The organism is Sulfitobacter sp. S190 (assembly GCF_025141935.1).
GTDB lineage: Bacteria > Pseudomonadota > Alphaproteobacteria > Rhodobacterales > Rhodobacteraceae > Sulfitobacter.
In genome coordinates, this window is the sequence record NZ_CP081120.1 from 832,772 (window position 1) to 888,191 (window position 55,420).

The following is a 55,420-nucleotide window of genomic DNA, read 5'->3' on the forward strand; positions in this document are numbered from 1 at the left end:
CGTGATCAATGACGTGAGCGAGCGGGACTTCCAGACGAAACTGACCGGGCAGTGGACCAAGGGCAAAAGCTGCGACACCTTCGGCCCCGTAGGCCCCTGGCTGGTGAGCGCGGATGCGGTGGGTGATCCGCAGGCGCTCGACCTGCGCTGCGATGTCAATGGCACCACACGGCAGACCGGATCGACCGCCACGATGATTTTCGGCGTGGCCGACATCATCGCGCACCTGAGCCAGCTGATGACATTGCACCCCGGTGACGTGATTTCCACTGGCACGCCACCCGGCGTCGGCATGGGTATGAAGCCACCGCTGTATCTGGCCCCCGGCGATATAGTCGAATGCAGCATCGACGGACTGGGCACCCAGAAACAGGGGGTTGTCGCGGACGTCTAGGCGTCAGGTTTTCGGGGCAGGCGCGCCGCCCTCGAATGCGTTGCCGTTGACATAGTCACAGGGCGCCTCCTGCATCTCCAGATGCAAACCTGCACCGGGATAGGGATGCGCGCGCGCCAGCTCCTCGTCCACCTCGATCCCGAGACCGGGGGCCTGTGGCGCGTGGATGAAGCCGTCCTCGACGCGGATGGTATTGCGGATCAGGTTGGCATGGAAAGGCGTCTCGATCGTCTCGGCCATCAACAGGTTCGGGATCGACACCGCCAGATGCACATTCGCGGCCCATTCCACGGGGCCGGCATAAAGATGCGGTGCCATCTGCGCGTTGTAGACCTCTGCCATGGCGGCGATCTTCTTGGCCTCCCAGATCCCGCCGACACGCCCCAGCGCAGGCTGCAGAATGGTGGCCGCGCCCGCGCGCAGGACAGGCGCGAATTCGGCCTTGGTGCAAAGCCGCTCGCCGGTGGCGACGGGTATTCGGACCGCGGCGGCAACCTTACCCATTTCAGCAACATTATCCGGCGGGATCGGTTCCTCGAACCACAGCGGGCTATAGGGTTCCAATGCCTGTCCCAAACGGATGGCCCCTGCCGTCGTGAACTGGCCGTGGGTGCCGAACAACAGATCGGCGCGGTCGCCAACAGCGGCGCGAATGGCGCGGCAAAACGCGACAGATTGGGTGATATCCGACATCGCGGGCATATGGCCTCCGCGCAGGGTATAGGGCCCTGCGGGATCAAATTTCACTGCCGTATAGCCACGCGCAACGGCATCCAGTGCCGCCTCGGCCGCCATATCGGGCGATGTCCAGAACGCGGTCGGGTCATGATGGGGCAGGGGGTAGAGATAGGTATAGGCCCGCACACGCGCATTCATGCAACCGCCCAGAAGCGCGTAGACAGGCCGCTCGCGCATCTTGCCCAATATGTCCCAGCAGGCAATTTCGAGACCCGAGAACGCGCCGATCACCGTCAAATCGGGGCGCTGCGTAAAGCCGCTGGAATAGGCCCGGCGAAACATCAGCTCGATATCTTCGGGATTTTGGCCGCGCATGTGGCGCTCGAATACATCTTCGATGACCGCGCGCATCGCCTCCGGCCCCACGGACGCGGCATAACATTCGCCCCATCCCACAATGCCCGTTTCGGTGGTCAGCTTGACCAGTATCCAGTACCGCCCGCCCCATCCCGGCGCGGGTGGGGCCGTCACGATAACGTCCAGATCCACAAGTTTCATATCTTTCCCCCCCGCAGGTGCCGGCTCACAACAGATCGGCCTTCATCTTGCCCTTAAACTCAAATCCGCGCCGCGCACCGCGCGCAGGTCCCTGCGTTTAGCGATCAAAGACAATCACATTCCGCCGTGCCGCACCGGTTTTCGTGTCAGCAATCGCCTCGTTTATCTCGGCAAGCGACCAGCGCCCCGAGATAAGCGCGTCCAGTTCCAGCCGACCTTGGGTATAAAGATCGACCATCCACGGAATATCGCGTTGGATGACGACATCCCCCATTTTGGAGCCGACCATTCCCTGGCCCACGGCGGCCAGCATGACAGGCTCGTAAGTGGACGTGGCACCCGAATGGGGCATGCCAACCATCACGACCCTGCCCCCATAGGCGAGATACTGCGGGGCGGTGTCATAGGCAGGGATCGCGCCGACGGTGACGATCACGGCATCCGCACCCCGGCCCAACGCGCGCTTTGCCGCGCGCCATGGTTTGGCGTCGGTCGCCAGCACCCCGTCGGTTGCGCCAAAGGATTTCGCCACCTCCAGCTTCTCCTCGCTCATATCGACGGCAACGATGCGCCGGGCACCGGCAATCCGCGCGCCCTGTATCGCGTTGAGCCCGACACCGCCCGCACCGATGACGACCACGTCCTGTCCGGCCCGCAGCGCGGCGGCGTTCACAACTGCGCCGACGCCGGTGATCACCCCACAGGAAATCAGGCTGGCCGATGCCTTGGGAATTTCTGCCGGAATTTTGACGACCTGTTTCTGGTCAACCACAACCGCCTCGGCAAAGGCCCCGCAGGCCATGGCCTGATGCAGTTTGCCACCGTCGGCGGTCTTGATGGGCCCCTGATCGCCGTCATAGGGCGTCTCGCACAAGGTCGGTTTACCGCTGGCGCAGGACGGACACGTGCTGCACGACCGGATGAGCGTGACGACCACGCTGTCGCCTTCGGCCAGTCCTTGCACGCCGTCACCCAGAGCGCTCACACGACCGGCGGCTTCGTGGCCGTACACCGCAGGCAATGAGCCGCCCCAGGCGCCTTCGGCAAAGGATATATCGGAATGGCAGATCGCAACCGCGTCCAGCGTCACTTCGATCTCGCCCGTTCCGGGCGCGCGCAACTGGATGTCTTCGATCTGGAGTGGGCTGCCGAAGGATCGGCAGACGGCGGCTTTGATGGTACGCAAGTTATATCCTTCCGGCGCAGGTGATGCCCGACCGTCGCGATTTCGGGGCGGGCTGACAAGGGGGAATCACGCCTCGGGCGTGCGCGGTGTGTTTTGCCTGCGCGGTGACGCAAGAAGCGCAAACAGGCCGAGCACCGTGAGCAGCCCTGCCAGCGCAAAAGGAGCCCCCGGCAGGAAGACCGGCGCTTGATTGTCGGTAAAGCGGGCAAAGGTATAGGTCATGACCAGCGGCGACAGGATCATCGCCAGTGCCGACGCCGAGGTCAGTGCACCTTGCAATTCACCCTGTGCGTCTTCTGCAACCCGCACCGACATCATGCCTTGCAAAGCGGGCGGGATGATGCCGCCGATTGCTGCGATTGGGGTCAGCGCCAATGCCCACGGCCCCGAGGTGGTAACGGCCAAAAACCCGAAGGCGACGATGTTCGTCAGATGCCCTGCCACCACCGTGCCGCGTTCACCGAGCAGTGAGAGCACCGGCCGGATCAACCCGCCCTGAATGACGGCCATCATCGCCCCGAACAGCCCCAGCGAGACACCGATCGTCGCCGGGGACCAGTCGAATTGCGCCTTTGCGAAATAGGCCCAGACCGCTGGATAGACGGCAAAGCCCACGTAATAGATGAAATAGACCAGCAACAATCGCGTCACCCCCGGCAACCGGCCCAGACTGCGCAGCGCCCCCAGCGGGTTTGACCGGCGCCACGAAAACGGCCGGACCCTGTCGCCGGTGACCGTTTCCTTCAGCACCATCCAACCGAACAGGGCATTGCCGGCGGCCAGTCCGGCGGCGGTCCAGAAGGGGGCGCGGGTGCCGTATTCGGCCAGCACACCGCCCAGCAGGGGTCCGAGCACAAACCCCGCACCGAAGGCGGCCCCGACCAGCCCAAAATTCGCCGCGCGTCTCTCGGGCGGCGAGACGTCCGCCATATACGCGGTCGCGGTGGACTGGGTGGCCGCCGTGATGCCGCCGATGACACGGCCCAGCAGCAACAGCCAAAGAGCGCCCGCGACCGCCATCAGCACATAGTCCAGTGCCATCACCAAAAGCGCCACCAACAGGACGGGCCGGCGCCCGAACCGGTCAGACAGCCCGCCCACGACAGGGCCGAAGACAAACTGCATCACGGCGAATGTGGTCGACAGGATCCCGCCCCAGAGCGCCGCCTGCGCGAGCGTGCCGCCGCCCACATCCTGAATGAGATCGGGCATCACCGGCACGATCAAACCGATGCCCATTGCGTCGATCATCACCGTGAGAAGGATGAAGAGAACCGGCAACCGCTTCATGGACGGCGCAATGCGCGGACACGGCGGACAAAGGCCCTTGCTTCGGCGGGGGCCGCGCCCATGTGACGATCTGCTTCAAACACCGTCGGGGCGAGTTCGGGGTAGGCTGCGGTCGCAAGCGCGCGCAGGGTTTGCCCGCTCGACTGCGCCTGGGCGCACAGGTCCTTGGTCGCGGTTTGCGCGGCTGGCCGCGGCATGGTCTCGCTGAGCGCGAAACTGAGGGCTTCGGCCTGGAGCATGCCGCCGGATTTTTCGATGGTGGCGCGCATGCGCTCCGCGTCAGGACACAGCGCATCGGCCACCGAACAGGCAATCTGCGTCCCGCTGGCCGCGCCAAGGCATATTTGCGGCAGGACCATCCATTCGGTGAACCATGCTGCGCCATCGCGCTGATGCTGGTGGGCCCCGGCGGGACCCATGGCAGCACGCAAGGCGTTTGTCTGATGCGCGAGCGCCACAAGCGCCGAAGGGCCAACCGGATTTTGTTTCTGCGGCATCGTCGAAGAGCCGCCAGCACCCGTCAGCCGTATCTCGGCGATGTCGGAGGCACATAATGCGATGAGCGTGTCGCCCATACGCCCCAGCGTGGTTGTAACCAGCCCGAGCCAATCGGTAATCCGCAACAGCGGGCCGCGGTCCACATGCCAGCTGCGTCCGGGGTCGGCGAGCCCGAGCCCATCGGCGAGCGCCGCGCGCAGTTGCGGTGCATGCGGTCCAAGCGCCGCTGACGTGCCGGCGGCCCCCGACAGCGACACCCACAGCGCATTGCCGCGCAGGGCTGGCAGCGCCTCGAGGCTATCACACAGGGCGTGCCCCCAGTCCGCCAAGACAGCGCCCCAGCTTGTCACCGTGGCGTGCTGCGCGTAGGTGCGCCCCGCCATGACGGTTTCGGCGTGGGTTTCTGCCTGATTTGCAAGCAAATCCAGCAGGCGTTGCAGATCAGTTTCGATCAGCGCGAGCAGCTGGCGCAGCCGTAGCATCAGCGCGGTGTCGATGATGTCCTGACTGGTGGCCCCCCAGTGCACGTATTGCGCGTGTTCGGGGGCGTTCATTTCGGTGCGGAAGGCCGCCACCAGTCCCGGAACACAGACCCCGTTTTCGCCCGTTGCCTTGGCGATGGCGCCGGGATCAATGGCGATTTCGAGCGTGGCGCGGTGGATCGCGGCGGCGCTGATTTCGGGGATCACCCCGAGGTTGCCCTGTGCCTTGGCCAGCGCCCCCTCGACGATCAGCATGGCGCGGATCGCGGCGCTGTCAGAGAAAAGGCGCCCGGCGTCGCCGGTCGGGAACAGGTGGGCATAAAGGGGGCTGTCAAAGACGCTGGCGGCCATTATTCGTCTGCTTTTGCTTGTTCTTCCAGTTCCGCCCACGTCGCCTTGGCCAGTTTGATGGCGCGGTTGGCGCGGGGCACCCCGGCGTAAACGGCTACGTGCTGGAACGCTTCCATCACGTCACGTTTGCTGGCCCCCGTGCGGGCGCAGGCGCGGATGTGCATCGGGATTTCGTCAAAGTTGCCCATCGCCGCCAGCAGCGCCAGCGTCAGCATGGACCGTTCGCGCGGCGCAATGGCGTCGGAGGCCCAGACGGTGCCCCACGCCCCTTCGGTGATGAGACCCTGAAACGCCGCATCCAGTTCATCGCGGGAGGCTTCAGCGGCATCGACATGCGCGTCGCCCAGCACCTTGCGACGCACCGCCATGCCGGTGTCGTAGCGTTCAGACATGACCGACCCCTTTGAGAAAGGCGGTCAGGATGCGGGCGTATTCTGCGGGCTGTTCGACGCACGGCAGATGGCCCGCGCGGCGGATCAGGTCGAATTTCGATCCCGGTATCAGGTCGAGCGTTTCGCGCACCAGATCGGGCGGGGTCGAGCCGTCTTCGGTTCCGGCGATACCAAGAGCGGGCAGGCGCAGACCCGAGGTGGGAGTGTAAAAATCAGTGCCCGAAATCGCCGCAGAGCATCCGGCGTAACCGTCATCGGCCTGTTGCACCAGCATGTTGCGCCACAGCTCGAGCGCGGCGGTTTTGCGGAACTCTTTGGAGAACCAGCGCTCCATCACCGCATCGGCGAGGCTTTCGATGCCGCCCGACTGGACCGCGGCGATGCGGTCGGCCCAGCGCGGCGGGTTGCCGATCTTGGCGGCCGTGTTGCTCAGAACGAGCGCGCGGATCATGTCGAGGCGCTTTACCGCAAGCCCCTGCGCAATCATGCCCCCGATAGAGAGGCCGACGAAAACGCAGTTGCGCACCTCCAGATGATCGAGCAGGCGTTCGCAATCAGTCACCAGCGCCCCCATGGAGTAGGGCGGTTTCGGTACGCTGGAAAGACCATGCCCGCGTTTGTCAAACCGGATAATGCGCAGACCTTTCGGCAGCAGAGGCAATACCGGATCCCACAGGCGCATGTCGGTGCCCAATGAATTGGCGAACACCACCGGGGGGCCGTCATCTGGGCCATCGACACGGAAGTGCAGCCGGACATCACCGGTATCGAACATCTGCATCATGCACCCCCTTTCAGGCGCATATGCGCCATGATCTGCCCGTGATCGGACGCCAGCTTGTTATAGGGCGCTTCCGGATGACTGCCGTCGGTGAGATGGTCGTTGAACACGCTGAAATACTCCATCTCCCCGATGCTGTCAGGGCTGTTCGCCATGAAGTGCCGCGACATGTAGATTTGGTCGATGCTTTCGTAGACGCCGCCGAATGCGGCGGTAAAGACCATGTCACGCAGGGATTTTTGCACGAACTGGCGTTCGGCAGAATGCAGCCGTACGGCCTCGATGTCTTCGGTGATCTGGATGTTTTCGGCTTCGGAATACCGGTCGCCGCGGTGCTCGGCGTCATGACGCAGCATCCACTCGTAGTTCTTGAACGGGTGCTCACCGCTCACGATTTCGGAGCTGACCGCATTGTCGGCATCGTTGAAGTCACCCAGAACCATCACCGGATGGCCCGCTCTGAGCTCTGCGACAATCGCGCCGCGCAGAACCCACGCTTCGGCCATTCGGCGCATGGCCGCGCGGGCAGAACCCAAGGCGCGTCCGACAGGATCATAGCGGGTCAGATCCGCTTCTTTGGCGGTGCCGTCTGGCCCGCGCATATATTCGCCAAGTTTGGATTTCAGGTGGCAATTGAACACCGTGACCGTGTGCCCGTTGATCGGAACGCGCGCCTTCAGGATCGGGCGGCTGAGTTTGCTGATGCGGAAATAGCCGCCCTCTGCGTCGCCATCCTGAAACGGGATATCCAGTGGTTTGCCGAGGTCCTGAATGATTTCGGGCGACCCCTCAAAGCCGTAGCGCGAAACGATTGCCAGCCCCGGGCGCCGGTGTCCGGGATCGCCATCGTGGATATTGGGAGCAAAGGCCACCGCCGCATCGCGGTAACTGCGGTAGGCCAGTTTGCGAAAGATGGCCCGTTTGCGGTAGCGCTTCGAGCCATCGGGAATGGAAAACTCGTTCTGTTCTTCGCCGTACTGGTCAGCGAGCGCGATTACATCACGCAGCGCAGAGTCTTCGAACACTTCCTGAAAACCCACGATATCGGCATCCAGCGTCACCAGTTGATCGGCCAGCCAGTCCCGTTTCCAAGCGTATTCCTCGGGGGTGTAGGACATGAAGCGATAGTATTCGCTGTCTGCACCTATGAGGTTTTTCACGTTGAAGCTGGCGATGGTGAAATCGGTCATAGTGTGTCCAATGCGCGGGCAAACATGGGGGCATCGACATTGCCGCCCGAAATGGTGACGATCACGTCATCGCCTTCGATCTGGTCACCCCGAAACAGGGCGGCGGCCAATGCGACCGCGCCGCCGGGTTCGGCAGTAACCTTGAGCCGGTTCCACGCATGGGCCATCGCGCGCAGGGCATCGGTTTCGCTGACCACGAGGCCCGGGCCGCACAGACGCTGGATGACAGGCCAGGTAATATCGCCGGGTTGCGGGGTGATGATGGCATCGCAGATGTTGCCGGACGTGGCGGTGTTGCGCTGGATCGTGCCTGCCTGCTGGCTGCGTGCCACATCGTCGAAGCCTTCGGGCTCGGCCGGGCGGACCCGCAGGCCGGGTGCCTCCGCCTCGAGCGCCAGCGCAATGCCGGAGGTCAGGCCGCCGCCGCCGCAGCAGACAATGACATCGGCCCGTTCGATCCCGTTTTCGGCCGCTTGGCGGGCGATTTCCAGACCGCAGGTGCCCTGGCCCGCGATGACTTGCGGCTCGTCGAAGGGGCGGATCAGGGTCAGACCGCGCTCTGTGCTCAGACGCTCGCCTATTTCTTCGCGGCTTTCGGTGTCGCGGTCATACAGCACCACCTGTGCGCCGTATGCGCGGGTGTTGGCGACTTTCAGGGCAGGGGCATCGGAAGGCATGACGATGACGGCAGAGGTTCCGTGCAGCCTTGCGGCATAGGCGACCCCTTGCGCGTGGTTGCCCGATGAAAACGCGATGACGCCGCGCGCGCGGTCTTCTTTCCCGAGTGCGGATAGCGCCGCATAGGCCCCGCGAAATTTGAAGCTGCCGGTGTGCTGCAGGCATTCGGGTTTGACCCAGACCCGGCGGCCCGCGATCTCGTCGAGGAAGGGAGAGTTGAGCAGCGGGGTTTGGCGGGCGTGCCCGTCGAGCCGCCCGGCAGCCGCGCGGATCATGTCGATGTTCATGAGATCTGTCCTATCCACGCGTGCAAGGCTTCGCGTGCTGGTTCTTCGTCCAGAAACGGTATGTGTCCCCGCCCGGGCACGCGCCCCAGTATCATGTCGGGGCGTCGACGCTGCATTTCGTGGACGGTGTCGGCGACCAGCAGGTTGGAATTTTCGCCCCAGATCAGGGCAAGCGGCAAACCCGACAGCGCGTCGAAATAGGGCCACAGATCCGGCATGGCCTGATCTTCGGTGGCGAGAATGGCGTCGCGCAAATGCCGATCGTAGGTGATGCGCAAGCCGTCCGCAGTTTGCGTGTAGTGCTTGCGGGCTTCCGCGAGCCAGCGGCCCGGGGGCAGGTCGGTGAATTGGGGAAAGGCGCGGGCCATCGCGGCGGCTGCTTCCTCGTGGGTGCGGGCGGCGGGATCACGGCCGATGTAGGACCGGATGAAAGCCATGCCTTCTTCGTCTATGTCCGGTCCGATGTCGTTGAGCGCGACGCCCAGGAGCCGGTCCTTTGCGCCCATCGCCAGTCCCATCGCGTTCAGGCCCCCGCGCGATGTCCCCAGAATGGCGACCTGCGGCAGATCGAGATGATCCAGCAGTTCCACCACATCGCGACATTCAACCGGCAGCGTATAGTTGCGCCAGTCGGGGTCGAAATCGGATTTGCCGCGCCCCCGGTAATCCATTTTGATCAGGCGGCAGGATGGCAGATACGGTGTGACATAGTCGAAATCCGCCGTGGTGCGGGTCAGCCCCGCAAGGCACAGGATCGGCAGGCCTTCGCCGCTGTCTTCGTAGTAGAGGTCGAGACCGTCCGAGGTTTTGAAATAGGCCATCAGCGCGCCGCCAGTTCGGGAATGCCGGTCAGATCGGACAGGATGTGCGCGGGCGTCCACGGCAGCCGGTCGACCGGATCACCGGCGCGGTTGACCCAAGCGGTGGCAAAGCCGTAGCCGCTGGCGGCGGCGGCGTCCCAGCCGTTGGACGAGACGAACAGCACATCGTCGCGCGCGCAGCCGAATGCCGTGCCTACAAGATCATAGACCCGCGCGTCCGGCTTGAAGACGCCGACAGTTTCGACGGACAGGGTTTTGTCCAGAACGCCGCCGATGCCAGCCGAATCGACCGCCCCCTGCAGCATGTCGGGCGATCCGTTCGACAGGATTGCGGTGTTCATGCCCGCCTGTTTCAACTGCGCCAGCATCTGGGGGACTTCGGGGTAGGCACCCAGTTCCCAGTAAAGCTGCAGCAACCGTTCGCGCAGAGGGGCGTCACCGCCGTGGCCGGTTTTCTCCAGCGCCCAGTCGAGCCCGTTTTGCGTGACCTCCCAGAAATCGCAGTGCGCGTCTGCCACCGCGCGAAGCCAGCTGTATTGCAACTGCTTGAGCCGCCAGTGTTCTGCCAGCGTTTGCCAGTCGTCGCGGATGCGGGCGAAGTCGGGTTCGGCTGCGGCCTGCCGCGCGGCGGATGCCACATCGAACAGCGTGCCGTAGGCGTCGAAAATGCAGGTGGTGATGGGCATGCTGTCCTCTTGCGGCGGCGGGTGTTGCGGGCAGACTGACACGGGGCAGGCGGGTGGAAAAGGGCGAATTGAGGGGTTTACCTTCGCGGGCGGGCTTGAAATGGTGGGACGCGCATCGGAGAACCCGCGCAGATACGTGGCCTCCGCAGATGAATTCCTGACAAGACTGGAGAAGACTATGGCCGAAGTTAAGGCTGGCGATACCGTGCACATTCACTACACCGGAACCCTGCTGGACGGGACCACCTTTGACAGCTCCGAGGGGCGCGAGCCGCTTGAGTTCGTGGTGGGCTCGGGCCAGATCATCCCCGGTCTGGACGTGGCGCTGCCCGGGATGACCGAAGGCGAGAAGAAAACCGTCAAGATCGGTTGCACGGATGCTTATGGCGAGGCCAACCCCGAGATGCGGCAGGCTGTGCCACGCGAGGGCATTCCTGCGGATATCCCGCTCGAGGTGGGCATGCAGTTGCAGATGCAGACACCCGATGGGCAGGCGATGCCAGTGACGGTTGTCGAAATGGATGAGGCAACGGTCACGCTTGATGCGAACCACCCGTTGGCCGGCAAGGACCTGCAGTTCGATATCGAGTTGGTCAAGGTTGCCGCTGCCTGAAGCAGTCTGAAGGCATGACGACCGTCCGGTGCATGTGGTACGGGGCGGTCGAGGGGCTCTGCCCCGTCCTTGTCTGTCGACAAGGCCCCCCCCGGAGTTTAGGGGCAAGATGAAGCCGCGCGGTCAGCGCAGCATCGGAAACCAGTCCTCGCGCAGGCGTTGCCCCTGAACCATGTTGTGACCCGGAAACGGGGGCGACGTGGGGCCGGGCCGTTCGGTATAGCGGGCATCATCGCCCAAGAGCCGGAGCGAAAAGGCCCGCCGACGTGACCCGTCGAGATTGCCCCGTGCGCCGTGCAGGGTGGCGAAGTGGAATGCGACGGCGTCGCCCGGGGCGAGATCCCATTCGCGGATATCCATGCCTTCGGCGTCCGGATCGGGCACTGGCCGGTAGGGGGCGGGATCGAAGAAAGCATCGCCCTTGGCCCAGCGGGTGGGCAGCACGGGTTTCGGCCAGACGTGTGATCCCGCGACACAGCGCAGGCTGGCGTCCGTCACAGGGTCGAGCGGCGACCAGAAGCTGACCGTTTGGCGCCCCTCGACGAAATAGTAGGGGCCGTCCTGATGCCACGGGGTCGCCATCGAGGTGCCGGGCTCCTTGACCAGGATATGATCGTGGAATAGCTGCACGCGCTCCGAGCCCATCAGGGCCGCTGCGACATCGGCGGCAGCGCTTTGCCGGATCACGCGTTCGAATTCGGGGATGCGCTGCCAGTTGCAATAGTCGTCGAAGAACAGGCCGGTTTCGCCCGGTTTGTCATTTGTCGAAGCGTAGGGACCGGGGACTGCCATGTTGCGCGCGATGCCGGCGCGCAGGTCTTCGAGATGGTCGGCGAAAAGACCCCGTATCACGACGACGCCGTCGCGTTGGTAGCGGTCTGTTGTTGCGGCGTCGATGTCGAGGCCAGTCATGGGATCAGGTTTTGCGCCGCAGGCGGATGACCACATCGACGGATGCGATTTCGGCGCCGTCAGGTGCGTCGGGCAACTGTGCTATCACCAGTTGGTCCGATGGCGCATCGGACAGCCGCGCTTCGTCTTCCCAGAAGAAATGGGGGTGGTCGTGGGTGTTGGTGTCGAAATAGCTTTTGGAGCCGTCGACGGTCACTTCCTGCAAAAGCCCTGCGTCACAAAATGCCCGCAACGTGTTGTAAACGGTTGCCAGAGACACGCCGGCACCGTCGATGCGGGCCGCCTCGAACAGGCTTTCGGCGGTGACGTGGCGGTGCTGGCCGTCGCCCACGAGCAAGGTGGCAAGCGTCACGCGCTGGCGGGTCGGGCGCAGGCCGGCCTTTGCCAGCCAATCGGTGCCAACCTTTGCGGCCGTGTCTGTGTGCTGCGGTGTCTGTGTCATCGCTGACCTCGTTGCAATTCATTCTCAATATAGGGGCGCGTGGGGGGGATTTTCAAATGATTTCCGTGTCTCCGCCAGATTGCCGCATGCACGGGCGCGGGCGGGGTGCCCTTGCAGGGGGGCATTGGGCGGTGTTAGATCGCCCGAAGACCTCATTTCAAGTGATCATCAGGAGATCGACCATGGCAGATTATCCCACCCGTTTCGACAAAGAGGATCTGTTGAAATGTGCCCGTGGCGAGCTTTTCGGTGAGGGCAACGCGCAGTTGCCTGCGCCGCCGATGCTGATGATGGACCGGATCACGGATGTATCGGCAGACGGGGGTGCCCACGGCAAGGGCCACATTACCGCGGAATTCGACATTACGCCCGATCTTTGGTTTTTCGACTGCCATTTTCCCGGAAACCCCATCATGCCGGGGTGTCTGGGTCTGGACGGACTGTGGCAGTTGACCGGTTTCAACCTCGGCTGGCGCGGCTGGCAGGGGCGCGGGTATGCGCTGGGCGTGGGCGAGGTGAAGCTGACCGGCATGGTGCGCCCTGACCGCAAGATGCTGACCTACAAGATCGACTTTACCAAGGCGATCCAGACGCGGCGGCTGACGATGGGCGTGGCCGACGGGATCGTCGAGGCCGATGGCGAGGTGATCTATCAGGTCAAGGATATGAAAGTCGCGCTCAGCGAAAGCTAGGCGGCCTGCGCGGCGCGATGCCCCCGGCTGTGCGCCGCTAGCTGCTTGCACCTGTTGCGTGCGCTGTCCTACACAGGGTCAAGACAATCAGAGGGAGTGCGCCATGCGCCGTGTCGTCGTTACAGGCCTGGGGATCGTATCATCGATCGGGAACAATGCAGCCGAGGTGAAGGCCGCGCTCAAGGCGGGCACCAGCGGCATCGTCGCCAGCCCTGAAATGGCCGAGCACGGGTTTCGCAGCCAGGTTGCCGGCACGCTCAAGATCGACGTGGCCGAACACATCGACAAGCGCGCACTGCGGTTCATGGGACCGGGTGCGGCCTATGCCTATATCGCGATGGGGCAGGCGATCGAGGACGCGGGTCTGGGCGAGGACGTGATTTCCAATCCGCGCACGGGTCTGGTGGCGGGGTCAGGTGGCCCCTCAACATCGGCGATGAAAGCCGCGCATGACACGGTCGAGAAAACCGGTGCGACCAAGCGCATAGGGCCCTTTGCCGTGCCAAAGTGCATGTCCTCCACGGTGAGTGCGAACCTGTCGACCGCTTATAAGATCAAGGGCATCAACTATTCCATCACCAGCGCCTGTTCCACATCGCTGCATTGCATCGGTAACGCGGCAGAGCAGATCATGCTGGGCAAGCAGGACGTGATGTTTGCAGGCGGCGGAGAAGAGCTTGACTGGACGCTGTCGTGTCTGTTCGACGCCATGGGCGCGATGAGCAGCAAGTACAATGACGCACCCGAAACCGCCAGCCGCGCCTTCGACGAGAACCGCGACGGGTTCGTCATATCGGGCGGCGGTGGCATGGTGGTTCTGGAAGATCTGGACCATGCGCTTGCGCGGGGGGCGAGTATCTATGCGGAAGTGACCGGATATGCGGCCACATCCGACGGACATGACATGGTTGCCCCGTCGGGCGAGGGTGGTGAACGGGCGATGCGTCTGGCGCTGCAAACTCTGCCCGAGGGCCGCAAAGTCAGCTATATCAACGCGCACGGGACGTCGACGCCGGTGGGTGATGTTGGCGAGATCGAGGCCGTGCGCCGCGTTTTCGGCGAGGGCAGCACCCCGCCGGTCAGTTCGACCAAGTCGATGACAGGGCACGCGCAGGGCGCGGCTGGGGCGCTCGAGGCGATTTTCTGTCTGTTGATGCTGGAGGATGATTTTATCACGCCGTCGATCAACGTCGAAACGCTTGACCCCCGACTGAGTGCCGAAGAGATCGCGCTGGAACGGGTCGACGACGCAAAGCTGGATTCGGTGATGACCAATTCGTTCGGCTTTGGCGGAACAAACGGATCGATGATCCTGTCCAGATACACGGCATAAGGATCGGTTTGATGTCAGATATGCTCAAGGGAAAGCGCGGCCTCGTCATGGGTGTTGCGAATGAACGCTCCATCGCGTGGGGGATTGCCAAGGCAATGGCCGAGGCGGGGGCCGAGTTGGCGTTTACCTATCAGGGAGAGGCGTTCGGCAGCAGGCTGCGGCCCCTTGCGGAGAGTGTCGGGTCGGACTTCATGGTCGATGTCGACGTGACGGACGATGCGTCGCTTGATGCGGCATTCGATCAATTGGGCGCGCGGTGGCCGACGATTGATTTCGTGGTGCACGCCATAGCCTTTTCCGACAAGTCGGAGTTGACCGGCCGGTTCCTCAACACCAGCAGGGCCAATTTCAAGCATTCGATGGACATATCGGCCTATAGTTTCATCGAGGTGGCCCGCCGCGCCCATCCCATGATGGTCGAGAACGGTGGCACGCTGCTTACCCTGACCTATCAGGGGTCGAACAAGGTGGTTCCGAATTACAACGTGATGGGCGTTGCAAAGGCGGCACTGGAAAGTGCCACGCGGTATCTGGCAAATGATCTGGGGCCGGAGGGCATACGCGTGAACGCGATATCCCCCGGTCCGATGAAAACGCTTGCCGGTGCGGCGATCGGCGGGGCGCGCAAGACGTACAAGCACACGGACATCAATGCCCCCATGCGCGCCAACGCGACGCTTGACGCGGTTGGCGGTACGGCCGTTTATCTCGCGTCAGATGCCGGGGCGTGCACCACCGGCGAGATCATTCACGTCGATGGCGGATTTCATGTTCTGGGCATGCCGCAGGCCGAAAACCTGTAGGAGAGCGGGCGGGGGCTCTGCCCCGTCCTTGTCTGGCGACAAGGACCCCCCGGAGTATTTGTGGCCAAGAAAGATAGGCGTCAGGTGATGTCGAGGGGCGGCAGTGCCTTTACGACGTCGTCGACGGCTTTCATTTGAGCGAGGAAGGGTTCGAGTTTGTCCAGCGGTAGAGCGCTGGGCCCATCGCACAGGGCTTTGTCGGGATCCGGATGTGCTTCGAGGAAGAGGCCTGCGAGGCCGACACCGAGACCCGCGCGCCCCAGTTCGGCTACTTGTGCGCGCCGCCCGCCGGATGCCGCGCCGCCCGGATCGCGCATTTGCAACGCATGTGTCACATCGAAAATGATGGGTGCGTCATCGGAGATATTGCGCATGGTGCGCAGGCCCAGCATGTCGACCACCAGATTGTCATAGCCAAAGCAGCTGCCGCGTTCGCACAGCATGATCTTGTCGTTGCCGCTTTCGCGCAGTTTCTCCACGATATTCTGCATTTGTGGCGGGCTTATGAACTGGGGTTTCTTGACGTTGATTACAGCGTCCGTGGCGGCCACGGCGGCAATCAGGTCGGTCTGGCGTGCCAGAAAGGCGGGGACCTGCAGGATGTCGCAGACCTCTGCCACGGGGGCGCATTGATCTTCGGTATGGATGTCGGTGATGACGGGCACGCCGAAGGTGGATTTGATTTCTTCGAATATCTTGAGCCCTGCCTCCATCCCGGGGCCCCGGTAGGAGTGGATCGAAGAGCGGTTCGCTTTGTCGAACGACGCCTTAAAGACATACGGGATGCCCAGTTTGCCGGTTACTTCGACATATGCTTCGGCCACTTGCATCGCCAGATCGCGACTTTCGAGCACGTTCATGCCGCCGACCAGGGTCATCGGGGCGGAGTTCGAGATTTGCAGGCCTGCAACGTCGATCGTGGTCATCTTTGTGCCTTTCAAGCTGGGGTCGGGGGTGTGTAGCGGGCGGCGTATGGTCAGCGCAAGGGGTGGGTTTGCCAGAACCATACCTTCATACCGCCGTGCGCGATGGGGGCCGATTGGTCGGAAAAGGGCAATCCGGTGGCGCGGGCCAACCCCGGCTCCGACGTGACGAGCCCGGCGCGCCAGCCTGCAAAGCGGTCGATGAGTGTGGTGCCGAGGCTTCCGTAGAGCGCATAAAGCAGTTTTTTGTTGCCGATGCGGCCGCCGTAGGGGGGATTGACGATGACAATTCCGGGCGGGCCGTCGGGGGCAGACAGCGCCCCGGCGGGATGGTTGGCAAAGTCGACCATTTCCGCGACCCCGGCACGTTCCGCGTTGGCCGTGGCGGAGCGGATGGCGCCGGCGTCGCGGTCCGATCCGTAGCCCATGAAGGCGGTGTTGAGCGGTTTGGGTCGGGTTGATTTCAGATCCTGCCAGAGATCCGCGTCGAAACTGGCAAGTTTTTCGAAGGCAAAGCTGCGGCTGCGTCCCGGCATAAGGCCAGCCGCGATTTCGGCGGCTTCGATCACGAAAGTACCCGAGCCGCACATCGGATCGACCACCGTTTGCGTGCCGTCAAACCCCATCGACCGCAGCATCAGATACGCGAGGTTTTCGCGCATTGGTGCTTTGCCTATGGCTTCTTTGTGGCCCCGTTTGTGCAGGCTTTCGCCGGAGGTATCGAGGCTCAGCGTGACCTGATTGTCGTGAATGCGCACCTTCAGGACAAGATCGGCCTCCGGTGTGACGGTGACGCCAAGACTTTCGCGCAGGGCGGTTTCGATGCGCTGGCTGGCGGCTTTCGCGTGATAGATCTTTGAGGCTTTGCAGGTGACCTGAACCCTGATCGGCACATCGGCCCGAAGGGTATCGGCCCAAGAAAATTTCCGGGCGCGTTTGTCGAGTTGGGCGAGATGGAAGGCCATGAAACTGCCGATGCGCACCAGGACACGCACCGGGCCGCGCAGTGCGAGGTTGGCGCGCCAGACATCCTGCCAGGTGCCGCGTATTGTGACCCCCCCGACAGACACCTGTGGATCGGCAAAGCCTTTTTCGACCGCTTCGTCCTGCACCAGCTGTTCCAGTCCGGGCGGGGCCACCAGAAAGATCTCGAGTTCGGTTTGTGCGTCCATGTGCGGGGCATACGCATTCGCGCCACAATCTACGAGTTAATTCTGCAATGTCGCCTCAAATTGGTCGGAATCCCGCGGTACCGATCTGGCTATGAGTTTTGCCGATATCTACCGCGAAGAACGTCTGATCAGCCGCCGCAGCCGAGCGCGCAAGGCGCGGCTTCTGGGGCGCATCATCGGGTTCGGACTGACGGCTTGTCTGGTTGTGGTGGTCCGGACCGATCCGCAGGTGCGCGCGATCGCCGATGATCTGGCGCTTGCCGCTGTCGCATCGGTGATGGGCCCGCCTGATCCCGCAAGCGCCGATGTCGCCGCCGCGCAGGACGCGGCAATCGAAGGGCTCGGATATGTGCCCGGCAGCGCGCAAGCAGACACAATCGAACAACTGGGCCTGTCCCAGCAACAGACGTCGGCACCCGGCACAAGCAGTCTGCCAAAAAGCCGGGTGACGATCCGTCGGGGGACGGACGGCTAGACACGTGGTGGCGTTCTGCGCTGCCGCGTGTCTAGAACCATTGCCCCGGTTCCATCAGCCCAAGATCGAGCAATTGTCGCGAGTGCCATTCAAAAGGTGCCGAATTGTGCCATTTGAACGTGTCGATGTCGTAGGTACTTCCGGGGTTGGCCTTGAGCGCCTTGGCCGTGCGGAACGAGCAGATCGTCGCGGTGATGTTGTGATGCCAGGGACAGGAATAGGTGTTGTATTCCTCATCCGAAAACGTGTGGTCATCGCGGATGGTAAGGCCCGCCTTGGCACGGAAGATCGCGATGCGGTCGATTTTGCGGCGCGCGGCGGGCACGTGTTCTTCGTAGCGCCAGCGCAAGCCGCCAAAAAAGTCGAGCTGGCGTTCCTTAGGATGATTTTCCTTGGCCGGATCAGGCCGGGCAAGCGCGTAATAGCCCGAACGGTCCAGATGGGCCGTTTCCAATGACACGGCGTGCGGGTTCTGAGCCAGATCTTCGGCGTAAAGATCGATGATGTATGTCAGCATCGACCCGCGCCGCTCTTCTGCATGAAAGGCAAGCATTTCGCCGACGGATCGCGTTTCGCAGAAAGGAAAGAACAGGAATTCGGCGTTGTAGCAGTAATAAATCCATTCGCCGGGGGCGGCGGCGATGAGCGTGTTCAGCGCAATCTCCATCGCGCCATCGCGCGACATGTCATAGTCGATGCGGACGACCGTTTCCTGCAGATCGCGCGGCAGATCGAACTGGCTTGGCATCAGGGCGAGCACAAGTTTGAACCCCGATTGCAGCGTGTGCCGCAGCGTTGTGTCCACCTCGACGTCGTCCTCGACCATCACCACCGCAATAGGGCCTTTTGGGGGGGCGGGCAGAGATTTGATCATGGCGTCGAGCGATGTATGGCGCATGGTGTCCTGCATTATTGGTCTTTTGTCGCAGAATCGGTTAATTCGGCGTGCATTGCAAGATGTCACCGCGGCTGATAGGCCGCGCGCACTCTGTTTGTCCCTGCCATAGCCCCGCGAGCCTGTCCGATGTCCGACACCAAGACTGCCCCCAAAAAGCTGTTCATCAAGACCTACGGGTGCCAGATGAACGTCTACGACAGCGAACGCATGGCCGAGAGCCTCGAGGGATACGAGCAGACGGACAAGGCCGATGAGGCGGATATGATCCTTCTCAACACCTGCCACATCCGCGAGAAGGCAGCCGAGAAGGTGTATTCGGAGCTCGGGCGGCTGAAGACGCTCAAGGCCGACAAACCCGATCTGAAAATTGGCGTGGCGGGGTGCGTTGCACAGGCCGAGGGGGCGGAAATCATGCGCCGCCAACCCGCGGTTGATCTGGTGGTCGGGCCGCAAAGCTACCACCGTCTGCCGCAGATGGAAGCGCAGGTCCGCGAAGGGCGATCCGCGCTGGATACGGACTTTCCTGAAGAGGATAAATTCAACCACCTTAAGGGACGGCCGAAAGCACGGCGGGCCCCGGCTGCGTTTCTGACGGTGCAGGAAGGGTGTGACAAGTTCTGCGCCTTTTGCGTGGTGCCTTACACACGCGGGGCCGAAGTGTCGCGACCTGCGGACCGTGTCGTGCGCGAGGCGCAGGAGCTGGTCGAGCGCGGCGTGCGCGAGATCACCCTGCTGGGTCAGAACGTCAACGCCTACCACGGGGGCATGACGCTGGCGCAGTTGATCCGCGCGCTGGGGAAGATCGACGGGTTGGAGCGCATCCGCTATACCACAAGCCATCCCAACGACATGGACGATGACCTGATTGCGGCCCATGCCGACACGCCCAAGTTGATGCCGTACCTGCATCTGCCGGTGCAATCGGGCAGCGACCGTATTCTCAAGCGGATGAACCGCAGTCATACGGCAGAGAGCTATCTGCGGCTGATCGAACGTATCCGTGAAGTCCGCCCCGATATCATGATGTCGGGAGACTTCATCGTGGGCTTTCCGGAAGAAACCGAGGCCGATTTCCAGGCCACGCTCGATCTGGTTGAAGCAGTGAACTATGGCTACGCCTACAGCTTCAAATATTCGACACGGCCCGGCACACCCGCAGCGGAGCGTCCGCAGGTCGACCCCGCCGAGGCGGACGAACGGTTGCAACGTCTGCAAGCGCTGATCACGCGCCAACAACGTGCGATTCAGCAGGGCATGGTGGGCCGCGATCTCACTGTTCTGGTCGAAAAGAAGGGACGCAAGGACGGCCAGATGCTGGGCAAGTCGGAATACCTGCACGCAGTGCATATCGACGACTCCACGGCGCAGATCGGTGATCTGGTGCCGGTGCACATCACGCAGGCCATGACCAATTCGCTGACAGCCGTCGAAAAATAGCGGCGGCACGCCCGCATAGCGTGAATGCGTATGATGAACCACTACATGTGGCAGTTAGAGCTTCCCTAAACGTCAACTTTTGCCTAATCTCCCCAAATGTAGGGGGAGCGATTTGGGCGCCGTGAGGTCCTGATGCTGCTTCTGAGCAGCAACAAGAGGACAGAAAGCTGTGGCAAACACACTTCTCAAAATGACACGCCGGATTGCGGGGCTCTTGCTGGCCGTTGCAGTTGCGGCGCAGGGCAGCGTCGCGGTGGCGCAGACCAAATCGCAATCAGGCCGCGACGGCGGCCGCTATGTGCCCACGATCTGGGTTGATCCCGACGGGTGCGAACACTGGGTCATGGATGATGGCGTCGAAGGTTTTATGACGCCGCATGTAACGCGCGCCGGCATTCCGGTCTGCCGGCGGGGTAACGTTTGCGGTGTGATGCAGTCGGACCAGTTCTTTGCGACGAACAGTTTCCGCATTTCGCCACACGGCAAGAAGCGGCTGCAGGCCTTCTTCAAGAAAGCGTCTGCCAGCAGCTTTATCATCACCGGCCATACCGACAGCCGCGCGTCCGATGCCTACAACATGCGTCTGTCGCTCAACCGTGCCAATTCGGTCGCCAAAGTGGCCCGTGCCTCGGGTGTGCGCGTCGCCGATGTGCGCGGCTACGGGGAACGCCAGCCGAAGGCATCGAACAAAACAGCCAGCGGCATGGCAAAGAACCGCCGCGTCGAAATCATCTGCATCCGCTAGGGAACACCGCCATGAAGATATTCAAGATCACTGCATTGGTCGGCGCGGCGGCATTGCTTGCTGCGTGCGAAGACGGGTCCTACCGCGAGTTGGGACCTGACAAGACCGTCGACCGCGGCATCGACAAAAAGCATCTCAGCCAGCTTGAGGCAGGCATCTGGGTTGACCCGACAGGGTGCGACCACTGGATCATCGACGACGGTGTCGAGGGCTACCTGTCGGCGCGGTTGGGCCCCGACGGCAAGCCGGTATGCTCGGGCATCGCCAAGCCCACCCAGACGGTGGGGGATTTCAAGAAGGGCGCCACGCCGCTTATCGGGGATCCGGTCTGATTTGGGACTTGCCGAAAGATCGCTTAGACTGGGGCCGGGGTGTGATGCACCTCGGCCCTTTTTGCATTCGGGGTCTGGTCAGGACCGTGTGTACGACTTATCTCCAACCGACAGCCGCTTGAAAGGAGCCGCTCTTGCCCTCATCCGATACCGATAGCCCCGTCATGGACACCCAGAAGCCAACCGCGTCGGGCCGTGTGCTGGATCTGCCTGACAATCGGCTCTTGATCGATCTTTGTGGTCCCTACGACCAGCATCTGGCGGCCCTCGAAAAGGGGCTGGAAATCCAGATCGTGCGCCGCGGCAACCAGTTGAGCCTGCACGGCGATGCGGATGCCGTGGACCGCGGTGCCGCGATTTTGAACGCGCTTTACGCGCGGCTGGAATCGGGCAGGTCGGTCGAACCTGCGGACATCGACAGCATGTTGCGCATGGGGACCTCCGCATCCGGCACCGGTGTGCGGGACGGCGACCAGATGGAAATGCCCATGACGCACGGCATCGAGATCCAGACCCGCAAGAAGCGTATCGAACCGCGTACCGAGGCACAAAAGGCCTATGTGCAATCGTTGTTCGACAATGAGCTTGCCTTTGGCATCGGGCCCGCGGGCACGGGCAAGACATATCTGGCGGTTGCGGTGGGTGTTTCGCTGTTCCTGACCGGGAAAGTCGACAAGATCATTCTGAGCCGCCCCGCTGTCGAGGCGGGAGAGAAGCTTGGCTTCCTGCCCGGCACGCAGGATGAAAAGGTCGATCCCTATATGCAGCCGCTTTACGATGCGCTGAACGATTTTCTTCCCGGCAAGCAACTGGCCAAGCTGCGCGAGGAAAAGACGATTGAAATCGCACCTTTGGCCTTCATGCGCGGGCGGACCCTGTCGAACGCGTTTGTGGTTCTCGACGAAGCGCAGAATGCGACGACCATGCAGATGAAGATGTTCCTGACGCGCCTCGGGCAGGGGTCGCGCATGGTGATTACCGGCGACCGGACACAGATCGATTTGCCGCGCGGGCAGGCGTCGGGGTTGGCGGATGCCGAAAGGTTGCTCAAGTCGATTCCGAAAATCAGCTTCAACTACTTCACCTCCAAGGACGTTGTGCGCCATCCGCTGGTGGCGGCGATCATCGAGGCATACGAGGCCGAAGCCGAACGCGCGCTGAACCGCGACGTATGAGCCTGCGCCCCCGTGATCCAGCGCGCCCGGTCTGAGCCATGGAAACGCTCGATATTCTGATCGAAGAGGGCGCGTGGGACGCTGGCATGCTGACCGAAGTGGCGACGCGGGCTGTGGTGGCGACGCTGCAGCGGCAGAACGTGGCGCCGGATCTGGCCGAGATTGCGGTTCTGGCCTGTGATGACGCCCAAATTGCGCAACTCAACGCGGAGTTTCGCGGCAAACCCACCCCGACCAATGTGCTCAGTTGGCCAGCTCAGGAACTTGGCCCCGATACCGAAGGCGCGCCCCCTGCGGCCCCGCAAGCGGGTTTCGACGGAATGATTGAGTTGGGCGATATCGCCGTCAGTTTGAGCACATGCGCGCGCGAAGCCGAAGACTCTGGCAAGACACTTTCGGATCATTTGACACATCTCATTGTGCACGGAACCCTGCATTTGTTGGGATTTGATCACATACGTGACGGCGATGCGGTGCTGATGGAGCATTTGGAGATCGAAATACTTGGCAAAATGGGCCTGGATGACCCATATATGAGTGCAACACTTATCGTGCCGCCATCTGACGCGCGGCCTACCAAAGACAGGACCTAATGGGCGACACAGACGGATCTTCTATGGCAGCGCGCAGCGCGCTGTCCCAGACCCCAACAGAACCCTCCACCTCGCCGGAACCTGACGATACGGCCAAGGGCGGGTTTTTCAGCCGTGTGATCGGGGCGCTCAGCCCGTCCGATACCGATGGTGCCGCTGATCCTGCTCCTTTGGCCGAACAACGCCCCGCAGCACACGGCATGGGCAATCTGCGCCGGATGCGCGTCGATGATGTGATGGTGCCGAAGGCGGATATTGTGGCGGTGCCCGTTACCGCGGACATGGACGAGCTTGTTTCCGTTTTCAAGGACAGTGGCTTGACCCGCCTGCCGGTGTACGATGGCACGCTGGATACGCCGGTGGGTATGGCCCACCTCAAGGATCTGGCGTTGAACCACGGGTTCAACGGGAAGCCGAAGAACTTCAATCTTGCCGATCTGATCCGGCCGCTGGTCTATGTGCCACCGTCGATGACGATCGGCGTTTTGCTGACCAAGATGCAGGCCGAGCGGCGCCACATGGCGCTGGTGATAGACGAATACGGCGGTGTCGACGGACTGGTGACGATCGAGGATCTGATCGAACAGGTCATCGGCCAGATCGAGGACGAGCACGACATCGACGAGGGGCTATACTGGACCGAGGAGAAATCGGGGCAGTATCTCGCGCTGGCCAAGACGCCGCTTGCCGATTTCGAGGCCGAGATCGACCGGTCGCTGACCGACCACGAGGACGTGGACGAAGAAGACATCGAAACGCTTGGTGGTCTTGTCTTCATGCTGTCCGGCCGGGTCCCGGCTCGCGGCGAGGTCGTGTTGCATCCCGATGGTCCGGAGTTTGAAGTCCTTGATGCCGATCCGCGCCGGATCAAGCGGTTGCGCGTGCGGTTGGACGGCACCGCGGGGGGATGATGGCCGGTGCCAAGCGGCTGGGCCTGCCTCTTGTTGCGGGGGGCGTCGCTGCGCTCGGCCATGAACCGTTTTCCATTCCCGTCTTTACCTTCGTCGGAATTGCCGCCGGATTGTGGCTGCTCACGCAGTGCGTCACCGGACGTCAGGCTGCGTGGACCGGTTGGGCCGTGGGGCTGGGGTATTTTGCGATCGCTTTGCATTGGATCGTCTCTCCGTTTTTGGTGGATGTGGCACGGCATGGCTGGATGGCGCCCTTCGCGGTTATCTTTCTGAGCGCCGGATTGGCGCTTTTCTGGGCTTTGGCCTTCTGGGGGGCGCACGCGTTGCGATGCGGCGTCTGGGGGGCGGTTCTGACGTTGCCGGTGGTGGAGACTCTGCGGGCCTATGTGTTTACCGGATTTCCGTGGGCCACACCCGCTCAGGTGACGGTTGACGGCTGGGCGGGGCAGGCGCTGGCGTTTGTCGGCCCCCACGGAGTCAATCTCTTGATCGTGTCGGCCGCTGCCTTGGCGGTCTCACTCCAAAAACGGGCCCGCGTGCTCGGCTTGGCAGTTCTCGGCGCTGCCGGACTATTGCTGCATGTGCCGCCCATGCTCGCCCCGTCGCCCTTGGGCGAGCGGGTCGTGCGATTGGTCCAACCCAACGCAGCGCAGCATGAAAAATGGGATCCTGCAATGATCCCCGTCTTTTTTCGCCGTCAGTTGGACTTTACGGCCGCCCCGCCGACCCCGGGACTGCCTGCGCCTGACGTGGTTGTGTGGTCGGAAACGGCCATTCCATGGGCTTTGAACGGTGCGGGGGACGCGCTGGACATGATCTCCGATGCGGCGGGCGATGTGCCGGTCATTCTGGGTGTGCAGCGGCGCGGGGGCGATACTTATTACAACTCGATGGTGGTGCTTGGTCCCGATGGTAACGTGTCCCACCTGTACGACAAGCACCATCTGGTGCCATTCGGAGAATACCTGCCGTTGCAGGGTCTGGCAGGTCGGCTGGGGCTGAGCAGTCTGGCTGCGCAGTTTGGGAACGGTTACGGCGCGGGGCCGGGGCCACGTGTGTTGCATGTGGCGGGGGTGGGCACGGTGTTGCCGCTCATCTGTTACGAAGCGGTGTTTGCGCATGACGTCGGCGGCGCGCCTGAACGGGCCGATATGATTGTTCACGCCACGAATGATGCGTGGTTCGGGCGGCATGCGGGCCCGCAGCAGCATCTGGCGCAGACCCGGATGCGGGCCATCGAACAGGGGCTGCCGGTGGCGCGGGCGGCCAACACCGGCATCTCGGCCGTGATTGATCCGCGCGGTCGGGTGCTGTCGCACCTGCCGTTGGGTCAGGCCGGCTATGTTGACGCAAGGCTACCGCAGCCGCTTGCGCCCACGCTTTACAGCCGCACGGGAGATATCCCGTTGAGTGCCGTGCTGTTTCTGGCCGTTGCCTGTTTGGCATTCGCCGCGCGCGCGAGATCGGCGAAAGACAAATAGCGATTGACGCGGCAGGGGGCGGCGCTTACCTCAGACCGAACGCGCCACAACGGCTTCCTGACGTGGCGTTTGATTTTTCCTATCGGAGCAATGCCAATGTCCCGCCAATCCTACGTTTTCACTTCGGAATCCGTTTCCGAGGGCCACCCCGACAAGGTCTGCGACCGGATCAGTGATGCCGTGCTCGACGCGTTCCTGACCGAAGAACCCGAAGCCCGCGTCGCCGCCGAAACCTTTGCCACCACCAACCGTGTCGTGATCGGGGGCGAAGTCGGCCTGTCGGACAAGGACAAGTTGTCGCAATACATGGGTCGGATCGATGAGATCGCGCGTGCCTGCATCAAGGACATCGGCTACGAGCAGGAGAAATTCCACCACGAGACCTGTGAAGTGACCAACCTGCTGCACGAGCAATCGGCGCATATCGCGCAAGGTGTCGACAGCAGCAAGGACAAGGACGAAGGCGCCGGCGATCAGGGCATCATGTTCGGTTTTGCGACCGATGAAACGCCCGAGCTGATGCCGGCCCCCATACATTACGCCCACGCGATACTGCGCCGGTTGGCCGAGGTGCGCAAAGATGGCACCGAGCCCACGCTGCGCCCTGACGCAAAATCCCAATTGTCGGTGCGGTACGAAAATGGCGTACCGGTTGGCGTCAGCTCGATCGTTCTGTCGACCCAGCACGCGGAAGAGACGCAAACCAGCGATGATATCCACGCGATTGTCGAACCCTACATTCGTGAGGTGCTGCCCGAGGGATGGATTTCTGACGATACCGAATGGTGGGTCAACCCCACCGGAACCTTCGTCATCGGCGGGCCGGATGGTGACGCCGGGCTTACGGGCCGCAAGATCATCGTCGATACCTACGGGGGAGCCGCGCCGCACGGTGGTGGTGCATTTTCGGGCAAGGATCCGACAAAGGTCGACCGCTCCGCTGCGTATGCCGCGCGGTACCTGGCAAAAAATGTCGTTGCGGCCGGTCTGGCGTCGAAATGTTCCATCCAGTTGAGCTATGCCATCGGCGTCAGCAAGCCGCTTTCGATCTATTGCGACAGCTTCGGCACCGGACAGGTACCTGACGAGCGGATCGAGCAGGCTGTGGCGCAGGCCATGGATCTGACCCCACGTGGCATTCGCGAACATCTGCAGCTCAACCGTCCGATTTACCAGCGCACGGCGGCCTACGGCCATTTCGGTCGCGCACCAGAGGAAGACGGCGGATTTAGCTGGGAAGCGCGCAATCTTGCGGATGTGCTCAAGGCCGCTGTTTAGACACAAGGTTTTTCACGCCCGCGCGTCCGGGTGCACGGGCGGTGTGCTCACCCTTTTCTTTTGCCGAAAATCGAGGGTGGCTTACGCGGTGTGATCGACCGTGCGGCAGCCGGTGGTGCGGCGCTTGTATTCAGGACCGCATCCACCTGGGTGGGCGCTTGCGTCAGGTCGAGCATGCTGGCCACGGATCGGTCGGACTCGGATTTCCGGGTGAGATCGTCGCCACGATAATGCTCTAGCTCATTGAGAAAGTCCCACAGGCGGCGGCAAGACGTCTCGACCCGATCGATTCTGTCGATCGCCTGTTCTTGCGTGAGCGATTGTATTTCGCGCAATTCGCGCATCTGTCGCATCATGCGGCTGACGGTCGGTTTGATTTCCTGTGCGCATTCCTTCGAAAAACGCTGCAGGATCGTCTGCATTTCCTTGCGCTTGCGCCCCTGCGTCTGAAGGCCCGTGGTCAGCCGTGATTTTTGCAAGGCGGTGATGGCCGCGCGGCGCAGGGCATCGACGGACAACTCGTCTTTCGTCAGATAGTCGCTGAAGCCCAGTTTCAGGGCATTGATGCCGACTTCGGCATCGTCGCTGCCGGTGATCATGATCGTCGCGGCCGCCGAATTGGTGGCATCGGCCCGGATGCTGTCAACACCGTCAAGCCCCGTACCGTCGGGCAGGTAATAGTCCAGCAAAATCAGATCGAATTTGTCTTTCTTCAGCACATTGCGCATCGCATCCAGGCTGTCTGCCTCCACCGTGTGGGTGGTGAAACCGAAGTTGGCGCACATTCTTTGCAGGCGCATGCGGTCGAACCTCTGGTCATCCACGATGAGAATACTGGCGAAGTCGGGTGTATGAAGGGCCTGTTGGTCGAGTGTGGCAGTGATGCGGTTCATGCTGCTCATGAAAATGCTCCTTGCGGCAAGTGGCACTTTATTGCGGCCAAATTCTCAAGATCGCGTAAACGTCTGCGCATTGCGCAGCCGTGCACATCACGCTAAAGCCGCCCGCATGAGCACACCGATCCGCCCCCGTCGCAATTTCTATGGTCGCCTCAAAGGCAAAACCCTCAAGCAGTCGCAGCGCGGCTATCTTGATGAGGACCTCGGCCCCCTGTCGCCCGGGCCCGTCGATTGGGCGGCAAACCCCGACCGGACACCGCTCGATCTGGACGCGATGTTTGGCGGTCGGCCGACATGGCTCGAGATCGGGTTCGGCGGGGGGGAGCATATGGTCCATCAGGCCGCTTCTCATCCCGACGTCGGCATTATCGGCTGCGAGCCCTATATCAATGGTGTGGCGATGCTGCTGGGCAAGATACGCCGTGCGGGCGTCGACAACGTCAGGGTTCATCCCGGCGATGTGCGCGACATGTTCGATGTGTTGCCGGAGGGGGCGATTGATCGGGCGTTTCTGCTCTATCCCGATCCCTGGCCCAAGGCACGGCACCACCGTCGCCGTTTCGTGACGCCAGAACATCTGAAGCCATTGCACAGGGTGCTCAGGCCCGGAGCGATTTTCCGCGTTGCAACCGATATCGAGGATTACGTGCGCCAGACGCTGGAGCAGGTGCCGCAGCATGGTTTCGAATGGCTTGCCGAGGGGCCGTCCGACTGGCGCACGCCATGGTCCGACTGGATTTCGACACGTTATGAGCAAAAGGCACTGCGCGAAGGCCGCACGCCGCATTACCTGACATTCAAACGCATCTGAGGCGGTCCTGCGGGAACCATCGGGGCCAGTCGAGCGTTGCGCAGGCAATGCTGAATACCTTGATGATCCGCCTCGCCCCTTTGATCGCTGCTATTTCCCTGCTGCTGTGCGCCGCCATCCCGGTCTCCGCACAGGATCAGGTATTCGAGGTCGACGCGCTGAATGCCGGGCTGCCCGCACCGCGCGGGGATCTTGATCTGGCCACGCCGCAATCGGCGATGGAAACCTTTCTGTTTGCGATCGAGGACGGCGCATTCGATGATGCCGCCCATGTTCTGAACCTCAACGACATTGATGTGGCGTCGCAGGCCGAAACGGGTCCGCTGCTCGCGCAGCGGCTGGCAACGGTCATCGACCGCAAGGTGGTGATTTCATGGCAGCAGTTGCTGGAGCGACCGGATGCGCTCGACACGACGGCGGCAAGCAATAATCCGATGGCGGGTACGGCACGCAAGAGCCTTTTGCTGGGAGTTCTGGATCTGGACGGTCGGGGCGTTGCCCTGCGCCTGAACCGAATAAAGCCCGAAGGCGGCGCACCGGTGTGGGTCTTTTCGCGGCAAAGTGTTGCCAATATCGACCCGCTTTTCGCGCGCTACGGCCCGTCGAAGTTTGAAAAGGCGCTGCCGGACCAACTGCGCAAGGATGCGTTTGCCGGGCTGAAGTGGTGGGAGCTATTGGGCATGCCGCTCGTCCTCGCCATTGCTGCCGGTATTTCGGTACTGGTCTGGCGGATACTGGGCAAGGCGGGCAGCGGCGGGTTGGCCAACAGCATCATCAACGGATTGCGCACGCCGGTGACAATGAGCGTGCTGGCGCTGACGGTCTGGGCCGCTACGCAGTATCTATTCGTTGTCTCGGGCGCACTGTCGACGTTTCTTGAACCGCTTCTTATCCTGACTTTTGTCGCGGCAGGCGTAATCCTGACAGTGAATGTCATCGACGCGGTGCTGGAGCGTGTGGTCGCGGTGGACATCGACACACTTGCGTCACCGGAAGAGGAAGACCGGCGCAATCTGGCCGCGTCCCTTTCGGCGGCGCGGCGTGTGCTCGTCGTGATCGCGGTTCTTGCGGGGACGGGGATTGTTCTCAGCACGGCCAAGATTTTCCAGACACTCGGTTTTTCGCTTCTGGCGGCTGCCGGATCAATGACGCTCGTGCTGGGCTTTGCCGCGCGCGAGGTGCTCGGCAATATTATGGCGAGCCTGCAGATTTCGCTCAACAGGTCGGCGCGCGTCGGTGATCAGCTGATCTGGCACGACACGCTTTGCACGGTCGAGCGGGTGAATTTCACCTACGTGCAGCTGCGGGCGTGGGACGATACCCGTCTGATCGTGCCGGTCTCCAAATTTGTCTCGGACGCATTTATCAACCGCAACGTAGTGGACAGCGGAATGACCCGCGTCGCCAAGCTGACCGTCTCGTCCGCGGTTGACATCGACGCCCTGCGCGAGGGCTTCAACGACTTTGTGGCAGGCGATGACCGGATCGCCGACGAGGGCAGCGCCGCGATGGTTGTAGGGCAGGACGGCTATGGCGTGCAAATCCGGTTTGCCGTGCCCGTGCCTGATCCGCGTGACGGTTGGGACGTCGAGTGCGAATTGCGGGAGCACATGATTGGCGTGGCCCGCGCGCAAGGACGCAAGCACGACATTGACCCCCTGCCGCATCTCGGCACGCAATCGCAGCCGGTGGCGCCCGACACGGCCGATTGATCCAAATCGCGCATGGACGCGTTCGGGCGGCTGGGCTAAAACGCGCCAAAGACAAAGTTGAGGGCGCTAACATGTCGAGCCACGGTGATCCCATTCCAATGACGTCGCGGGCCTGTGGTCCGCTGCGCGGCACGGCAGAGGTGCCGGGCGATAAATCCATTTCCCATCGCTCCTTGATCCTCGGAGCGATGTGCATCGGCGAGACGACGATAAAGGGTCTGCTGGAAGGGCAGGATGTGCTGGATACCGCCAAGGCGATGCAGGCATTCGGCGCGGACGTGACAGACCACGGCGACGGCAACTGGTCCGTGCGGGGTGTCGGGGTCGGCGGCTTTGCAGAGCCCCAGAATGTCATCGACTGCGGGAATTCTGGTACGGGTGTGCGGCTTATCATGGGGGCGATGGCGACCCAGCCGATCACTGCGACCTTCACGGGGGATGCAAGCCTGAACGGCCGGCCCATGGCGCGGGTTACCGATCCGCTCGCTGAATTCGGTTGTCAGGCTGTGGGCCGGGAAGGGGGCCGTCTGCCTATGACGCTTGTCGGGGCACGGGCGCCGGTTCCGGTGCGCTATACTGTGCCGGTGCCATCTGCGCAGGTCAAATCTGCCGTGTTGCTGGCGGGGCTGAATGCGCCCGGACAAACAGTGGTGATCGAGCAGGAGGCCACCCGCGATCACACCGAACGGATGCTGGCGGGCTTTGGCGCCCGGATCGACACCCGCGAAACGGATGAAGGCTACGAAATTACGCTGACCGGCCAGCCGGAACTGCAACCGCAACATATTGACGTGCCGCGCGATCCCTCCTCTGCGGCATTTCCTGTGTGTGCCGCGCTGATTACACCGGGGTCGGATGTTCTGGTTCCGGGTATCGGCCTCAACCCGACGCGGGCCGGTCTGTTCACGACCCTGCGCGAAATGGGTGCCGATCTGACCTACGAAAACGAACGCACGGAAGGGGGCGAGCCCGTTGCCGATCTGCGGGCACGTTTTTCGCCTGATATGCATGGTATCGAAGTTCCTCCTGCACGCGCGGCCTCTATGATCGACGAATATCCGGTGCTGAGCGTGGTTGCGGCCTATGCCAGCGGGCAGACGGTGATGCGCGGGGTTAAGGAACTGCGCGTCAAGGAAAGCGACCGGATCGATGCCATGGCGCAGGGCTTGCGTGCGAACGGCATCGAGGTCGAGGAAGGCCCCGATTGGTGGATTGTAACGGGTTTGGGCCACGGCAATGTTCCCGGCGGTGCTGTTTGCGCAAGCCAGCTGGATCACCGGATCGCGATGTCTTTCCTCATCCTCGGAATGGCGGCAAACGCGCCTGTCCGGGTTGATGACGGCGGCCCCATTGCCACTTCCTTTCCGATCTTTGAGCCGCTGATGGCGCGTCTGGGGGCAGACGTGAGCCGCGATACCGCATGAGCAATCCCGCGCTTCTGACACGGATGCTGGCGATCGTGGCATTCGGGCTTTTGACGGCGCTGACCGTGTTGTCGATCGGGTGGTTGCAACCGGGCGGGTTGCGCATTTTTGACAGCAGGTTGCTGGGCTATGACGTAGCAGACGCGCAGACCTATATCGACAGTCTGACACCTGCGGCGCGCGGTCTTTACCTCGGTGTGTTCAGGGTTCTTGATACGCTGTTTCCCGTCTTTGCGAGTGCTGCCATGATCGGGGCCGTTCTGGTTGGCAAAGGCCGCGCCTGGGTTCCCGCACTGGCTATTCCGGTGGCGTTTCTCGCGCTGGATCTGACCGAGAACGCATTGGTTGGACAGATGTTGCGCGAGGGACCGGCCTTGGCCGAAACCGCATCGCGGATCACGATGGCGAAATGGGGCAGTTTCTTTACCGGCCTGTTGCTTGCACTTGCGGCATGGCGGGCCCGACACAGGAAAGGGGATGACAGATGACCGGATTTACCATCACAATCGATGGCCCGGCGGCAGCGGGCAAAGGCACCTTGTCCAAGGCGGTCGCGGCGCACTTCGGCTTCGCACATCTTGATACCGGTCTGCTTTACCGCGCTGTCGGCGCAAAGGTGATTGCCGGTCAAGACGCGGTCGAGGCGGCGCAGTCCCTCGATCCCTCCGACCTCGACGATGATAGCCTTCGCACGCCCGATGTGGCCCAAGCGGCGAGCAAAGTTGCCGTGATCCCAGAGGTGCGTGCCGCGTTGGTCGAATTCCAGCGCAGCTTTGCCGCCCGTGCGGGCGGTGCCGTGCTGGACGGGCGCGATTGCGGAACGGTGATTTGTCCCGATGCGGCGGTGAAACTGTTCGTCACGGCCTCTGCCGAGGTCCGGGCCAAACGTCGGTTTGCAGAGCTTTCGGGCAAGGGCATAGAAGATAGCTTCGAGACGGTTCTGGCGGATGTAAAAGCACGCGACGCGCGCGACATGGAACGCGCGACCGCGCCACTCGTTGCCGCGCAGGACGCGTTGACCATCGATACGTCTGATCTGACAATCGAGGACGCGATTGCGGCAGCTGTCGCCGCGATCGAGGCGGCACGCTGACCCCGTACGGCTGGACGGTTCACCAAAGCTTGTTTCGTATTTCAACGGCGCTTGGTTAGGTTGGAGGGGCAAAGGAGACGCCCCATGATCCGACAAATCGCCATTGCCGCAACGCTCATTGTGTCGAGCACCACGCTGGCCGCGCAAACCGCGCCCGAAGCACCCGCACCGCCCCCCGAGGCGCAAACGCCGGCACCACAGGTTGAAGGGCCGATGACACTGCAACGCCTCGCGCTCATCGTGCAGGCGCTCGATCCACAGGTGATCGCCAGAGGTCCCACGCTGGAATTCACGCTCGACGACATTCCGGTGATTGTGGTGGCCGATGCGGCTGCTGACAGAATGCGGGCGATGGTGCCCATTGCGTCCGCCCAGGGTCTGAGCGACGCAGAGATGCGCCGCTTGATGCAGGCCAATTTCGACACGGCGCTCGATGCGCGATACGCCATCGCCAACGGACGGCTCTGGGGTGTCTTCATCCACCCCTTATCGCCACTGGAGCGGGACCAGTTCATCAGCGGTCTGATCCAGACCATCAACGTGGCACGCACCTTTGGGCAGACCTATTCGGGCGGCGCGCAGGTTTTCGGTGGCGGTGATTCAAACGGCATCTATCAGGAGCTTTTCGAGGAGTTGCGTAAAAAGGGCGAAGCGCTCTAGGACCAAAGCGGGCGCGCTGCATTGACGTTGGCCGCCCGATCCCCGACATTGCCGCCAAACCGGAGGACCGTTCATGGCGGCAGTCAAAAAGCAGATCATTTGCATCAATTGGGGCACCAAATACGGGGCACCCTATATCAACCGGTTGTATGCGATGTGTGCGCGCAACATCACCGGCGCGTTCACGATGACCTGCTTTACCGACAACCGCGAAGGTGTGCGGCCCGAGGTCATCTGTCAGGACCTGCCGCCCAGCGATATCGTGATGCCCAAATCCAAAGGTATCTGGCCAAAGTCGCGGCTGTGGAACGAAACACTGGACGGGGTCGAGGGACCGGTGCTGTTTCTGGATCTCGATCTGGTGATTACGGGCAATCTGGACGGATTTTTCGACTATGGCGATCCCGACGATGTGATCCTTGCGCGCAATCCCACGACGCCGTTCGAAAAGCTGGGGCAGACGTCGATCTTCCGCTTTCCGGTTGGCAAGCTTGCGCCTTTGCTCGAGATTTTCCGGGCCGATCCACAAGGGATCGCGGACGAGTATACATTCGAGCAGCGGTTTGTGACGCGCAACGCGCCGGGCGGCATCAAATTCTGGCCGAAGCCCTGGGTCCGCCATTTCCGAACCCAATGCGTGCCGTTGTTTCCGATGAATTATTTCATTGCGCCGAAATTGCCCGCCGATGCCCGTGTCGTGATTTTTCCGGCCACACCGAACCCGCCCGATGCCCTGCGGGGCCGCTGGGTGCCGGAAGAAGGGGACCGCACCCGCGGCGAGCATATCATGCGGGCAATCCGCGGGCCGCGCCACTTTGACAAGCGCTTCCGCCATTTGCGACGTTTTTTGTTGCCGACGCCCTGGATTGCGGATCACTGGCGCGAGTAATCCCTTGCGGGGCGCGCACAGGCTTCCCTAGGGTATAACAAGCACAATCTGGGAGCTGACCATGCTGAAAATCCTGAGCGCCGCTGCGGCCACACTCACCATCGCCACTGCCACTTTCGCGGCCGATCTGCCCGACCTGCAAGGGCGCGAGATCGTGGTTGCCACCGAAAATGCCTATCCTCCGTTGCAGTTCGTGGACCCCGACAGCGGTGATGCCGTGGGCTGGGAATATGACGCGATGGCCGAAATCGCCGAGCGGCTGAATGCAAAGGTCGTCTATGAGAACGTCAGCTGGGACGCCATGATCCCCGCCGTGTCCGAGGCGCAGTTCGACATGGGCATGACGGGCATCACCATCCGTGACGACCGCAAGGAAAAGGTGGATTTCTCCGACACCTATATGACGTCCGAAATGGTGATGCTGGTGCGCGGCGACGAGGATCGTTTTGCCTCGGCCGAAGAATTTGCGGCCAACGATGATTTGCTGGTCGCGGCCCAGCCCGGCACCACGCCGTTTTATGTGGCCGTCTATGATGTGCTGGACGGGGACGAAGCAAACGCGCGGATCAAGCTGTTCGAGACCTTCGGGGCCACGGTGCAGGCGCTGCGGGCGGGCGACGTCGATCTGTCTTTGACCGATAGCGTGGGCGGCGAAGGTTATGTGGCGGCCTCGGAGGGCAAGCTTAAGATCGTGGGCGAAAAGCTGGGCACCGAGGATTTCGGTTTCATCTTTCCCAAGGGATCCGATCTGGTGGCGCCGATCAATGCGGCCATCGCGGACATGCGCGCTGATGGCACGATCGACGCGCTCGACAAGAAGTGGTTCCTGGATTTCAAAGTCGGCGGCTGATCATTGCGACAGCATCCTGATGCGGGCGGCGACTTTCCCTATTGGCTGGTCGCCGTTTTTGCCGCACTTGTCTGGGCATTCTGGCAGGTTGTCACACAGGACATATACCTCGATGTACTGAGCAAACTGAGCCGTGGCATCTGGATAACGCTTCAGGTCAGCGTCGTAGGGTACCTGTCGGCCTGTGCGGTCGGGCTGGCGTTGGCCCTGATGCAGCGCAGCGGCAATATTGTCGTGCGGCAAGTGGCACGCGGCTACGTCGAAATCATGCGTGGCATCCCCATACTGGTGCTGCTCCTGTACGTGGCTTTCGTGCTGGCCCCGGCGCTCGTGGCGTTGTGGAACTGGAGCGCGGGCTATACCGGCGCCGAGGAGCTGCGCACACGGGATTTTCCGTTCGTCTGGCGGGCGACGCTGGCGCTCGTGCTTGCCTACTCCAGTTTTCTCGCCGAGGTGTTTCGCGCCGGTCTGCAATCGATTGACATCGGCCAGGTCGAGGCGGCCGAGGCGCTGGGGCTCAACCGCTGGCAACGCTTTCGACATGTGATCTGGCCGCAGGCTGTGCGCATCGTCATGCCTCCTCTGGGCAATGATTTCGTGGCCATGCTCAAGGACAGCTCGCTTGTCTCGGTGGTCGGCGTGCAGGATATCGCCCAGATCGGCAAGCTGACGGCGGCGGGAAATTTTCGCTATTTCGAGACGTATAATGTGGTCGCGCTGGTGTATCTGACGATGACGATCGCGCTATCTCTGGCGCTCAGGGCGTTCGAGCGGCACCTCAAGAGAAACGACCGCTAGCTTGCAAATGCTTTCGGGTGCGCCATCTCTTGGGCAGATACTTGAAGGAGAACACAGATGAAAACCGCCAAAGACTATATGGACGCCGCCAATGCCGAGGTCCCGAAGATGAGCGCCGAAGATGCCATCGCCAAGCACAAGGCCGGGCAGGGCACCTTTATTGATGTGCGCGACAGCGCCGACATTGCCAAGAGTGGTACGATCGCCGGCGCCCACCGCGTGCCGCGGGGCATGATCGAGTTCCGCGCCGATCCCGCGATGGAGCAGCTCTATGACGATACGTTCCAGAAAGACGCCGAGCTGTATCTGATTTGCGGCGCGGGCGGTCAGGCGGCGCTGGCCGGCAAGACACTGCGCGATATGGGCTTTACGAATGTCACCAACATCGGCGGTTTCCCTGCGTGGAAAGACGCGGGCGGGCCGACCGAAAGCTAGGGCCAAGCGCCCGCATGCATCAGACGCAAGGCATCGGCCGTCTGCCGCCAAACCGGGTGGCGAAACACAGGCGGGCCTTGCCTTGCGCCCCAGAATCCCCTATACGCGCGCCTGTCTAAGGGGCATTAAAAGCCTCGGATGCAGATGACTGAGCAGGGTCGGACCATTCCGGCCCTCTTTTCATTGCAATCCGGGAGACCGCCCCGAAGTCCAATTCACACTCAAGACCGGCGGAGACAACCGCACGGCCAGCTACATCTCTTAAAGGATACGATACGCCACATGGCAAATATGATGGACGAGTTTGAAGCACTCTTGAACGAAAGCTTCGAAATGGACACGCCCGAAGAGGGTTCTGTTGTCAAAGGCAAGGTCATCGCGATCGAAGCGGGCCAAGCCATCATCGACGTAGGCTACAAGATGGAAGGCCGCGTCGAGTTGAAAGAATTTGCCGATCCCGGCGAAGCTCCCAAAATTGACGTTGGTGACGAAGTCGAAGTGTTCCTTCGTCAGGTCGAGAACGCGCGTGGCGAAGCCGTCATCAGCCGCGAAATGGCCCGCCGCGAAGAAGCTTGGGACCGTCTGGAGAAAGCCTACGCCGCAGAAGAGCGTGTCGAAGGCGCGATCTTTGGCCGCGTCAAGGGTGGCTTCACGGTCGATCTGGGCGGTGCGGTTGCATTCCTGCCCGGCTCGCAAGTTGACGTGCGTCCCGTGCGCGACGCAGGCCCGTTGATGGGTCTCAAGCAGCCATTCCAGATCCTGAAAATGGACCGCCGCCGTGGCAACATCGTTGTATCGCGCCGTGCGATCCTCGAAGAATCCCGTGCCGAGCAGCGCGCCGAAGTCATCGGCAACCTGACCGAAGGCCAGACCGTAGACGGTGTGGTCAAGAACATCACCGAATACGGTGCGTTCGTGGATCTGGGCGGTGTCGACGGTCTGCTGCACGTCACCGACATGGCGTGGCGCCGGGTCAACCACCCGTCCGAAATCCTTGCCATCGGCGAGACGATCAAGGTGCAGGTCATCAAGATCAACAAAGAGACACACCGCATCAGCCTCGGCATGAAGCAGCTGCAGGAAGATCCATGGGATCTGGTAGCCGCGAAGTATCCGCTGGAATCCTCGCACACCGGTCGCGTCACCAACATCACCGACTACGGTGCCTTTGTTGAGCTGGAGCCCGGCGTTGAAGGTCTGGTCCACGTGTCCGAAATGTCCTGGACCAAGAAGAACGTACATCCCGGCAAGATCGTTTCGACCAGCCAGGAAGTCGAAGTCATGGTTCTGGAAATCGACAGCGCGAAACGTCGTGTATCGCTTGGTCTCAAGCAGACCATGCGAAACCCATGGGAAGTGTTTGCAGAAACGCACCCCGAGGGCACGGAAGTCGAAGGCGAAGTCAAGAACATCACCGAATTCGGTCTGTTCGTCGGTCTGCCCGGCGACATCGACGGTATGGTGCACCTTTCCGACCTCAGCTGGGACCAGCGCGGCGAAGAGGCAATTCAGGACTACCGCAAAGGCGACATGGTTCAGGCCGTTGTCTCCGAAGTGGACGTCGAGAAAGAGCGCATTTCGCTGTCGATCAAGGGTGTCGGTGGCGACAAGTTTGCCGAAGCCGTTGGCGGCGTGAAGCGGGGCTCCATCATCACGGTGACCGTGACATCCATCGAAGACGGTGGTGTGGAAGTGGAATACGAAGGCATGAAGTCCTTCATCCGCCGTTCCGATCTGTCGCGTGACCGTGCCGAACAGCGCCCCGAGCGTTTCTCGGTCGGTGACAAGGTCGACGTGCGCGTCACCAACGTGGACAGCAAATCGCATCGCCTTGGCGTTTCGATCAAAGCGCGCGAAATCGCCGAAGAAAAAGAAGCCGTCGAACAGTATGGCTCCTCGGACTCCGGTGCATCGCTCGGCGATATCCTCGGCGCGGCGCTGAAGGGCGACGACTAAGCTTTAGACCTGCGTCAATTTGCAGGTTGATCGGGCCTCGTACCAGTCGGTGCGGGGCCCTTTTCATATTCCGAATCGGGGTAAGGTGCTGCACCTGCATCCAAATTTGCACCGCGAGCGAGTCTCAATAATGGCGGAATGGTTGCAAAATGCCGCTGAAATACATCCTCAGGCGGCAGAAAATCACCGCTACCCCCATCCGGTCACTTTTCGGCGAGTGTGTTATTTCCTATACTGACGCAAAATAGCGCCAGATTACGCGGGGAGACCATGATGATCCGATCGGAATTGATCCAGAAGATCGCGGATGACAATCCACACCTCTACCAACGCGACGTGGAGCGCATCGTGAACACCATTTTCGACGAGATCACTTCCGCCATGTCGCGCGGCGACCGGGTCGAATTGCGCGGCTTTGGCGCGTTTTCGGTCAAGCAACGTGATGCACGGGTCGGACGGAACCCAAGGACCGGTGAGACTGTTCATGTAGAAGAGAAACATGTACCGTTCTTCAAAACGGGCAAGTTGCTCCGTGATCGTCTGAACGGGAAGAGTTAATGCGCTATATCCGCTATGCCTGCATCGCCATTTTTGCCGTGGCGCTGATTTCTGTGGCTTTGGCAAACCGCGAGATGGTGCCGTTGAAGGTTCTGCCGGATGAGTTGTCCGGTTTGTTCGCGGTGAACCCGTCGATCCAGATGCCTTTGTTCATCATCATCCTTGGCAGCATTCTGGCGGGTCTGTTGGTCGGCTTTATCTGGGAATGGATTCGCGAACATGCGCAACGTGCCGAAGCGGCGGCGCAGGCCCGCGAAATGCGGCGCCTGCAGCGCGAGAACGCCAAGCTGAAGGCGGAAAAGCACGAAGGCAAGGACGAGGTGATCGCCCTGCTGGACCAAGCCAGCTAAGCCAATGCCCGAGGACATTTCTGTCAAGATTTGCGGTCTGAAAGACGTCGCGGCCATCGACGCGGCCGCACAGGCGGGCGCGCGCTATGTCGGCTTCGTTTTCTTTCCCAAATCACCGCGCAACGTCAGTCTGACGCAGGCCGCTGATCTGGCGATCCATGTGCCCGTGGGTGTGGCGAAAGTTGCCCTGACGGTGGATGCGGATGATGAATTCCTTGATGAGCTGACTACGCGGGTGCCGTTGGACATGATCCAGTTGCACGGCCGCGAAACACCGCAAAGAGTTGCCGAGGTGAAGGCCCGTTTCGGACTGCCTGTCATGAAAGCGGTCGGCGTTGCGGACGCAGACGATTTCACCGCTCTGGATGCCTACGCCGGAGTGGCAGATCAGCTGCTCGTGGATGCCAAGCCACCCAAGGACGGAACTTTGCCGGGCGGGAACGGGCTGTCGTTTGACTGGCGGCTTCTGGCAGGGCGGGTGTGGCGCACGCCCTGGATGCTGGCGGGCGGATTGGACGCAACCAACGTGGGAGAGGCGATCTCGCGGACCGGCGCGCGACAGCTGGACCTGTCGTCAGGCGTTGAATCTGCGCCGGGGGTCAAGGACGCCGCCAGGATCGCCCGTTTCATGGACGCCGCACGCGCCGCCTGATACTCCGGGGGCAGCCCTGCGGCCCGATGCCGCTTTACGATTGACGCATCCGGCGGTAGGACTTGGCGACAGATTTTTCCGCAAAGGCGCACCGCAATGGCAAACGATCTTTTCAACAGCTTCATGACCGGCCCGGACGAAAACGGGCGTTTCGGTGAGTTCGGCGGCCGGTTCGTTTCCGAAACACTGATGCCCCTGATCCTCGATCTGCAGGCCGAGTATGATAAGGCGAAGGACGACGCATCATTCTGGGCCGAGATGGACGACCTGTGGGAGCACTACGTCGGGCGCCCGAGCCCGTTGTATCTGGCCGAGCGTCTGACCGAAGAGCTGGGCGGAGCCAAGATCTATATGAAGCGCGATGAGCTGAACCACACCGGCGCGCATAAGATCAACAACGTGCTCGGCCAGATTATTCTGGCCCGCCGCATGGGTAAGAAGCGGATCATCGCGGAAACAGGTGCGGGGCAGCACGGCGTGGCCACGGCGACGGTCTGCGCGAAATTCGGTTTGAAATGCGTCGTATATATGGGTGCACACGATGTGGAGCGTCAGGCACCCAATGTGTTCCGTATGCGCCTGCTGGGCGCTGAGATTGTACCGGTCACATCAGGGCGCGGGACATTGAAGGATGCGATGAACGACGCGCTGCGGGACTGGGTCACGAATGTGCGCGACACTTTCTACTGCATCGGGACCGTGGCGGGGCCGCACCCGTATCCGGCGATGGTCCGCGATTTCCAGAGCATCATCGGCAAGGAGGTCCGCACACAGATGGACCGCGCGGAAGGCCGTTTGCCCGATACGATCATTGCAGCGATCGGGGGCGGTTCAAATGCGATGGGCCTGTTCTACCCGTTCCTGGACGATAAAGAGGTCGACATCATCGGTGTCGAGGCAGGCGGCAAGGGCGTGAACGCCAAGATGGAGCACTGTGCATCCCTCACGGGTGGCCGTCCGGGCGTCCTTCACGGCAACCGAACCTATCTTCTGCAGGACGATGACGGCCAGATCCTCGAGGGCTTTTCGATTTCTGCGGGTCTGGACTATCCCGGTATCGGGCCGGAACACGCGTGGTTGCATGACATCGGCCGCGCGAAGTACGTCTCGATCACAGACAAGGAAGCGCTGGCCGCATTCCAGAAGTGCTGTGAGCTGGAGGGTATCATCCCGGCGTTGGAGCCGAGCCATGCTCTGGCCCATGTGATGAAGATTGCTCCGGAATTGCCCAAGGATCACATCATCTGCATGAACATGTGTGGTCGGGGCGACAAGGACATCTTTACCGTCGCCAAAGCGCTCGGGTTCGAGATGGGTGAATTCGCCTAAAGTTGTCCAAGGCATCCGGGGCCATGGTTCGGACATCGCAGCCTTTGTGCTGCGGTGGTCCCGTATCATCGTGCCTCGGGGAAGCCCGCCGCTTAGCGCGTAAGCTCCAACACATCGAGCAGGCTTTCGTTCACCGGCGCAGGGAACATGAGCCGCGCGCGCGTGTCAGACACCCTTTCAAACACCGCCACGTCCGGCTGGATCGTGCCGTTTCCCCGAAAATCGGGCGGCAACTCGGCGTAATCCTGAGGGGTTTCCGACGCAACATAGCCAACGCCCAGATAGACCGGTCGCCCGTCGATGATATCGATCCGGCCGGATGTGCGTTGCGAACCGCTGAGTTTTTCAAATCGCGCACCGGCGATGTCCAGAGTGATACGGCATTTGAAATTAGTGTAGACGACCAGTTTGGCGGGGCCACCCAGCTTCATCGTCCGGCAATTCCAATCCCCTTGCAAAGAGGGCGCAAACGCGATGTCTGGGGTGCCGGACAATGCCTGTGTCAGTGCGGCCACGTCTTCCTGCGCACCGGTTTGAAACGCTTCGAGCAGCGCGGCGCCGACAGTTTCGTCGAAACGCTCAAGGCGGACCTGTTCCTGAGGGCGGATATCATACGCTGCCGCGGCACCTGCCAGCATTTGCAGTCCAAGGATCAGCCCCAAAAACGGTCTGGTCATGACGCGTCCAGTGCATGTGCCTCAAGCACGTCCAACGGCACGATTTCAAGCGCGCGCTTGTGGGTTGCGGCGAGGTGCACCCGTGGGCCGCATCCTTCATCCGCGGCCTGCAGAAACCGACCGGCACACAGGCACCAGCTGTCGCCGGGTTTGAGACCCGCAAAGCCGAAGGTGGGGTTGGGCGTACTCAGGTCGTTGCCCACGTATTTCGAGTACGCGAGAAATTCGGCTGTCATGACGGCACAAACCGTATGGCTTCCCTGATCGGCGTCGCATGTATTGCAGTAACCGTCCCGGAAAAATCCAGTTTTGGGGTCCATACCGCAAGTGACCAATGGCCCGTCCAAAACGTTCAAACTCGGGTCAGGATCCATGGGTCGCCTATCTAAGTTGTGTTGCAATCGAGCGGAAGATTTCCACATTCTGTGCGCTGACGCCAGCCTCACGGAATTTACGGTCGGCGGCGTTGACCGCAACCACGACCCCCGCCGCGCGATTGATATAGATGTATTGGCCGTAGACGCCCCGCGCCATGAATTCGCCCGGCTCTGCGTTGACGGGAATCCACCACTGGTAGCCATAGCCGATCTCGCCCGGCTGGGTTGGCGCACTTGGCGCGGTTGAGGCCGCGACCCACTCTGCGGGCACGATCTGTTGGCCGTTATAGCGACCGTTTTGCAAAAACATCTGGCCCATGCGGGCATAGTCGCGCGTGGTCAGGTTGAGCCCGCCCAGAACAAAGGCAGTCCCAACGCCGTCGGTCAGGTAATAGGGCGCATATTCGAGTCCCATCGGCGCTACGATTTTCTCGCTCATCAGCTCTGCGATGCTGCGCCCTGTGGCACCGCGCACCACCATCGACAGGACATGCGTATCGATAGAGACGTATTTCCATTGTGCACCGGGCGCGGCAAATGTGACGTCCAGATCCGCCGCGAAGTCATCCATTTCTCCGCCAAGCGCCAGCACGCGGCCCATCCGGTTGATGTCGGAGGATTTGTCGAGATAGTCCTCGTCGAAGGTTACCCCGCTGGCCATGTTGAGCACGTTGCGGACCGTCGCCCCGTCGTAAGCACCGCCGCGCAGAGCGGGCGCATATTGGACCACGGGATCGTCGAGGGAGGCGATGGCGCCTTTGTCCAGCAAAACACCGATCAACGCAGAAAGATAGCTTTTGGCGACGGACCAGCTGATCCGCTTGTCCTGCGGCGTCGTCCCTTTGTGATAGCTTTCGTGCACGATCTGGCCGTCCTTGAGAATGACGAGCCCGGTCACGTCACGCGCGCCAATCCAGTCCGTCACATCGGCCGAAAGCTGAAAATCGGGACCATAAGGCAGTTCGGTCGTGGGCCCGTCACCGCGCGGCACCGCCACGGTGAGAAACGCGGCGTCCATATTCGAGAAATTCTCGACGATGCGGTCTTGCGCGAAGAGGGAGTTCACTGCCAGAAGCCGACCGATTTCCTCGCGTTTCCACAGGCCTATGACCACGATCGCCAGCACAGCGGCAAGCAAAAGCCGGCCAAGCCATTTTCCGAATGTTCTCATGTGTCGCCACTCCCTTTGTCGTCACTCAACCACGCGGGATGCAGAGCGGGCCAGCGCGACCTTACGTCAGGCCTCGTGTTGCCATTTTACCCAGCGGCCATGAAAATCGGCGCGGCCCAGGGCAACCCGAATATCACCAGGCCACATGCGCAGGGTCACTGCGGCGCCGCGTGCGCCGCTGGTGTCGCCGTCGCTTTCCATAGACAGCCAGGCAAGCGGACGATCGCGTGTCGCCTGCTGGCCTGCCGCTTCCATCAGCGCCCGGCCATGTGCGCGTGCGGGCGACGGAAAATACTGCCAAGCGACAGAGTGTTGCACCAGATGCAGGCAGCCTTGCGGCGCGGACGCCAGTCGTCCTCCTAGCCAGTCAATGGCATCGCCACGTTCGATGGGTGCTGTCATTATCGATGCCGCGGCGCGGGTCATGGCGAGCCGTTCGGGTTGATCGGGCCACAGATACGCAGTGAGACGCAGCAGATCGTCACCGTTCGCGACCCTGAGCGGGTTCAGATCCACGCCCGCGCGCCCCGCAATCGTGGGGACATAGGTGCTGGGGGCGGGGCCGCTCCAGTCGGGCGTCAAGCTGATGACGGGCATCGGCGCGCCGTAGCGTGTGCCACCGATCTCGAGCGCGTAGTGGTCCCACATCAGGTTGAGACCGCCACTGGCACCCAGTTCGCTCAGATGCACCGGCAAATCGAAATGCGCGGCGGCCGCACGCGCGCCCGCGATCAGAACCGCAGAGCGCCGTACCTCGTTGGTTTGGGGCGGGCTGTCGGTCCAGTCTAGCAAATAGGCTTCGTGCGCGTCCAACGCCTCCAGTACCGCATCGCGCAAATCGGCGTCGCTGCTTTCGTGCGGCGGATAAAGCGCCGCCAAACCGGGCGCGCGCCGGGTCAAAACAAGTGCGTGCAGCCCACCTGCAATGCGCAGGGGCAAAGAGTGGCCCGCTGGCCCTATATCCCCGTCGAATGCCGCAAATTTGCGGCCCAATGCGCTGTGGTCTGGCCAGTGGCGCGACAGAATTTTCAGAAGCTGCCCCATGAACGGGGACCCGAGCGCAATGCAACTTTCTGCTTGCTGGGCAAAGGCTTCCGGCAGGCTCATTTAAAGCGGTCCATGAGATGCTGCATCGCGGAGCGGTCGTCGGCAGGCGGCGCAGTGCCCTTTTCGGGCGTATCCGGTTTGTCTGCCTTTTGCTTTGGTGCGTCGGATGGACGTTTCGTGCCGGTCGACGGACGCGGCGGCGCAGTGCGCAGGGCAACCGCATTCATGAATTTCGCGCTATCCCCTGCGGCCAGAAACGGGGCGCCATCGCTCACGCCGCGCATCACATCGTCAAGCCAGTGCTCGTCCGCCTTGGCGAAATCATGAAGCACGTAGCCCGCAACACGGTCCTTGTGTCCCGGATGCCCGATCCCCAGCCGTACGCGGCCGTAGTCTGCCCCCAGATGACCGTGGATGGAGCGCAACCCGTTGTGGCCCGCGTGTCCGCCACCCATCTTGAATTTTACCTTGCCGGGGGCGAGATCAAGCTCATCGTGCAGGACGATGATGTCTTCAGGGTCGATTTTGTAGAAGGCAGCGGCCGCCTGAACCGATTGGCCGGATTTGTTCATGAAGGTTTCCGGTTTGAGAAGGATCGCGCGGTCGCTACCAAAACGACCCTCGCTCACCACGCCCTGATGTTTGGATTTCCATGGTCCAAACCCGTGATCAGAGGCGATCTGGTCCACCACCATGAAGCCGATGTTGTGCCGGTGACCTGCGTATTTGGGTCCGGGATTGCCAAGACCAACAATCAGCTTCATCTCCACCTCCCTGTGTGCTCCGGCCCTGCCTATCAAAGACGCGGGGCAGTTGAAATGCGCGATCCGACGCCGTGATGTCAGGTTTCGTTCTGCGGCACCCCATCGTCCAGCGTGTAGTAGTCGCCCTTTCGGGCCACGAATATGTGCCGGGCGAGGGTGGTTCCGGTCTGGGTGTCAAAGGCCCCCATGCTGATCCCGATCCAGTCATGGAAATTCGGATCGAAGAAAAGCAGCGCGCCGCAGGTGTCGCAAAAGCCGCGTCTGACCTTGTCGGATGAGGCGTACCAGCGCAGCCTGTCTGCGCCTTTGATGCTGAGCTGGTCCTTATTCACATCCGTCGACACTTCGTAGTGACCGGACAATTTGCGGCAGGTCGTACAGTGGCAGGCGACCGGATCGGGGAGGGTGCCCGACACTTCAAAGTGCACCGCGCCGCAATCGCATGATCCTTTATGCATCGGGCATCTCCTTACGCTGCTTGTTGAGGCGTGCGAGAAGGGCGCGTGCTGTCGGGGTGGGTTCCTGCTCTACGCGCAGGTACTCCGACCCGTCCAGTTTGCGCGTGACCAACCCTGCGCCAACCAGATTCCGCCTGATCATCGCGGCGTCACCGAAATGGTGCAGGGTATTGAGCAGCGCGCTTATCTCGCGTTCTGCCAGCGGCGTCGACGCGGGTAGGGCGGCCCAGAACATCCACAGGCCCAGATCCTGCACCGCGCGGCGCGATGGCCAGGTTTGCAGGCGTCCTTGGGCATCACATTGGTGCAGAAGCTTTTCCATGAGGCGGTAGTCGACCGGATCGGCGTCTGCTTTGGTTTCCAAACGCCCCCGCGCGGCCTGCGCGGAGCGAAGGTGCTGGAAGTTTCGAAAACCCGCTGAACGGGCAAGCATGTTAAGCAGGCTCAGGTGTGACGGCGCCGCTTCGCCAAGTTCTTTGACGAGATTGCGCGCAAGGTCGGAAATATCCGGTGCGTGAAACGGGATGGGGGTTCTAGACATGTTTGGTCCTTGTCCGCCGCGAGAAATGTCGTTGGTCGCTGGCTTGACGACGCGGCATGAAACAAAGATCAAATGCTGTGTCTGAACGCAAATAGGCAGGTTTAGCTGCCCCGTGACGGGACCAGCGACGCCTCGGTGAACTGCCGACCGTGCGTCAGGAATAGGATGCCGATCCCGGACGGGCAAGCGCAAATGCAAAACGGGGCCGCCCAATGGCGACCCCGTTGCGAGTTTTCAGTCGTACCCGAAAGGATCAATCGTCGGCTTGCTCGCCGTTCGGGGGATCCATTTCTGTGGTTGGCACTTCGTCGGCCGCAACTTCTTCGTCGTCGTCGGATTGCGATGCCAGACCGGAAGGCGCCGAGATCTGTGCGATCACGAAATCACGGTCGATCGTGGGCTTGGAGCCCGCGGGCAGCTTGACGTTGGAAATCGTTGCGTTGTCGCCGATTTCCAGCTCCGACACATCAACGGTGATGCTTTCGGGAATGTCGGATGCGGTCACAACCAGTTCGACTTCGGGACGTACCAGTGTCAGAACGCCACCTTTTTTCAAACCGGGCGATACATCTTCGCCGGTCACGTCCACGTTGATGAACAGGTTGATCTTGGTGGTGCGACGCAGGCGCAGGAAGTCAACGTGCGTCGGCAGGTCCTTGACGATGTGGCGCTGCACATCGCGGCAGATCACACGTACGTCTTCTTGGCCTTCGACCTTCAGGTTGAACAGGGTCGACTTGAAGCGGCCCTTCTTCAGCATGGTGAACAGTTTGTTGAAAGGAATGTTGATCGGCAGCGGCTCTTTGTCACCACCAAAAACAATCCCGGGAACCATGCCATCGCGGCGTGCCTGACGAGCGGCGCCCTTGCCTGTCCCCGTCCGTTCCAAGGCTTCAAGATCAGGAATCTCTCCGGCCATATTAATCTCCAATGTGTTTAGGGCGGGAATCCTCCAAGGCTGTATTCCCGCGTGAAGTCGTGCCTATAGACGGGAATCTGCCGTCTGAAAAGACCAAAAAGCGCGGCGCGTCTTGCATGGGCGCGATCCGCGTGACAAGCCGGACAACATGAGCTTTGTGAACGACATTTATCTCTCGCGCAAACCGCTTGGCGGCTTTGTTGCCATCGGGTTGGCGTGGTCAGCGTATTTCGCCCAGATGCCTGTCATCAAATCGGGTGTCGATGCGTCTGACGGGGCGTACGGGATCGCCGTTTTATGGGCCTCTTTCGGGGCTGTGGCGGCGATGTGGCTGGCCCCGTTGGCGGCCAATCGCGCGGGGCGCTACGCGGTTCCTGTGGGGATCGCGCTGATCATGGTCGGGATCATGGGCGCGGGCATGGTGCCGACACTGTGGGGGCTTGCGATCATGCTGGTGCTGCTTTCTGGCGGATCGGGCATCGTTGACGTCCTCATCAATGCCGAAGTCGCCGACATCGAAGCGCAGACAGACCGGTCCCTGATGAACCTCAACCACGGGCTTTACTCGCTGTCCTATGCCGCGTCGGCGATTGTCGTCGGCGCATTGCGCGAGGCCGGCTGGACGCCTGTTGAAGTATTCTCGGCGCTGATGGCGTTGTTTGTCCTTTTGATGTGGACCACGACGGGACGCTCGGTGGAGCTCGATGACAAGGAGATACTGCCAGACGGCGTGCGGTTGCCTTCCGGGCTGATCTGGCTGGCCGGGATCGTCATCTTTTTTGCGTTTCTGACCGAAGCTGCCTCGGAAAGCTGGTCGGCGCTGCATATTGAGCGTGGATTGGGCGGGTCGGCGCAGCAAGGCGCATTGGGTCCTGCGATGCTGGGTCTGATGATGGGGGTCGGGCGTTTATCCGGCCATGCCGTGGCGCGGTATGTGCCAGAGGTGACGTTGATGGTGATTTGTTGCCTGATCACGGCGGCGGGACTGGTCGGTGCCGCGCTCGCCCCGACAGTTCTGGTGGCGCTTTTGTCGTTTTCGGTCGCGGGGTTGGGGGTATCGGTCGTGGGGCCACTGACATTGGCCATTGCCGGTCGGTCGGTTCCCAAATCGATCCGCCTCGCCGTCATCAGCCGCGTATCGGTGCTCGGCTATGGCGCGTTTTTCTTCGGCCCACCCCTGATGGGGCTGATTTCGGAAGGGTATTCGCTCTCGACATCGTTTCTCACGGTCGCGGTTGTGATTGCCGTGGTGGCAGTCACCCTCGTGCCGCTTTTGGGGCGCTATCGGCGCATCCGGGTGGAGGTCTAGGCCCGCAAATGACCGCCCGCAGAAATGATGCGTGCGTGCAGGGCAATTTCATCCGCGTAGGCGCCGTTGAAGGCGGCAAGCGTATCGTCCGAAATCGGCGTGGGTGCATCAGGCGATACATTGAGCGGCTTGAAGCGGATATCAGCCTCCATGCGTGCGCACAGAAAGGCGCGCAGGACCGTCTGTTTTTCGTAAGAGAACAGATGGTCGATGGCTGGCTGATCGCGGCTGTCTGTCACGAAGTTCCATTGGCTGCCGATCTGCGCCCAGTCGGGCGGGTTGTCCGCCAGTGCGGCTTGTACGAAACCGTCGAAATCCACGGCAAGGTCGGCGGCACGGTACCTGTACCAACTGCGCAAGTGGTCCAGCGGTGCGCGTACAACCGCCATCGTTTCGGGGCGCAAGTCAAATTCAGACGCGAGAAAGGGCGCGACCTTCCGCCGGTAACGCCGTAGGGGCATGTGCTTGCGGTGTTTGTAGAACGCGATATCCGCCCACGGTTTCAGAGCGGCCTCCATCGCGGTGGAGCCGGTTTTCGGCACCGACAGCAATACGAGGTTCTGCTGGGAAAAGACCAGCATCAGTCCTGCCAGTCACCTTCAAAGTTCTTCGGGACAAGCAGGTTGTGACGCCCCAAATCGGCGACGGCGGTTTCGCCACATAGCGCCATCGTGACATCCAGCTCCTTGTGGATGACTTCCAACGCGCGTGTCACGCCCTCTTGGCCCATCGCACCCAGACCGTAGATGAATGCCCGTCCGATATACGTGCCCTTCGCACCCATCGCGAGTGCCTTGAGCACGTCCTGACCGGACCTGATACCGCTGTCGAGGTGGACTTCGACCTGATCGCCGACAGCATCCAGGATCGCGGGCAGCGCGCGGATCGAACTCAGCGCACCGTCCAGCTGCCGGCCACCGTGGTTGGACACGATGATGGCGTCGGCGCCGACCTTCAACGCCATCTTTGCGTCCTCCGCGTCGAGTATGCCCTTAAGGATCACCTTGCCGCCCCATTGCTCCTTGATCTTGGCGATCTTGTCCCAGTCAAGGCTCGGGTCAAACTGTTCGGCGGTCCACGCGCTTAGATCACCTGCATCCGAGATGTTGTCCACATGACCGACGATGTTGCCGAAATTGCGCCGTTGTGCCTGCAACATCCCTATGCCCCAACGCCATTTGGTCGCGAGGTTCGCGATCGAACTCGGCGTGAGCTTGGGCGGGGCGGAGAGGCCGTTCTTGATATCCTTGTGGCGTTGCCCGAGGATTTGCAGATCGAGTGTGATCACAAGCGCCGAGCATTTTGCCGCGCGGGCCCGCTCGATGAGGCGGCTCACGTATTCGGTGTCGCGCATTGTATAAAGCTGGAACCAGAAAGGCTTGTGCGTGGCGGCGGCGACGTCCTCGATCGAATTGATAGACATGGTCGACAGGGTGAACGGAACCCCGAACGCCTCGGCGGCACGTGCTGCTTTGATTTCGCCATCCGCGTGCTGCATGCCGGTGAGTCCGACGGGCGCGAGCGCAACAGGCATTGCCACCTGCTGCCCGATCATCCGGCTTTGCGTGGTGCGGCCGGTCATATCAACCGCCACCCTCTGGCGCAATCTGATCTGGTCGAAATCGGACGTGTTCTCGCGGAATGTCTGCTCTGTCCAGCTGCCGCTTTCTGCATAATCGTAGAACATCCGAGGCACCCGGCGTGCGTGCAGCTTCTTGAGGTCTTCGATATTGGTAATCACGGGCATGGGAGTCTCCGCCGAATTGGTCATGTTTGTTTACCAATTCATCGGATTTAGATCAACGTGTTTTCATCACGCCTGCGCCTGAAGTGTCGCAAACGCGCTGGATAGCCAGCCGTGGTCACATATTGCGCCCATGGGTCATGACGAATTTAAAGAAGGATTTTAAACAATTATTAGTAACGCCGCGCGTCGAAGTGCGCGCGCCATACCGTCAGGTGTCGTGCGCGCCATCCGCAAGCGTTTTGACAAATGCCAGCACATTTTCTGCGCTGTTGCCCTCCGCAATCTTGCTCACGATGGCCGAGCCCACAACGACGCCGTCTGCGACATCCGCGATTGCGCGGGCCTTGGCAGGGGTGTTGACCCCGAACCCGACGATGACGGGCAGTTTGCTGGCGGCCTGAATGCGCGCGACTTCGGGCGCCACATCGGTTGCTTCCGCTTCTGCGGCACCGGTGATGCCGGTGATGGACACGTAGTAGACAAAACCGGACGTGTTTTGCGCCACACGGGGCAGGCGGCGATCATCGGTTGTCGGCGTGGCCAAACGGATAAAATTGAGGCCCGCGGCTTGCGCCGGCACGCACAGTTCTTCGTCTTCTTCGGGTGGAAGATCCACGACAATAAGACCGTCAATGCCCGCGTTCTTTGCGGCGACGAGAAACGCGTCCACGCCCATCGAATAGATCGGGTTGTAATAGCCCATCAGAACGATCGGCGTGGTGTCGTCCTGCTTGCGGAATTCGCTTGCCAGCTCAAGCGTGCGCTTCAGGGTCATACCCGCCTCGAGCGCGCGCTGACCGGCCAGCTGGATTGTCGGGCCATCGGCCATCGGGTCGGTAAAGGGCAGGCCCAGTTCGATGACATCGACGCCTGCGGCAGGCAGTCCTTTGACAATCTCGAGCGAGGTGTCGAAATCGGGATCACCCGCCATCACGTATGAAACGAACGCCTTCTGGCCCCGCGCCTTGAGGTCGGCGAATTTTGCGTCAATACGGGTCATATCCGGTGCCTTTCCTTGCGTCTGTGCTGCAATGCCCAAATCACGCGGAGAAATCAATCCACTGCATGCGCCGGGACTGTAGTTTCGCGCAGGCGCAGGCGGCCGGATCGCGGTTTTTATCGCGCCGTCACAGGACAAGGGGGTGAACCCGCGCAAATTGCTTCTATATGTGGTGTATGAATTATCTACTCGCCATCGTGCTGCCACCGCTTTCCATCCTGCTGACGGGCCATCCGATCCTCGGCATCGTGATATTTCTGATCTGGATTCCCGCTCTGCTTTTCACGGGCGGGCTGACCCATCCGATGTTCATACTGCTGGCGTGGTTCTTGATATTCTCGTCACGCGAACGCCGTGCGCGGGCGCAGGACTTGCGCCGCGACCGCTGACACCCTAGGACAGCCCAAACGCAGCAAGAGGTGTCGTCATGGGTTTCAAAATGGGTATCGTGGGTCTGCCGAATGTGGGTAAGTCGACCCTTTTCAACGCGCTGACCCGTACAGCGGCAGCGCAGGCGGCAAATTTTCCGTTTTGCACGATTGAGCCGAATGTCGGCGAAGTCGCCGTTCCCGATGCGCGCCTCGACAAACTTGCCGCGATCGCCCAATCGAAATCCATCATCCCGACCCGCATGACATTTGTCGATATCGCGGGGTTGGTCAAAGGCGCCTCGAAGGGCGAGGGGTTGGGCAATCAGTTCCTTGCCAACATCCGCGAGGTCGACGCGATCGCGCACGTGCTGCGGTGTTTCGAAGACGGCGATGTGACCCACGTCGAAGGGCGGGTCGATCCTGTCGCGGACGCCGAAACCATCGACACCGAACTGATGCTGGCCGATATCGAATCCATCGAGAAGCGGCTGCAGAATATCGTGCGCAAGGTGCGGGGCGGTGACAAGGAAGCGGTACAGCAGGAACGCCTGATGAAAATGGCGCTGGAAGTGCTCGAAGCCGGCAAGCCTGCACGCGTCGTTGATGTCGACGATGAAGACGCCAAGGCATGGCGGATGCTGCAACTGCTGACCACAAAGCCTGTCCTGTACGTATGCAACGTCGGTGAAGCAGAAGCCGCCGAGGGGAATGAACATTCCGCCAAGGTCGCCGAGATGGCCGCCGCTCAGGGCAACAGCCATGTCATCATCTCGGCCCAGATCGAGGAAGAGATCAGTCAGCTCGAAGAGGACGAGGCCGAGATGTTCCTGTCCGAGATGGGACTGGAGGAGGCGGGCCTCGACCGTCTGATCCGCGCAGGCTACGAGCTGTTGCACCTCGAGACCTATTTTACAGTCGGCCCGAAAGAGGCCCGCGCCTGGACGATCAAATCAGGCACGTCCGCGCCCAAGGCTGCCGGTGTCATCCACGGTGATTTCGAAAAGGGTTTCATCCGCGCCGAGACAATCGCCTATGACGATTTTGTATCTCTCGGAGGCGAGGGGCCAGCGAAAGAAGCCGGTAAGATGCGGGCCGAGGGAAAGGCCTATACGGTCAAGGACGGCGACGTTTTGCACTTTCTTTTCAACACCTAGCAGGCGCGCTGAACCGCCTCGCACGGTTGCGGTTTCAGCCGTCTGAACCGAACGCGCGACAGTAAAGTATTTTCCCCCACAAACCCCTTGCCCTCCATCCAGACCAACCATATACGGGTCGACGGAGACGTGGCCGAGTGGTCGAAGGCGCTCCCCTGCTAAGGGAGTAGGCCCGGAAGGGTCTCGAGGGTTCGAATCCCTTCGTCTCCGCCATAACCTTCTAAAACAATGACTTAGAAGTAGGGCAATCAAGTGCGACACAAAGTGGAGCACACGCCCATGAAGCTGTCAGCCTACCTTTCCCCGTCACGACACGGCGTCTACTATTTTCGGTTCCCTCTTCCTAACTTTGGGAACACAGGACGTTGCACTGTCAGAATATCTCTCAGAACAAAATGCCCTCACCGGGCTGGCGATTTGGCTCGGTATCTTGCATCTTGCGGGCGATTGGTTCGGGATAACAAGACGTTGGCAAGGCTTAGACAAGATCAAATGCGGGACATGGTGCGCAGCTACTTTGCTAAAGCACTGGACGGATATGTTTCGCGATTGAATGACACCGGCTGGCCAGACCAGCAGCTTAACCTTCTCAAACAGGAACTGGACGTGCATGAGGACGCCATAGGCGGCTTTGATGATCTGTCTGATCTTTACCTTGATGCAGGGAACATAGAGGGTTTCCGCGCCTCAGCGGGGCTCTCCGACGATGACTGGGCCGAAAATGAGTCTGACCTGCGCCGAGAACTGCGCAAGGCCCGCCGGGATCAGATTAAAGCGTTTCTATGCCGTGCTGAGAGCCTTGAGGGCTTTTCCTTCACAGAACCTGCCCAGACAGCGCCCGCACCACCACAGGCCCGCTCTGCGTCTCTGGGCGATGCCTACGCAGATTTCATGGCAGAGCATCAGCATTGGTCAGATCAGATGGCCAAGAAGGCGCGGGGTTTTCTTGCCGTGTTGTTGGAGTATTTTGGTCAAGACCGCCTTATGGCTGATATCACGCGAAACGACGCAAGCGAGTTGAAGAAGGTCGTTCAGGCTTTACCTGTAAACCGGAACACCAAGCCTGAAACCAGACACTTGCCATTAATGGAAGCCATAGAGATTACGGGCGTTCAGAAGGTCTCAGTTGAGACTGTCAACAATCACTTGGCTATGTTCTTTCGTTTCTGGGACTGGGCTGAACGGCACGGCCATGCGCCCCATAAGTTGTTCGAGGGCATGAAAGTTGCCAAGGCAAAGCGAGCTAAGAGTGGGCGTAAAGCCTACACGAAAGCGCAGACTGCCAAACTATATGCAGAATTGACTGAAAACCACGCAGGTCTTGTTAAGAAAGATGATCACAAATGGGGATCACTACTGGGCTTGTACACAGGTGCAAGGTTGAATGAGATCGCACAGCTTGAACATGGCGACATCGGCCAAGAAGATGGTATTTGGTTCATCAACATCACAGATGATGGTGACAACAAGAAGCGCGTGAAGGCTAATGCCAGCAGGCGCAAAGTGCCTATCCACTCTGAACTCATCCGTTTGGGATTTCTTGATTGGGTGGCAACAAAAGCCAACGAGCCGCGCTTGTTTATGACGTTCAGCTATGACCAAAAAGACGGATACGGACGCAACCTTGGTCGCTGGTTCAACACTCGCTTTCTGACAGGCTTAGGAAGTAAAGAAGATGGGCTGGTATTTCATAGCCTGAGACACACAGCTGTCACACGTATGCGTCAAGCAGGTGTTGAATTAGCACTTGTTCAGGAGATTGTTGGTCACGAACGGGGCAGTGTGACGGATGGATATTTTGGTGAGGGATACACTTTAGCTCAGAAACGAGACGCTATTAAGAAATTCAAGGTTTAGCGTGTAAGGTTCCGCCAGATACATTGAATTTCCTGCTGAGAGCACACTATGATCAAGAATGGCATAATTCTTCCGCCCATTTCGTTTCACCGAAACGGAGATGTGTCAATGGATTCACCAGCAACCCTACTTGGGAACCTAAATCGTGGACTACTGTATTGGGAGGACTTGACTGCGCCACTATTTGCCAACCCGAATATATTTAAATCGGAATATAGCGACAAGGTACTCAAGCTTCACCGAGATGGCATTCTTGATATTCCTCAGTTTCACTTCACAATGAATACTCGGACCGTTAGTTTTGGCAATGACTCAATGCGTATGCTAGGCATATATCAAGCGAAGAGGGAAACAGCTAATGAGAACTGGGCATTACTTCCTTCGAATTCTCACGATGCTATCCCTTCGACAACTGAGTTTGTAAGTAAGTTGCAAGGATCCCCGCAGAGTGTTCTTCATGTGGGCCTGTTTAGGCAACTGCCGATTCCAAGCGAAACTGTGAATCCTATGAAGATTGTCGAGTTTCGAAACGCCAACACGTCAGCACTTCGAAGTTTACACTATGCTATCAATGAACTGTCTTCAAAATATTGCAGTCTTGCTGACGAAGAAGAGCCTTTGCTTAGGGCTCAAGCTGAACTCGATGATGCCTTGGAGGGATATATAGAGCCAGCTCGGCAACGAGTTGCTAAGGGCGGATTGATGACTCTAGAGCTATCGCTACTGTTGGGATCTGCTGGCATCGGAGGAGTGCTAGCAGGACCTACAGGTGCAATGCTATCTAGTTTGGCAGGATATGGAGGGGTTAAATTAATCTCAAACCTACAAGCTAAGATACCAAGAGCAACTACGGCATCACCCTTTGCATACGCCTTACAGGCGTCAAAGTTGTAACTTAAGAGTTTTACGGTGTAATTTGCGCGAGACCATCTATCAAGTCTTCGGCATCACAGGTTCCCGTTCTATCGCAGCTATACAGGGGTATCAGGTGCGTAGAAAATGACTAGAAAATTTTTCCGCATAAGTATCCTCTACACCATGCGTTCTCGACTTCCCCTATACCCCCTTGCTTGCCTCGTTACCTATGCCCCATACTCTCGACCGCCACGAGCCTGTAACGGGGTT

General features: G+C 61.0%; 61 protein-coding genes, 1 tRNA gene and 1 riboswitch (1 of these 63 only partly in view). Of the genes, 35 read left to right on the top strand and 27 right to left on the bottom strand.

What is annotated here, in order from left to right:
* A protein-coding gene (locus K3756_RS04400; protein WP_259991284.1) for a fumarylacetoacetate hydrolase family protein crosses the window boundary here: on the top strand, positions 1–394 show its end. 446 nt of this gene lie to the left of the window's left edge; the window shows 394 of its 840 coding nt (coding positions 447–840); its start codon lies beyond the left edge, outside the window; its stop codon occupies positions 392–394.
* Positions 395–397: 3 nt separating this feature from the next.
* Here the strand turns inward: K3756_RS04400 and K3756_RS04405 are convergent, their stop codons facing one another.
* The 10 genes from K3756_RS04405 to K3756_RS04450 form a co-directional block, all read right to left on the bottom strand.
* Positions 398–1,630 (bottom strand): mandelate racemase/muconate lactonizing enzyme family protein, encoded by a 1,233-nt coding sequence (locus K3756_RS04405; protein WP_259991286.1) that lies wholly within the window; start codon positions 1,628–1,630, stop codon positions 398–400.
* A gap of 97 nt (positions 1,631–1,727) precedes the next feature.
* A complete protein-coding gene (locus K3756_RS04410; protein WP_259991288.1) occupies positions 1,728–2,816 on the bottom strand; it encodes a zinc-binding dehydrogenase in 1,089 nt (362 codons plus the stop codon).
* 66 nt (positions 2,817–2,882) lie between these two features.
* Positions 2,883–4,106 carry a TCR/Tet family MFS transporter gene (locus tag K3756_RS04415; RefSeq protein WP_259991290.1) on the bottom strand — a complete coding sequence of 408 codons (1,224 nt, stop codon included), beginning with the start codon at positions 4,104–4,106 and terminating at the stop codon, positions 2,883–2,885.
* Positions 4,103–5,437 carry a lyase family protein gene (locus K3756_RS04420; protein WP_259991292.1) on the bottom strand — a complete coding sequence of 445 codons (1,335 nt, stop codon included), beginning with the start codon at positions 5,435–5,437 and terminating at the stop codon, positions 4,103–4,105. The genes K3756_RS04415 and K3756_RS04420 overlap by 4 nt, the downstream gene beginning before the upstream one ends.
* Positions 5,437–5,829: a 4-carboxymuconolactone decarboxylase gene (gene pcaC, locus K3756_RS04425; protein ID WP_259991295.1), complete on the bottom strand. Its 393-nt coding sequence runs from the start codon at positions 5,827–5,829 to the stop codon at positions 5,437–5,439. The genes K3756_RS04420 and pcaC overlap by 1 nt, the downstream gene beginning before the upstream one ends.
* Positions 5,822–6,610, bottom strand: a complete 789-nt coding sequence (gene pcaD, locus K3756_RS04430) for a 3-oxoadipate enol-lactonase (RefSeq protein ID WP_259993482.1) — start codon at positions 6,608–6,610, stop codon at positions 5,822–5,824. Before pcaD ends, pcaC begins: the two co-directional genes overlap by 8 nt.
* A complete protein-coding gene (locus tag K3756_RS04435) occupies positions 6,610–7,800 on the bottom strand; it encodes an endonuclease/exonuclease/phosphatase family protein (protein ID WP_259991297.1) in 1,191 nt (396 codons plus the stop codon). Before K3756_RS04435 ends, pcaD begins: the two co-directional genes overlap by 1 nt.
* Complete coding sequence (locus tag K3756_RS04440) at positions 7,797–8,765, bottom strand: threonine/serine dehydratase (RefSeq protein ID WP_259991299.1); 969 nt, start codon at positions 8,763–8,765, stop codon at positions 7,797–7,799. The genes K3756_RS04435 and K3756_RS04440 overlap by 4 nt, the downstream gene beginning before the upstream one ends.
* Positions 8,762–9,586, bottom strand: a complete 825-nt coding sequence (locus K3756_RS04445; protein ID WP_259991301.1) for an alpha/beta fold hydrolase — start codon at positions 9,584–9,586, stop codon at positions 8,762–8,764. Before K3756_RS04445 ends, K3756_RS04440 begins: the two co-directional genes overlap by 4 nt.
* Positions 9,586–10,272 (bottom strand): haloacid dehalogenase type II, encoded by a 687-nt coding sequence (locus tag K3756_RS04450; protein WP_259991303.1) that lies wholly within the window; start codon positions 10,270–10,272, stop codon positions 9,586–9,588. Before K3756_RS04450 ends, K3756_RS04445 begins: the two co-directional genes overlap by 1 nt.
* 178 nt (positions 10,273–10,450) lie before the next feature.
* Here K3756_RS04450 and K3756_RS04455 point away from each other — a divergent pair, with 178 nt between their 5' ends.
* The gene (locus tag K3756_RS04455; RefSeq protein ID WP_259991305.1) at positions 10,451–10,885 is read left to right on the top strand and encodes a peptidylprolyl isomerase; all 435 of its coding nucleotides are present in this window, start codon (positions 10,451–10,453) and stop codon (positions 10,883–10,885) included.
* Positions 10,886–11,008: 123 nt separating this feature from the next.
* Here the strand turns inward: K3756_RS04455 and K3756_RS04460 are convergent, their stop codons facing one another.
* Both K3756_RS04460 and irrA read right to left on the bottom strand, forming a co-directional pair.
* Complete coding sequence (locus K3756_RS04460; RefSeq protein WP_259991307.1) at positions 11,009–11,797, bottom strand: phytanoyl-CoA dioxygenase family protein; 789 nt, start codon at positions 11,795–11,797, stop codon at positions 11,009–11,011.
* A gap of 4 nt (positions 11,798–11,801) precedes the next feature.
* Positions 11,802–12,239, bottom strand: a complete 438-nt coding sequence (irrA, locus tag K3756_RS04465; RefSeq protein WP_259991309.1) for an iron response transcriptional regulator IrrA — start codon at positions 12,237–12,239, stop codon at positions 11,802–11,804.
* Between the two features lie 182 nt (positions 12,240–12,421).
* Between irrA and fabA the strand changes: the two genes are divergently transcribed.
* The 3 genes from fabA (at position 12,422) to K3756_RS04480 (ending at position 15,067) form a co-directional block, all read left to right on the top strand.
* A complete protein-coding gene (gene fabA / locus K3756_RS04470; protein ID WP_259991311.1) occupies positions 12,422–12,931 on the top strand; it encodes a bifunctional 3-hydroxydecanoyl-ACP dehydratase/trans-2-decenoyl-ACP isomerase in 510 nt (169 codons plus the stop codon).
* Between the two features lie 103 nt (positions 12,932–13,034).
* Positions 13,035–14,264 (top strand): beta-ketoacyl-ACP synthase I, encoded by a 1,230-nt coding sequence (gene fabB / locus K3756_RS04475; RefSeq protein WP_259991313.1) that lies wholly within the window; start codon positions 13,035–13,037, stop codon positions 14,262–14,264.
* A gap of 11 nt (positions 14,265–14,275) precedes the next feature.
* On the top strand, positions 14,276–15,067 hold the full coding sequence (locus K3756_RS04480; RefSeq protein WP_259991315.1) for an enoyl-ACP reductase: 792 nt from the start codon (positions 14,276–14,278) through the stop codon (positions 15,065–15,067).
* Positions 15,068–15,147: 80 nt separating this feature from the next.
* Here K3756_RS04480 and kdsA read toward each other — a convergent pair whose 3' ends face one another.
* Positions 15,148–15,993: a 3-deoxy-8-phosphooctulonate synthase gene (gene kdsA / locus K3756_RS04485; RefSeq protein ID WP_259991316.1), complete on the bottom strand. Its 846-nt coding sequence runs from the start codon at positions 15,991–15,993 to the stop codon at positions 15,148–15,150.
* A 50-nt stretch (positions 15,994–16,043) separates the two neighbouring features.
* Complete coding sequence (locus K3756_RS04490) at positions 16,044–17,162, bottom strand: class I SAM-dependent RNA methyltransferase (protein WP_259991318.1); 1,119 nt, start codon at positions 17,160–17,162, stop codon at positions 16,044–16,046.
* 91 nt (positions 17,163–17,253) lie between these two features.
* Between K3756_RS04490 and K3756_RS04495 the strand changes: the two genes are divergently transcribed.
* Entirely contained in the window at positions 17,254–17,637 is a 384-nt protein-coding gene (locus K3756_RS04495) for a hypothetical protein (RefSeq protein WP_259991320.1), read from the top strand.
* Positions 17,638–17,668: 31 nt separating this feature from the next.
* Here K3756_RS04495 and K3756_RS04500 read toward each other — a convergent pair whose 3' ends face one another.
* Complete coding sequence (locus K3756_RS04500) at positions 17,669–18,535, bottom strand: hypothetical protein (protein ID WP_259993483.1); 867 nt, start codon at positions 18,533–18,535, stop codon at positions 17,669–17,671.
* Positions 18,536–18,661: 126 nt separating this feature from the next.
* On the opposite strand from K3756_RS04500, the gene miaB reads away from it, so the two are divergent.
* The 8 genes from miaB (at position 18,662) to metK (ending at position 26,487) form a co-directional block, all read left to right on the top strand.
* Positions 18,662–19,972, top strand: a complete 1,311-nt coding sequence (miaB, locus tag K3756_RS04505) for a tRNA (N6-isopentenyl adenosine(37)-C2)-methylthiotransferase MiaB (protein WP_259991322.1) — start codon at positions 18,662–18,664, stop codon at positions 19,970–19,972.
* A 169-nt stretch (positions 19,973–20,141) separates the two neighbouring features.
* A complete protein-coding gene (locus K3756_RS04510) occupies positions 20,142–20,717 on the top strand; it encodes an OmpA family protein (RefSeq protein WP_259991324.1) in 576 nt (191 codons plus the stop codon).
* Between the two features lie 11 nt (positions 20,718–20,728).
* Positions 20,729–21,049, top strand: a complete 321-nt coding sequence (locus K3756_RS04515) for a hypothetical protein (RefSeq protein WP_259991327.1) — start codon at positions 20,729–20,731, stop codon at positions 21,047–21,049.
* Positions 21,050–21,213: 164 nt separating this feature from the next.
* Complete coding sequence (locus K3756_RS04520; RefSeq protein WP_259993484.1) at positions 21,214–22,224, top strand: PhoH family protein; 1,011 nt, start codon at positions 21,214–21,216, stop codon at positions 22,222–22,224.
* 38 nt (positions 22,225–22,262) lie between these two features.
* Complete coding sequence (gene ybeY, locus K3756_RS04525; protein WP_259991329.1) at positions 22,263–22,817, top strand: rRNA maturation RNase YbeY; 555 nt, start codon at positions 22,263–22,265, stop codon at positions 22,815–22,817.
* Positions 22,817–23,728, top strand: a complete 912-nt coding sequence (locus K3756_RS04530) for a hemolysin family protein (RefSeq protein ID WP_259991330.1) — start codon at positions 22,817–22,819, stop codon at positions 23,726–23,728. The genes ybeY and K3756_RS04530 overlap by 1 nt, the downstream gene beginning before the upstream one ends.
* Positions 23,728–25,209 carry an apolipoprotein N-acyltransferase gene (lnt, locus tag K3756_RS04535; protein ID WP_259991332.1) on the top strand — a complete coding sequence of 494 codons (1,482 nt, stop codon included), beginning with the start codon at positions 23,728–23,730 and terminating at the stop codon, positions 25,207–25,209. Before K3756_RS04530 ends, lnt begins: the two co-directional genes overlap by 1 nt.
* Before the next feature lie 38 nt (positions 25,210–25,247).
* Positions 25,248–25,299, top strand: a riboswitch (SAM-SAH riboswitch).
* Between the two features lie 6 nt (positions 25,300–25,305).
* Positions 25,306–26,487 (top strand): methionine adenosyltransferase, encoded by a 1,182-nt coding sequence (gene metK / locus K3756_RS04540; RefSeq protein WP_259991334.1) that lies wholly within the window; start codon positions 25,306–25,308, stop codon positions 26,485–26,487.
* Between the two features lie 47 nt (positions 26,488–26,534).
* Here metK and K3756_RS04545 read toward each other — a convergent pair whose 3' ends face one another.
* Complete coding sequence (locus tag K3756_RS04545) at positions 26,535–27,389, bottom strand: response regulator (RefSeq protein ID WP_259991337.1); 855 nt, start codon at positions 27,387–27,389, stop codon at positions 26,535–26,537.
* Positions 27,390–27,495: 106 nt separating this feature from the next.
* On the opposite strand from K3756_RS04545, the gene trmB reads away from it, so the two are divergent.
* The 15 genes from trmB (at position 27,496) to trpB (ending at position 40,903) form a co-directional block, all read left to right on the top strand.
* A complete protein-coding gene (gene trmB, locus K3756_RS04550) occupies positions 27,496–28,197 on the top strand; it encodes a tRNA (guanosine(46)-N7)-methyltransferase TrmB (protein WP_259991339.1) in 702 nt (233 codons plus the stop codon).
* A gap of 62 nt (positions 28,198–28,259) precedes the next feature.
* Positions 28,260–29,909 carry a mechanosensitive ion channel domain-containing protein gene (locus tag K3756_RS04555; RefSeq protein ID WP_259991341.1) on the top strand — a complete coding sequence of 550 codons (1,650 nt, stop codon included), beginning with the start codon at positions 28,260–28,262 and terminating at the stop codon, positions 29,907–29,909.
* 71 nt (positions 29,910–29,980) lie between these two features.
* Positions 29,981–31,333, top strand: coding sequence for a 3-phosphoshikimate 1-carboxyvinyltransferase (gene aroA / locus K3756_RS04560; protein WP_259991343.1), 1,353 nt, complete (start codon positions 29,981–29,983; stop codon positions 31,331–31,333).
* Positions 31,330–31,821, top strand: coding sequence for a hypothetical protein (locus K3756_RS04565; RefSeq protein ID WP_259991345.1), 492 nt, complete (start codon positions 31,330–31,332; stop codon positions 31,819–31,821). Before aroA ends, K3756_RS04565 begins: the two co-directional genes overlap by 4 nt.
* Positions 31,818–32,426: a (d)CMP kinase gene (gene cmk / locus K3756_RS04570; protein ID WP_259991347.1), complete on the top strand. Its 609-nt coding sequence runs from the start codon at positions 31,818–31,820 to the stop codon at positions 32,424–32,426. The genes K3756_RS04565 and cmk overlap by 4 nt, the downstream gene beginning before the upstream one ends.
* A gap of 84 nt (positions 32,427–32,510) precedes the next feature.
* Positions 32,511–33,086: a hypothetical protein gene (locus tag K3756_RS04575; protein WP_259991349.1), complete on the top strand. Its 576-nt coding sequence runs from the start codon at positions 32,511–32,513 to the stop codon at positions 33,084–33,086.
* A 73-nt stretch (positions 33,087–33,159) separates the two neighbouring features.
* Positions 33,160–33,975 carry a glycosyl transferase gene (locus tag K3756_RS04580; RefSeq protein ID WP_259991351.1) on the top strand — a complete coding sequence of 272 codons (816 nt, stop codon included), beginning with the start codon at positions 33,160–33,162 and terminating at the stop codon, positions 33,973–33,975.
* 61 nt (positions 33,976–34,036) lie between these two features.
* Positions 34,037–34,825, top strand: a complete 789-nt coding sequence (locus K3756_RS04585) for a transporter substrate-binding domain-containing protein (RefSeq protein WP_259991353.1) — start codon at positions 34,037–34,039, stop codon at positions 34,823–34,825.
* Between the two features lie 3 nt (positions 34,826–34,828).
* The gene (locus tag K3756_RS04590) at positions 34,829–35,623 is read left to right on the top strand and encodes an amino acid ABC transporter permease (protein WP_259991354.1); all 795 of its coding nucleotides are present in this window, start codon (positions 34,829–34,831) and stop codon (positions 35,621–35,623) included.
* A gap of 57 nt (positions 35,624–35,680) precedes the next feature.
* On the top strand, positions 35,681–36,058 hold the full coding sequence (locus K3756_RS04595; RefSeq protein ID WP_259991356.1) for a rhodanese-like domain-containing protein: 378 nt from the start codon (positions 35,681–35,683) through the stop codon (positions 36,056–36,058).
* 144 nt (positions 36,059–36,202) lie between these two features.
* Complete coding sequence (gene rpsA, locus K3756_RS04600; protein ID WP_259993485.1) at positions 36,203–38,014, top strand: 30S ribosomal protein S1; 1,812 nt, start codon at positions 36,203–36,205, stop codon at positions 38,012–38,014.
* A 273-nt stretch (positions 38,015–38,287) separates the two neighbouring features.
* Positions 38,288–38,572 carry an integration host factor subunit beta gene (gene ihfB, locus K3756_RS04605; protein WP_259991358.1) on the top strand — a complete coding sequence of 95 codons (285 nt, stop codon included), beginning with the start codon at positions 38,288–38,290 and terminating at the stop codon, positions 38,570–38,572.
* A complete protein-coding gene (locus tag K3756_RS04610; protein WP_259991360.1) occupies positions 38,572–38,922 on the top strand; it encodes a LapA family protein in 351 nt (116 codons plus the stop codon). Before ihfB ends, K3756_RS04610 begins: the two co-directional genes overlap by 1 nt.
* Positions 38,923–38,926: 4 nt before the next feature.
* A complete protein-coding gene (locus K3756_RS04615) occupies positions 38,927–39,574 on the top strand; it encodes a phosphoribosylanthranilate isomerase (protein ID WP_259991362.1) in 648 nt (215 codons plus the stop codon).
* A 96-nt stretch (positions 39,575–39,670) separates the two neighbouring features.
* Entirely contained in the window at positions 39,671–40,903 is a 1,233-nt protein-coding gene (trpB, locus tag K3756_RS04620; RefSeq protein ID WP_259991364.1) for a tryptophan synthase subunit beta, read from the top strand.
* Positions 40,904–40,995: 92 nt separating this feature from the next.
* Here trpB and K3756_RS04625 read toward each other — a convergent pair whose 3' ends face one another.
* The 8 genes from K3756_RS04625 to K3756_RS04660 all read right to left on the bottom strand — a co-directional run bounded on the left by K3756_RS04625 (position 40,996) and on the right by K3756_RS04660 (position 46,857).
* Complete coding sequence (locus K3756_RS04625) at positions 40,996–41,580, bottom strand: DUF4893 domain-containing protein (protein WP_259991366.1); 585 nt, start codon at positions 41,578–41,580, stop codon at positions 40,996–40,998.
* Positions 41,577–41,954 carry a DUF2237 family protein gene (locus tag K3756_RS04630; RefSeq protein ID WP_259991368.1) on the bottom strand — a complete coding sequence of 126 codons (378 nt, stop codon included), beginning with the start codon at positions 41,952–41,954 and terminating at the stop codon, positions 41,577–41,579. Before K3756_RS04630 ends, K3756_RS04625 begins: the two co-directional genes overlap by 4 nt.
* Positions 41,955–41,961: 7 nt before the next feature.
* Positions 41,962–43,128, bottom strand: coding sequence for a serine hydrolase (locus K3756_RS04635; RefSeq protein WP_259991370.1), 1,167 nt, complete (start codon positions 43,126–43,128; stop codon positions 41,962–41,964).
* A 66-nt stretch (positions 43,129–43,194) separates the two neighbouring features.
* Positions 43,195–44,235, bottom strand: a complete 1,041-nt coding sequence (locus tag K3756_RS04640; RefSeq protein ID WP_259991371.1) for a DUF2332 domain-containing protein — start codon at positions 44,233–44,235, stop codon at positions 43,195–43,197.
* Positions 44,232–44,939, bottom strand: a complete 708-nt coding sequence (gene pth / locus K3756_RS04645; RefSeq protein WP_259991373.1) for an aminoacyl-tRNA hydrolase — start codon at positions 44,937–44,939, stop codon at positions 44,232–44,234. Before pth ends, K3756_RS04640 begins: the two co-directional genes overlap by 4 nt.
* A 77-nt stretch (positions 44,940–45,016) precedes the next feature.
* Positions 45,017–45,397 carry a GFA family protein gene (locus tag K3756_RS04650; protein ID WP_259991376.1) on the bottom strand — a complete coding sequence of 127 codons (381 nt, stop codon included), beginning with the start codon at positions 45,395–45,397 and terminating at the stop codon, positions 45,017–45,019.
* Positions 45,390–45,938: a DUF2087 domain-containing protein gene (locus tag K3756_RS04655; protein ID WP_259991378.1), complete on the bottom strand. Its 549-nt coding sequence runs from the start codon at positions 45,936–45,938 to the stop codon at positions 45,390–45,392. Before K3756_RS04655 ends, K3756_RS04650 begins: the two co-directional genes overlap by 8 nt.
* Before the next feature lie 253 nt (positions 45,939–46,191).
* Positions 46,192–46,857 (bottom strand): 50S ribosomal protein L25/general stress protein Ctc, encoded by a 666-nt coding sequence (locus tag K3756_RS04660; RefSeq protein ID WP_259991380.1) that lies wholly within the window; start codon positions 46,855–46,857, stop codon positions 46,192–46,194.
* A gap of 148 nt (positions 46,858–47,005) precedes the next feature.
* Between K3756_RS04660 and K3756_RS04665 the strand changes: the two genes are divergently transcribed.
* Positions 47,006–48,166, top strand: coding sequence for an MFS transporter (locus tag K3756_RS04665; protein WP_259991382.1), 1,161 nt, complete (start codon positions 47,006–47,008; stop codon positions 48,164–48,166).
* Here K3756_RS04665 and K3756_RS04670 read toward each other — a convergent pair.
* The 3 genes from K3756_RS04670 to trpA form a co-directional block, all read right to left on the bottom strand.
* Complete coding sequence (locus tag K3756_RS04670; protein WP_259991385.1) at positions 48,163–48,747, bottom strand: hypothetical protein; 585 nt, start codon at positions 48,745–48,747, stop codon at positions 48,163–48,165. The genes K3756_RS04665 and K3756_RS04670 overlap by 4 nt on opposite strands.
* A complete protein-coding gene (locus K3756_RS04675; RefSeq protein ID WP_259991387.1) occupies positions 48,747–49,913 on the bottom strand; it encodes an alpha-hydroxy acid oxidase in 1,167 nt (388 codons plus the stop codon). Before K3756_RS04675 ends, K3756_RS04670 begins: the two co-directional genes overlap by 1 nt.
* 208 nt (positions 49,914–50,121) lie before the next feature.
* Positions 50,122–50,913: a tryptophan synthase subunit alpha gene (gene trpA, locus K3756_RS04680; protein ID WP_259991389.1), complete on the bottom strand. Its 792-nt coding sequence runs from the start codon at positions 50,911–50,913 to the stop codon at positions 50,122–50,124.
* Positions 50,914–51,089: 176 nt separating this feature from the next.
* Between trpA and K3756_RS04685 the strand changes: the two genes are divergently transcribed.
* The 5 genes from K3756_RS04685 to K3756_RS04705 all read left to right on the top strand — a co-directional run bounded on the left by K3756_RS04685 (position 51,090) and on the right by K3756_RS04705 (position 55,189).
* Entirely contained in the window at positions 51,090–51,302 is a 213-nt protein-coding gene (locus K3756_RS04685; RefSeq protein ID WP_259991391.1) for a hypothetical protein, read from the top strand.
* A gap of 38 nt (positions 51,303–51,340) precedes the next feature.
* On the top strand, positions 51,341–52,438 hold the full coding sequence (gene ychF / locus K3756_RS04690) for a redox-regulated ATPase YchF (protein WP_259991392.1): 1,098 nt from the start codon (positions 51,341–51,343) through the stop codon (positions 52,436–52,438).
* Between the two features lie 123 nt (positions 52,439–52,561).
* Positions 52,562–52,651, top strand: a tRNA-Ser gene (locus K3756_RS04695).
* 288 nt (positions 52,652–52,939) lie between these two features.
* Complete coding sequence (locus K3756_RS04700; RefSeq protein ID WP_259991394.1) at positions 52,940–54,295, top strand: site-specific integrase; 1,356 nt, start codon at positions 52,940–52,942, stop codon at positions 54,293–54,295.
* Positions 54,296–54,403: 108 nt separating this feature from the next.
* A complete protein-coding gene (locus K3756_RS04705; protein WP_259991396.1) occupies positions 54,404–55,189 on the top strand; it encodes a hypothetical protein in 786 nt (261 codons plus the stop codon).
* Positions 55,190–55,420 lie beyond the last annotated feature (231 nt).

Coding starts and splice junctions, on each gene's coding strand:
- K3756_RS04405 (WP_259991286.1), bottom strand. CDS start 1,630: ATGAAACTTGTGGATCTGGACGTTATCGTGACGGCCCCACCCGCGCCG.
- K3756_RS04415 (WP_259991290.1), bottom strand. CDS start 4,106: ATGAAGCGGTTGCCGGTTCTCTTCATCCTTCTCACGGTGATGATCGAC.
- K3756_RS04420 (WP_259991292.1), bottom strand. CDS start 5,437: ATGGCCGCCAGCGTCTTTGACAGCCCCCTTTATGCCCACCTGTTCCCG.
- pcaC (WP_259991295.1), bottom strand. CDS start 5,829: ATGTCTGAACGCTACGACACCGGCATGGCGGTGCGTCGCAAGGTGCTG.
- pcaD (WP_259993482.1), bottom strand. CDS start 6,610: ATGCAGATGTTCGATACCGGTGATGTCCGGCTGCACTTCCGTGTCGAT.
- K3756_RS04435 (WP_259991297.1), bottom strand. CDS start 7,800: ATGACCGATTTCACCATCGCCAGCTTCAACGTGAAAAACCTCATAGGT.
- K3756_RS04440 (WP_259991299.1), bottom strand. CDS start 8,765: ATGAACATCGACATGATCCGCGCGGCTGCCGGGCGGCTCGACGGGCAC.
- K3756_RS04445 (WP_259991301.1), bottom strand. CDS start 9,586: ATGGCCTATTTCAAAACCTCGGACGGTCTCGACCTCTACTACGAAGAC.
- K3756_RS04450 (WP_259991303.1), bottom strand. CDS start 10,272: ATGCCCATCACCACCTGCATTTTCGACGCCTACGGCACGCTGTTCGAT.
- K3756_RS04455 (WP_259991305.1), top strand. CDS start 10,451: ATGGCCGAAGTTAAGGCTGGCGATACCGTGCACATTCACTACACCGGA.
- K3756_RS04460 (WP_259991307.1), bottom strand. CDS start 11,797: ATGACTGGCCTCGACATCGACGCCGCAACAACAGACCGCTACCAACGC.
- irrA (WP_259991309.1), bottom strand. CDS start 12,239: ATGACACAGACACCGCAGCACACAGACACGGCCGCAAAGGTTGGCACC.
- fabA (WP_259991311.1), top strand. CDS start 12,422: ATGGCAGATTATCCCACCCGTTTCGACAAAGAGGATCTGTTGAAATGT.
- fabB (WP_259991313.1), top strand. CDS start 13,035: ATGCGCCGTGTCGTCGTTACAGGCCTGGGGATCGTATCATCGATCGGG.
- K3756_RS04480 (WP_259991315.1), top strand. CDS start 14,276: ATGTCAGATATGCTCAAGGGAAAGCGCGGCCTCGTCATGGGTGTTGCG.
- kdsA (WP_259991316.1), bottom strand. CDS start 15,993: ATGACCACGATCGACGTTGCAGGCCTGCAAATCTCGAACTCCGCCCCG.
- K3756_RS04490 (WP_259991318.1), bottom strand. CDS start 17,162: ATGGACGCACAAACCGAACTCGAGATCTTTCTGGTGGCCCCGCCCGGA.
- K3756_RS04495 (WP_259991320.1), top strand. CDS start 17,254: ATGAGTTTTGCCGATATCTACCGCGAAGAACGTCTGATCAGCCGCCGC.
- K3756_RS04500 (WP_259993483.1), bottom strand. CDS start 18,535: ATGCGCCATACATCGCTCGACGCCATGATCAAATCTCTGCCCGCCCCC.
- miaB (WP_259991322.1), top strand. CDS start 18,662: ATGTCCGACACCAAGACTGCCCCCAAAAAGCTGTTCATCAAGACCTAC.
- K3756_RS04515 (WP_259991327.1), top strand. CDS start 20,729: ATGAAGATATTCAAGATCACTGCATTGGTCGGCGCGGCGGCATTGCTT.
- K3756_RS04520 (WP_259993484.1), top strand. CDS start 21,214: ATGGACACCCAGAAGCCAACCGCGTCGGGCCGTGTGCTGGATCTGCCT.
- ybeY (WP_259991329.1), top strand. CDS start 22,263: ATGGAAACGCTCGATATTCTGATCGAAGAGGGCGCGTGGGACGCTGGC.
- K3756_RS04530 (WP_259991330.1), top strand. CDS start 22,817: ATGGGCGACACAGACGGATCTTCTATGGCAGCGCGCAGCGCGCTGTCC.
- lnt (WP_259991332.1), top strand. CDS start 23,728: ATGGCCGGTGCCAAGCGGCTGGGCCTGCCTCTTGTTGCGGGGGGCGTC.
- metK (WP_259991334.1), top strand. CDS start 25,306: ATGTCCCGCCAATCCTACGTTTTCACTTCGGAATCCGTTTCCGAGGGC.
- K3756_RS04545 (WP_259991337.1), bottom strand. CDS start 27,389: ATGAGCAGCATGAACCGCATCACTGCCACACTCGACCAACAGGCCCTT.
- trmB (WP_259991339.1), top strand. CDS start 27,496: ATGAGCACACCGATCCGCCCCCGTCGCAATTTCTATGGTCGCCTCAAA.
- K3756_RS04555 (WP_259991341.1), top strand. CDS start 28,260: ATGATCCGCCTCGCCCCTTTGATCGCTGCTATTTCCCTGCTGCTGTGC.
- aroA (WP_259991343.1), top strand. CDS start 29,981: ATGTCGAGCCACGGTGATCCCATTCCAATGACGTCGCGGGCCTGTGGT.
- K3756_RS04565 (WP_259991345.1), top strand. CDS start 31,330: ATGAGCAATCCCGCGCTTCTGACACGGATGCTGGCGATCGTGGCATTC.
- cmk (WP_259991347.1), top strand. CDS start 31,818: ATGACCGGATTTACCATCACAATCGATGGCCCGGCGGCAGCGGGCAAA.
- K3756_RS04575 (WP_259991349.1), top strand. CDS start 32,511: ATGATCCGACAAATCGCCATTGCCGCAACGCTCATTGTGTCGAGCACC.
- K3756_RS04580 (WP_259991351.1), top strand. CDS start 33,160: ATGGCGGCAGTCAAAAAGCAGATCATTTGCATCAATTGGGGCACCAAA.
- K3756_RS04585 (WP_259991353.1), top strand. CDS start 34,037: ATGCTGAAAATCCTGAGCGCCGCTGCGGCCACACTCACCATCGCCACT.
- K3756_RS04595 (WP_259991356.1), top strand. CDS start 35,681: ATGAAAACCGCCAAAGACTATATGGACGCCGCCAATGCCGAGGTCCCG.
- rpsA (WP_259993485.1), top strand. CDS start 36,203: ATGACTGAGCAGGGTCGGACCATTCCGGCCCTCTTTTCATTGCAATCC.
- ihfB (WP_259991358.1), top strand. CDS start 38,288: ATGATCCGATCGGAATTGATCCAGAAGATCGCGGATGACAATCCACAC.
- K3756_RS04610 (WP_259991360.1), top strand. CDS start 38,572: ATGCGCTATATCCGCTATGCCTGCATCGCCATTTTTGCCGTGGCGCTG.
- K3756_RS04615 (WP_259991362.1), top strand. CDS start 38,927: ATGCCCGAGGACATTTCTGTCAAGATTTGCGGTCTGAAAGACGTCGCG.
- trpB (WP_259991364.1), top strand. CDS start 39,671: ATGGCAAACGATCTTTTCAACAGCTTCATGACCGGCCCGGACGAAAAC.
- K3756_RS04625 (WP_259991366.1), bottom strand. CDS start 41,580: ATGACCAGACCGTTTTTGGGGCTGATCCTTGGACTGCAAATGCTGGCA.
- K3756_RS04630 (WP_259991368.1), bottom strand. CDS start 41,954: ATGGATCCTGACCCGAGTTTGAACGTTTTGGACGGGCCATTGGTCACT.
- K3756_RS04635 (WP_259991370.1), bottom strand. CDS start 43,128: ATGAGAACATTCGGAAAATGGCTTGGCCGGCTTTTGCTTGCCGCTGTG.
- K3756_RS04640 (WP_259991371.1), bottom strand. CDS start 44,235: ATGAGCCTGCCGGAAGCCTTTGCCCAGCAAGCAGAAAGTTGCATTGCG.
- pth (WP_259991373.1), bottom strand. CDS start 44,939: ATGAAGCTGATTGTTGGTCTTGGCAATCCCGGACCCAAATACGCAGGT.
- K3756_RS04650 (WP_259991376.1), bottom strand. CDS start 45,397: ATGCATAAAGGATCATGCGATTGCGGCGCGGTGCACTTTGAAGTGTCG.
- K3756_RS04655 (WP_259991378.1), bottom strand. CDS start 45,938: ATGTCTAGAACCCCCATCCCGTTTCACGCACCGGATATTTCCGACCTT.
- K3756_RS04660 (WP_259991380.1), bottom strand. CDS start 46,857: ATGGCCGGAGAGATTCCTGATCTTGAAGCCTTGGAACGGACGGGGACA.
- K3756_RS04665 (WP_259991382.1), top strand. CDS start 47,006: ATGAGCTTTGTGAACGACATTTATCTCTCGCGCAAACCGCTTGGCGGC.
- K3756_RS04670 (WP_259991385.1), bottom strand. CDS start 48,747: ATGCTGGTCTTTTCCCAGCAGAACCTCGTATTGCTGTCGGTGCCGAAA.
- K3756_RS04675 (WP_259991387.1), bottom strand. CDS start 49,913: ATGCCCGTGATTACCAATATCGAAGACCTCAAGAAGCTGCACGCACGC.
- trpA (WP_259991389.1), bottom strand. CDS start 50,913: ATGACCCGTATTGACGCAAAATTCGCCGACCTCAAGGCGCGGGGCCAG.
- K3756_RS04685 (WP_259991391.1), top strand. CDS start 51,090: ATGAATTATCTACTCGCCATCGTGCTGCCACCGCTTTCCATCCTGCTG.
- ychF (WP_259991392.1), top strand. CDS start 51,341: ATGGGTTTCAAAATGGGTATCGTGGGTCTGCCGAATGTGGGTAAGTCG.
- K3756_RS04700 (WP_259991394.1), top strand. CDS start 52,940: ATGGTGCGCAGCTACTTTGCTAAAGCACTGGACGGATATGTTTCGCGA.
- K3756_RS04705 (WP_259991396.1), top strand. CDS start 54,404: ATGGATTCACCAGCAACCCTACTTGGGAACCTAAATCGTGGACTACTG.